Origin of the sequence: Aliiglaciecola sp., from assembly GCF_039982535.1 — a bacterium.
Taxonomy (GTDB): Bacteria; Pseudomonadota; Gammaproteobacteria; order Enterobacterales; family Alteromonadaceae; genus Aliiglaciecola.
This window is the reverse complement of the sequence record NZ_JBDWYG010000075.1, coordinates 1-57,671: the sequence shown is the minus strand read 5'-3', so window position 1 is coordinate 57,671 and position 57,671 is coordinate 1. Positions and strand designations below refer to the sequence as shown.

Annotated in this window: 52 protein-coding genes (1 of these 52 running past the window's edge); 35 read left to right on the top strand and 17 right to left on the bottom strand. The window is 41.4% G+C overall.

The features are described 5' to 3' along the window. A protein-coding gene (locus ABJV04_RS20000; protein WP_348493361.1) for a LysR family transcriptional regulator crosses the window boundary here: on the bottom strand, positions 1-341 show its start. Its footprint begins 559 nt before the window's first position; the window shows 341 of its 900 coding nt (coding positions 1-341); its start codon is at positions 339-341; the stop codon falls past the left edge of the window. 102 nt (positions 342-443) lie between these two features. Between ABJV04_RS20000 and ABJV04_RS19995 the strand changes: the two genes are divergently transcribed. From ABJV04_RS19995 to ABJV04_RS19975, 5 genes are all read left to right on the top strand, one after another. After that, the gene (locus ABJV04_RS19995) at positions 444-1,559 is read left to right on the top strand and encodes a muconate/chloromuconate family cycloisomerase (protein ID WP_348493360.1); all 1,116 of its coding nucleotides are present in this window, start codon (positions 444-446) and stop codon (positions 1,557-1,559) included. Between the two features lie 15 nt (positions 1,560-1,574). Next, on the top strand, positions 1,575-1,853 hold the full coding sequence (gene catC, locus ABJV04_RS19990) for a muconolactone Delta-isomerase (RefSeq protein ID WP_348493359.1): 279 nt from the start codon (positions 1,575-1,577) through the stop codon (positions 1,851-1,853). 31 nt (positions 1,854-1,884) lie between these two features. Then, the gene (gene catA / locus ABJV04_RS19985; protein WP_348493358.1) at positions 1,885-2,820 is read left to right on the top strand and encodes a catechol 1,2-dioxygenase; all 936 of its coding nucleotides are present in this window, start codon (positions 1,885-1,887) and stop codon (positions 2,818-2,820) included. A gap of 579 nt (positions 2,821-3,399) precedes the next feature. Next, positions 3,400-5,889 (top strand): TonB-dependent receptor, encoded by a 2,490-nt coding sequence (locus ABJV04_RS19980; RefSeq protein WP_348493357.1) that lies wholly within the window; start codon positions 3,400-3,402, stop codon positions 5,887-5,889. A gap of 33 nt (positions 5,890-5,922) precedes the next feature. After that, on the top strand, positions 5,923-6,153 hold the full coding sequence (locus ABJV04_RS19975) for a hypothetical protein (protein ID WP_348493356.1): 231 nt from the start codon (positions 5,923-5,925) through the stop codon (positions 6,151-6,153). 84 nt (positions 6,154-6,237) lie between these two features. Here ABJV04_RS19975 and ABJV04_RS19970 read toward each other — a convergent pair whose 3' ends face one another. Further along, positions 6,238-7,431 carry a LysR family transcriptional regulator gene (locus tag ABJV04_RS19970; RefSeq protein WP_348493355.1) on the bottom strand — a complete coding sequence of 398 codons (1,194 nt, stop codon included), beginning with the start codon at positions 7,429-7,431 and terminating at the stop codon, positions 6,238-6,240. Positions 7,432-7,561: 130 nt separating this feature from the next. On the opposite strand from ABJV04_RS19970, the gene ABJV04_RS19965 reads away from it, so the two are divergent. The 8 genes from ABJV04_RS19965 to ABJV04_RS19930 are packed head-to-tail and all read left to right on the top strand — an operon-like array spanning position 7,562 to position 14,483. Then, on the top strand, positions 7,562-8,248 hold the full coding sequence (locus ABJV04_RS19965; protein WP_348493354.1) for a 4-carboxy-4-hydroxy-2-oxoadipate aldolase/oxaloacetate decarboxylase: 687 nt from the start codon (positions 7,562-7,564) through the stop codon (positions 8,246-8,248). Positions 8,249-8,251: 3 nt separating this feature from the next. Then, positions 8,252-9,337 (top strand): 4-oxalomesaconate tautomerase, encoded by a 1,086-nt coding sequence (locus ABJV04_RS19960; protein WP_348493353.1) that lies wholly within the window; start codon positions 8,252-8,254, stop codon positions 9,335-9,337. A 35-nt stretch (positions 9,338-9,372) separates the two neighbouring features. Then, the gene (locus tag ABJV04_RS19955; RefSeq protein WP_348493352.1) at positions 9,373-10,392 is read left to right on the top strand and encodes an amidohydrolase family protein; all 1,020 of its coding nucleotides are present in this window, start codon (positions 9,373-9,375) and stop codon (positions 10,390-10,392) included. Beyond that, the gene (locus ABJV04_RS19950) at positions 10,389-11,282 is read left to right on the top strand and encodes an amidohydrolase family protein (protein ID WP_348493351.1); all 894 of its coding nucleotides are present in this window, start codon (positions 10,389-10,391) and stop codon (positions 11,280-11,282) included. Before ABJV04_RS19955 ends, ABJV04_RS19950 begins: the two co-directional genes overlap by 4 nt. Positions 11,283-11,292: 10 nt before the next feature. Beyond that, on the top strand, positions 11,293-11,679 hold the full coding sequence (gene ligA, locus ABJV04_RS19945) for a protocatechuate 4,5-dioxygenase subunit alpha (protein ID WP_348493350.1): 387 nt from the start codon (positions 11,293-11,295) through the stop codon (positions 11,677-11,679). Continuing rightward, on the top strand, positions 11,679-12,518 hold the full coding sequence (locus tag ABJV04_RS19940; RefSeq protein WP_348493349.1) for a class III extradiol dioxygenase subunit beta: 840 nt from the start codon (positions 11,679-11,681) through the stop codon (positions 12,516-12,518). Before ligA ends, ABJV04_RS19940 begins: the two co-directional genes overlap by 1 nt. A 15-nt stretch (positions 12,519-12,533) precedes the next feature. Then, the gene (locus ABJV04_RS19935; protein ID WP_348493348.1) at positions 12,534-13,475 is read left to right on the top strand and encodes a Gfo/Idh/MocA family oxidoreductase; all 942 of its coding nucleotides are present in this window, start codon (positions 12,534-12,536) and stop codon (positions 13,473-13,475) included. 21 nt (positions 13,476-13,496) lie between these two features. Continuing rightward, entirely contained in the window at positions 13,497-14,483 is a 987-nt protein-coding gene (locus ABJV04_RS19930) for an aldo/keto reductase (protein WP_348493347.1), read from the top strand. 39 nt (positions 14,484-14,522) lie between these two features. On the opposite strand, the gene ABJV04_RS19925 is transcribed toward ABJV04_RS19930, so the two are convergent. Further along, entirely contained in the window at positions 14,523-15,428 is a 906-nt protein-coding gene (locus ABJV04_RS19925) for a LysR family transcriptional regulator (RefSeq protein ID WP_348493346.1), read from the bottom strand. A gap of 315 nt (positions 15,429-15,743) precedes the next feature. On the opposite strand from ABJV04_RS19925, the gene ABJV04_RS19920 reads away from it, so the two are divergent. From ABJV04_RS19920 to ABJV04_RS19905, 4 genes are all read left to right on the top strand, one after another. Next, positions 15,744-16,793, top strand: a complete 1,050-nt coding sequence (locus tag ABJV04_RS19920) for an amidohydrolase family protein (protein WP_348493345.1) — start codon at positions 15,744-15,746, stop codon at positions 16,791-16,793. Between the two features lie 196 nt (positions 16,794-16,989). Next, a complete protein-coding gene (locus tag ABJV04_RS19915; RefSeq protein WP_348493344.1) occupies positions 16,990-17,928 on the top strand; it encodes a VOC family protein in 939 nt (312 codons plus the stop codon). Between the two features lie 36 nt (positions 17,929-17,964). Then, positions 17,965-19,044: a fumarylacetoacetate hydrolase family protein gene (locus ABJV04_RS19910; RefSeq protein WP_348493343.1), complete on the top strand. Its 1,080-nt coding sequence runs from the start codon at positions 17,965-17,967 to the stop codon at positions 19,042-19,044. Between the two features lie 6 nt (positions 19,045-19,050). After that, entirely contained in the window at positions 19,051-19,461 is a 411-nt protein-coding gene (locus ABJV04_RS19905; RefSeq protein ID WP_348493342.1) for a DoxX family protein, read from the top strand. 96 nt (positions 19,462-19,557) lie between these two features. Here the strand turns inward: ABJV04_RS19905 and ABJV04_RS19900 are convergent, their stop codons facing one another. Beyond that, a complete protein-coding gene (locus ABJV04_RS19900) occupies positions 19,558-20,457 on the bottom strand; it encodes a LysR family transcriptional regulator (RefSeq protein ID WP_348493341.1) in 900 nt (299 codons plus the stop codon). Positions 20,458-20,829: 372 nt separating this feature from the next. On the opposite strand from ABJV04_RS19900, the gene ABJV04_RS19895 reads away from it, so the two are divergent. Together ABJV04_RS19895 and ABJV04_RS19890 are read left to right on the top strand one after the other, a co-directional pair. Beyond that, positions 20,830-21,900, top strand: a complete 1,071-nt coding sequence (locus tag ABJV04_RS19895; protein ID WP_348493340.1) for an aromatic ring-hydroxylating dioxygenase subunit alpha — start codon at positions 20,830-20,832, stop codon at positions 21,898-21,900. A gap of 216 nt (positions 21,901-22,116) precedes the next feature. Continuing rightward, complete coding sequence (locus tag ABJV04_RS19890) at positions 22,117-23,190, top strand: aromatic ring-hydroxylating dioxygenase subunit alpha (protein WP_348493339.1); 1,074 nt, start codon at positions 22,117-22,119, stop codon at positions 23,188-23,190. Positions 23,191-23,261: 71 nt separating this feature from the next. Here ABJV04_RS19890 and ABJV04_RS19885 read toward each other — a convergent pair whose 3' ends face one another. Then, on the bottom strand, positions 23,262-24,170 hold the full coding sequence (locus ABJV04_RS19885) for a LysR family transcriptional regulator (protein WP_348493338.1): 909 nt from the start codon (positions 24,168-24,170) through the stop codon (positions 23,262-23,264). A gap of 189 nt (positions 24,171-24,359) precedes the next feature. On the opposite strand from ABJV04_RS19885, the gene ABJV04_RS19880 reads away from it, so the two are divergent. The 8 genes from ABJV04_RS19880 (at position 24,360) to ABJV04_RS19845 (ending at position 35,006) form a co-directional block, all read left to right on the top strand. After that, positions 24,360-25,355, top strand: a complete 996-nt coding sequence (locus tag ABJV04_RS19880) for a fumarylacetoacetate hydrolase family protein (protein WP_348493337.1) — start codon at positions 24,360-24,362, stop codon at positions 25,353-25,355. After that, complete coding sequence (locus tag ABJV04_RS19875; RefSeq protein WP_348493336.1) at positions 25,352-26,143, top strand: cyclase family protein; 792 nt, start codon at positions 25,352-25,354, stop codon at positions 26,141-26,143. The genes ABJV04_RS19880 and ABJV04_RS19875 overlap by 4 nt, the downstream gene beginning before the upstream one ends. Before the next feature lie 56 nt (positions 26,144-26,199). Then, positions 26,200-27,357, top strand: a complete 1,158-nt coding sequence (locus ABJV04_RS19870) for a prolyl oligopeptidase family serine peptidase (RefSeq protein WP_348493335.1) — start codon at positions 26,200-26,202, stop codon at positions 27,355-27,357. 15 nt (positions 27,358-27,372) lie between these two features. Next, positions 27,373-28,302 (top strand): VOC family protein, encoded by a 930-nt coding sequence (locus tag ABJV04_RS19865; RefSeq protein WP_348493334.1) that lies wholly within the window; start codon positions 27,373-27,375, stop codon positions 28,300-28,302. A gap of 5 nt (positions 28,303-28,307) precedes the next feature. After that, positions 28,308-28,670, top strand: a complete 363-nt coding sequence (locus ABJV04_RS19860) for a Rieske 2Fe-2S domain-containing protein (protein WP_348493333.1) — start codon at positions 28,308-28,310, stop codon at positions 28,668-28,670. Then, positions 28,667-29,797, top strand: a complete 1,131-nt coding sequence (locus tag ABJV04_RS19855) for an FAD-dependent oxidoreductase (protein ID WP_348493332.1) — start codon at positions 28,667-28,669, stop codon at positions 29,795-29,797. Before ABJV04_RS19860 ends, ABJV04_RS19855 begins: the two co-directional genes overlap by 4 nt. 638 nt (positions 29,798-30,435) lie before the next feature. Further along, positions 30,436-33,000 carry a TonB-dependent receptor gene (locus ABJV04_RS19850; protein WP_348493331.1) on the top strand — a complete coding sequence of 855 codons (2,565 nt, stop codon included), beginning with the start codon at positions 30,436-30,438 and terminating at the stop codon, positions 32,998-33,000. A 293-nt stretch (positions 33,001-33,293) separates the two neighbouring features. Then, on the top strand, positions 33,294-35,006 hold the full coding sequence (locus tag ABJV04_RS19845) for an arylsulfatase (protein ID WP_348493330.1): 1,713 nt from the start codon (positions 33,294-33,296) through the stop codon (positions 35,004-35,006). A 102-nt stretch (positions 35,007-35,108) separates the two neighbouring features. Here ABJV04_RS19845 and ABJV04_RS19840 read toward each other — a convergent pair whose 3' ends face one another. Further along, positions 35,109-35,927 carry an arylamine N-acetyltransferase gene (locus ABJV04_RS19840; RefSeq protein WP_348493329.1) on the bottom strand — a complete coding sequence of 273 codons (819 nt, stop codon included), beginning with the start codon at positions 35,925-35,927 and terminating at the stop codon, positions 35,109-35,111. Between the two features lie 30 nt (positions 35,928-35,957). Further along, the gene (locus ABJV04_RS19835; RefSeq protein WP_348493591.1) at positions 35,958-36,704 is read right to left on the bottom strand and encodes a siderophore-interacting protein; all 747 of its coding nucleotides are present in this window, start codon (positions 36,702-36,704) and stop codon (positions 35,958-35,960) included. Positions 36,705-36,930: 226 nt separating this feature from the next. Between ABJV04_RS19835 and ABJV04_RS19830 the strand changes: the two genes are divergently transcribed. Continuing rightward, positions 36,931-37,698, top strand: a complete 768-nt coding sequence (locus ABJV04_RS19830) for a glutathione S-transferase family protein (protein ID WP_348493328.1) — start codon at positions 36,931-36,933, stop codon at positions 37,696-37,698. A gap of 110 nt (positions 37,699-37,808) precedes the next feature. Here the strand turns inward: ABJV04_RS19830 and ABJV04_RS19825 are convergent, their stop codons facing one another. The 3 genes from ABJV04_RS19825 to ABJV04_RS19815 all read right to left on the bottom strand — a co-directional run bounded on the left by ABJV04_RS19825 (position 37,809) and on the right by ABJV04_RS19815 (position 41,412). Beyond that, positions 37,809-39,008 (bottom strand): MFS transporter, encoded by a 1,200-nt coding sequence (locus tag ABJV04_RS19825; protein ID WP_348493327.1) that lies wholly within the window; start codon positions 39,006-39,008, stop codon positions 37,809-37,811. 385 nt (positions 39,009-39,393) lie between these two features. Continuing rightward, complete coding sequence (locus ABJV04_RS19820) at positions 39,394-40,335, bottom strand: PDR/VanB family oxidoreductase (RefSeq protein ID WP_348493326.1); 942 nt, start codon at positions 40,333-40,335, stop codon at positions 39,394-39,396. An 18-nt stretch (positions 40,336-40,353) separates the two neighbouring features. Continuing rightward, the gene (locus tag ABJV04_RS19815; RefSeq protein WP_348493325.1) at positions 40,354-41,412 is read right to left on the bottom strand and encodes an aromatic ring-hydroxylating dioxygenase subunit alpha; all 1,059 of its coding nucleotides are present in this window, start codon (positions 41,410-41,412) and stop codon (positions 40,354-40,356) included. A 228-nt stretch (positions 41,413-41,640) separates the two neighbouring features. Here ABJV04_RS19815 and ABJV04_RS19810 point away from each other — a divergent pair, with 228 nt between their 5' ends. Then, positions 41,641-42,342 (top strand): GntR family transcriptional regulator, encoded by a 702-nt coding sequence (locus tag ABJV04_RS19810; protein ID WP_348493324.1) that lies wholly within the window; start codon positions 41,641-41,643, stop codon positions 42,340-42,342. A gap of 43 nt (positions 42,343-42,385) precedes the next feature. Here ABJV04_RS19810 and pobA read toward each other — a convergent pair whose 3' ends face one another. Further along, on the bottom strand, positions 42,386-43,600 hold the full coding sequence (pobA, locus tag ABJV04_RS19805) for a 4-hydroxybenzoate 3-monooxygenase (protein ID WP_348493323.1): 1,215 nt from the start codon (positions 43,598-43,600) through the stop codon (positions 42,386-42,388). 125 nt (positions 43,601-43,725) lie between these two features. Between pobA and ABJV04_RS19800 the strand changes: the two genes are divergently transcribed. Then, the gene (locus ABJV04_RS19800; protein WP_348493322.1) at positions 43,726-44,637 is read left to right on the top strand and encodes a helix-turn-helix domain-containing protein; all 912 of its coding nucleotides are present in this window, start codon (positions 43,726-43,728) and stop codon (positions 44,635-44,637) included. A gap of 1,528 nt (positions 44,638-46,165) precedes the next feature. Here the strand turns inward: ABJV04_RS19800 and ABJV04_RS19795 are convergent. From ABJV04_RS19795 to ABJV04_RS19775, 5 genes are all read right to left on the bottom strand, one after another. Beyond that, complete coding sequence (locus ABJV04_RS19795; RefSeq protein WP_348493321.1) at positions 46,166-46,339, bottom strand: hypothetical protein; 174 nt, start codon at positions 46,337-46,339, stop codon at positions 46,166-46,168. Positions 46,340-46,357: 18 nt separating this feature from the next. After that, positions 46,358-47,320 carry a hypothetical protein gene (locus tag ABJV04_RS19790; protein ID WP_348493320.1) on the bottom strand — a complete coding sequence of 321 codons (963 nt, stop codon included), beginning with the start codon at positions 47,318-47,320 and terminating at the stop codon, positions 46,358-46,360. Between the two features lie 239 nt (positions 47,321-47,559). Then, positions 47,560-47,721, bottom strand: coding sequence for a hypothetical protein (locus tag ABJV04_RS19785; protein WP_348493319.1), 162 nt, complete (start codon positions 47,719-47,721; stop codon positions 47,560-47,562). Positions 47,722-47,867: 146 nt separating this feature from the next. After that, the gene (locus ABJV04_RS19780) at positions 47,868-48,884 is read right to left on the bottom strand and encodes a hypothetical protein (RefSeq protein ID WP_348493318.1); all 1,017 of its coding nucleotides are present in this window, start codon (positions 48,882-48,884) and stop codon (positions 47,868-47,870) included. Positions 48,885-48,946: 62 nt separating this feature from the next. Then, the gene (locus tag ABJV04_RS19775) at positions 48,947-51,280 is read right to left on the bottom strand and encodes a P-loop NTPase fold protein (protein ID WP_348493317.1); all 2,334 of its coding nucleotides are present in this window, start codon (positions 51,278-51,280) and stop codon (positions 48,947-48,949) included. Between the two features lie 827 nt (positions 51,281-52,107). Between ABJV04_RS19775 and ABJV04_RS19770 the strand changes: the two genes are divergently transcribed. After that, positions 52,108-52,350, top strand: coding sequence for a helix-turn-helix domain-containing protein (locus ABJV04_RS19770; RefSeq protein ID WP_348493316.1), 243 nt, complete (start codon positions 52,108-52,110; stop codon positions 52,348-52,350). A gap of 578 nt (positions 52,351-52,928) precedes the next feature. Next, positions 52,929-53,489 (top strand): hypothetical protein, encoded by a 561-nt coding sequence (locus tag ABJV04_RS19765; protein WP_348493315.1) that lies wholly within the window; start codon positions 52,929-52,931, stop codon positions 53,487-53,489. A 164-nt stretch (positions 53,490-53,653) separates the two neighbouring features. On the opposite strand, the gene ABJV04_RS19760 is transcribed toward ABJV04_RS19765, so the two are convergent. Next, a complete protein-coding gene (locus ABJV04_RS19760) occupies positions 53,654-54,079 on the bottom strand; it encodes a MarR family winged helix-turn-helix transcriptional regulator (RefSeq protein WP_348493314.1) in 426 nt (141 codons plus the stop codon). Positions 54,080-54,259: 180 nt separating this feature from the next. On the opposite strand from ABJV04_RS19760, the gene ABJV04_RS19755 reads away from it, so the two are divergent. The 3 genes from ABJV04_RS19755 to ABJV04_RS19745 form a co-directional block, all read left to right on the top strand. Further along, on the top strand, positions 54,260-54,814 hold the full coding sequence (locus ABJV04_RS19755) for a hypothetical protein (RefSeq protein ID WP_348493313.1): 555 nt from the start codon (positions 54,260-54,262) through the stop codon (positions 54,812-54,814). Then, a complete protein-coding gene (locus ABJV04_RS19750) occupies positions 54,811-56,223 on the top strand; it encodes a hypothetical protein (protein ID WP_348493312.1) in 1,413 nt (470 codons plus the stop codon). The genes ABJV04_RS19755 and ABJV04_RS19750 overlap by 4 nt, the downstream gene beginning before the upstream one ends. A 17-nt stretch (positions 56,224-56,240) precedes the next feature. Next, on the top strand, positions 56,241-57,671 hold a 1,431-nt coding region (locus ABJV04_RS19745; protein ID WP_348493311.1), incomplete at its 3' end, for a hypothetical protein.

Genomic DNA, 57,671 nt, shown 5'->3' with positions numbered 1-57,671 from the left:
CGCAACCTTCTAACCATAGTGGGAAACTGTCCATAAAAAACCGAAGGCACAAAGCCAATTCCAAAGACGGTTTTGCCACTTTGAGCAACACGGCGAGTATCTTCAATGGTGACCGATACCTTAGATAGAATCTGTTTAGCATGTTGCCAAAAGTACTGACCAGCCGGTGTTAAGGTTAATCCTCGGGGATGGCGGTCGAACAGAATAACCCCTATTTCTTCCTCTAACTGTTTGATTTGTCTGGTTAAAGGTGGTTGCGCAATAAACAGTTTTTTGGCCGCATTGGTTAAGTTCAACTCTTCTGCAACAGCACAAAAATAACGTAAATGCCTTAACTCCATCATACCTCCAAGGTATTGCTTACGACTAATTCAATATTGGTAACGACACAAAATAGCATTTAAATTAAACAAACTTTAACTGCAAGGTAACATATTTCTAACATGAGCAAGATTACAAGTATCAACACTTTTATTGTGGACATTCCGACAATAAGACCACATAAACTGTCGATGACGTCGATGTCGGTACAATCTATGGTAATTGTGCGCATTAATGATGATAACGGTCTTGAGGGGATAGGTGAAGGCACTACTATTGGCGGATTAGCCTATGGTCCTGAAAGCCCAGAAAGCATAAAAACTAATATCGACAAGTACATTGCCCCTCTTGTTCTGAACAAACCTATCACTAGCATAAATGCCTTTATGCAAGAGCTTAATCAATCTGTTCGCGGAAATTATATTGCAAAATCGGCAGTGGAAACAGCCTTACTCGATTTACGAGGAAAGCAATTGGGCGTGCCTGTTTCCGAATTACTCGGCGGAGCTTGCCATCAAAAACTAGATTGCCTTTGGGTGCTGGCTTCCGGTGATACTGAAAAAGATATCGCCGAAGCGCAAAAAATGATTGAACTAAAAAGGCATTGTCATTTTAAGATGAAAATTGGCGCTAGGGCTGTGGCAGAAGATGTTGCCCACGTCAAAGCGGTAAAACAAGCCCTTGGCAGTGATATCAGTATTCGTGTAGATGTTAATCAAGCATGGAATGAAATTAACGCCGTGAAGGGGATGCAAGCGCTACAAGATGCTGGCATTGATTTGGTAGAACAGCCAACACCAGCAAAAGACTATGCGGCTTTGGTTAGACTTTCTGAGAAATTCAATATCCCAATTCTGGCCGATGAATCAATTGCCGATAAACATGACGCTTATATCTTAGCAAAGCAAGGTTTCGCTGGTTCTGTGGCACTGAAAATAGCCAAAGCAGGTGGGCTAAAAGGCGCACTTGATGTTGCCGTAGTTTGCGCCGCTGCCGGTATTGATGTGTATGGTGGCACCTTATTGGAAGGTTCGATAGGCACTGCCGCAGCATTACACGCATGGTCAACGGTACCTAATATGCAGTTCGGGACGGAGATGTTCGGCCCACTACTACTCAAAGATGATTTTATCAAAACTCCCCTTAAGTACCGCGATTTTGGTGTCGAAATCCCAACTTTGCCAGGTTTAGGGTTAGAGATAGACGAAGACAAATTCACTCAATATGTGCGCAAGTAGCGCGAGGATACAAATATGCTATTTCAAGTAAATATGACCGTAATTCCACCAAAAGATATGCCTAAAGAGCAATTTGATGAAATAAAAGCAACAGAAAAGAAATATGCCGAGCAGCTACAGCAGCAAGGTATTTGGAAGCACCTTTGGCGCGTTGTAGGGCAATATGCCAATGTTAGTATTTTTGACGTGAAAGATAACGCACACCTCCACGAGATTTTGATGGGGCTTCCTTTATATCCCTACATGGAAATGACAGTGACCCCTCTGTGTAGTCACCCATCTTCCATAAATTAATCATAATCAATTAGCGTACTTGGAGATTTTTATGAGCGTTAAAACAATGCAAACAGAAGCAGTACAAGCTCTATTAAAAAAGGCGGCGGGCCTAGATAAAGAAGGCGGCAACCCCCGTTTTAAAGCCATAATGCATAGATTTTTATCAGACATTTATCAAATGATAGAAGACTTGGACATTACCCCAGAAGAGTTTTGGCAAGGCGCTAATTACCTAAATGAATTAGGGACCAATAAAGAAGCGGTTTTACTAGCACCAGGCCTTGGCTTTGACCACTATTTAGATATTCGTGAAGATGCTAAAGATGAGTTAGCTGGCATTGCTGGTGGCACACCACGGACAATCGAAGGCCCACTTTACGTAGAAGGCGCGCCTATTGTGCAACAAGGCGACAAAATGGACGACGGCAATACGCCGGGCCAAGAAATGTTATTACATGGTTGTGTTAAAGACGAGCAAGGCAACCCGATTGCCAATGCCATGGTCGATATCTGGCATGCGGATACCAAAGGCGCATATTCGTACTTTGATCCAAGCCAAAGTGAGTTTAATTTACGTCGTAGAATTCGTACCGATGAAAATGGTAAATATCTAGTGCGCTCAATCGTACCTAGCGGATATGGCTGCCCTCCAGGTGGTTCTACCATGAAAGTCCTGGAAAACTTAGGTCGTCATGGCAACAGACCTGCGCACATCCATTACTTTGTATCTAAACCTAAATTTAAACACCTTACCTCGCAAATCAATCTGGCTGGTGACGAATACACATTCGACGACTTCGCTTTCGCTACCCGCGACGAACTGGTTGTGGATGCAAATCCAGTAAACGATGCCAGCTTAATTAGCGAGTATGGTTTTAAAGGGGAATATTTGGACGTTGAATTTGACGTAACTTTAGTTAAAACCGACAAAGAAACTATCCAACAAGCGCATCCTCGTGCCCGAGTATCTTTAGAGCAGGCGTAATTTGCCGCTCAAAGAGTATTAAGATGTTTATAAAAAGAAGGTTATAAAAGCCTCAGACGTAAACCGCAAAGAGCCCATTAGGGCTCTTTTTTTGTGGGTGATATTTCACCAGACATGACTTTTTAGCTTTTTCATTGGCGTAACTTTACTTCTCCTTTTGTTTTATCGGCTTAACGTTTTTAGTTGTCAGTATTTTTTACTCATCAAATATTAAGGTAATGAGTTTTCGAGAGACGACTTGGGTTATTGCCTCTTTTTACTTCTTCAGTTTGTAAACACCATTGATGCCGAATTTTTCTCCAATACCCTGTAAGTCAGAGTAGAGCTTACGATAGCTATATATATTGCCTGATTGAGCAAAATGCCACTTTGACTAAGGGGCAGTGGTATCGACTACATGGATAGTTAATATCAAAATATTCGATTTTATCAATTCCTACATTTACTCTATGTTAAATAAATGAAATCAAATCGTTAATAAAGTATTGTGCCTGATACTAAATTTTAACATTGGGCTGCTTTGTAGCATCGAGCATTACATAGCGAATTTGGTACAGCAATAACTATTGGGGACTTCACATGAAACTAAAAAAGCTATCTTTATATTTTCCGCTTCTGGCGCTTTCAGCATTATCACTGCAAGCTGCAGCGCAAGAAACTGCAAACCAAGAAACGGAGGCTGACGAAAGCGCTGCCATTGAAACAATTATGGTAACGGCTCAACGCAAGTCTCAGTCATTACAAGACGCTGCTGTACCAATGTTAGCGGTCAATCAGGATTCACTGACTCGTCAGGGTCTTGATTCTGGTCAAGACCTCGGAAGGCTCTCTCCTTCACTAGGAATAAGTCCTGGCGGTGGCCCACTGACAAGTATCTTTGTTCGTGGAGTAGGGGCGTTGACAGTCAATCCGTTAACTGATGCTGCCGTTGCGCAAAACGTTGATGGTGTTTATCTAGGACGCTCAAGTGGTGCTGCGGGACAAGCTCTTTTCGACTTAGAACGGGTTGAGATTCTAAAAGGGCCTCAAGGAACGCTATACGGTCGTAACGCAACGGGTGGTGTCGTAAATTACATCCCCGAGAAGCCTCAGTTAATGGAAACCTCAGGCTACGCTCAAGTTGAGGTAGGAAATTATTCAAGAGTAGGCTTTCAAGGAGCTTACAATGCACCGATTGGCGATGATGCTGCGTTGAGATTATCAGTTAACTCGTTGCAACGGGATGGTTACTCTGACGATGGTACTAATGATGCAGATACGTTTGCTCTTCGAGCTCAAGTTTATTATGAACCTTCTGAAGACTTTAATATTCGTTTTGCGGCAGATTATTCTGAAAATTCAGGGGTTGGCCAAGGCGGTGACCTAATAGGCACGTTTAGCAATGACTCAGGCAGTCTAACTGATTTTACTCCTTCAGAGATTGCTCTTTTTTCGGGCCCTACCTCAGATGCAGCGAACGACATTCGAACTGGTGTGCTGCACACGCCATCTTTTGCACCGTATAAACCGTTAAGTATTGACGATTTAGGTCAGGATCTTTCATTTACAGGCTTGATGGTTGAATTAAATTACACAACTGAATCAGGTACGTTTAGTGTGATCCCCGCGTACAGAAAATCAGATCAAGAGTACACTTTTGTTGGTCCTGGATTTGCCCCCGCTAAAACGAGCGAGGAAAATGAGCAAACGAGCATAGAGGCGCGCTTTACGACTGATTTCGAAGGTCCCTTTAATGGTATTTTAGGCGCATTCTATTTTGACGAAGAAATTCAAACCAGTGGTGTGTTCGCGCAAAACTATGCCTCGCCAATCCAAAACTATGAAAATGGTGGTGACTCATGGGCTGTATTTGGTCAGGGAACATATGACATTTCGGAAAGTTTCCGCATAAATCTAGGTTTGCGTTACACCGAAGATAAGAAATACGTTGAGGGTATTAGTGATACGTTTGTTACCTTTTGTGGTGGTACACCCGCTAGCGGCGATTTTCTAACACCGCCTGCAAGTTTTGGTAACGGTTGTGCCTCTGGCGCTATGCCAGCTCACCCTATCACTTCAGATCGGGATGAATTCATCGCGTACTTTGTCAATGAAGGATTAATTGCTCCAGACTCAGTTGCAACTATTCCCGGCATGGGGCCTCCTCCAGCTTATCCCTTTACAATTCCAGGAAATATCTCTCCTCAAATAGCGACAATGGCAAATGTGGGTGAGGGATTCATACAGGCAGACTTAGATTACAGTGAAACTACATATCGAATTGGCCTAGAGTATGACGTGGCCGACTCAAACCTATTGTACGCAACTTTCGAAACTGGTTATCGCGCAGGTGGTGTAGATTTATCTGCCGTATCGCCTACATATGACCCAGAATATATCGATGCATTTACCATAGGTTCGAAAAATCGTTTTTTAGACAACACCCTTCAACTTAACTTAGAAGCATTTCATTGGAAGTATGATGGGCAGCAAGTTACTTATTTTACTACTTTAGATAGCGCATCGTCGTTTCCGATTGCTAATGGTGACTCTACCATTCAAGGCTTAGATATAGATATGATTTGGAACGTAGGCATTAACACCACGATAAGCGGTAATGTTCAATTCCTAGATTCGACCTATGATTCATTGACGCTGGTATCGGACCCTGGACGAGGTCGGTTTGGGTGTGAATCAACAGGCGTAACAGGTGCAGTCGAAAATTACGATTGTTCTGGAGAAAGCTTATTGTATTCTCCTGATTTCGGTGCTGGCATGGCAATAAACCACAATATCGAGTTCGACAAATATAATTTGACCTTGACTGCACAGGCGTCTCATCGTTCTGAGCAAGAAACTAATTTCTTATTTGTCGATGCGACAGAAGCAAAGTCTTATACAACGCTAGACTTAGATGCCACGCTTATGTCTACATCTGGCGATATTAACTGGACTGTATCTATGTTTGTTCGCAATGCGACCGATGAGACATTTGTGGCTAACTCTAATGTTAACAACCGTGGGCTTACATACGCTATTCACAATCCACCTCGTACCTTTGGGCTGCGACTTAGAGTTGACTTCTATTAGGAAGGGCACGATAGAGCTGAAGTAGATGGCTATGTGCTTATTGTCAATATGCTCGCCCGTTATCGTGGCGAGCCAGACTTCGGTTTTATCCAAGTTCTGGATGGGTTAGCGCAAGCTTATCGAACACGCATAAAAAATGCTGTGAATGTAAAAGAGTTAGGGTTAAATGGAATGCGTGTTCGATGTTTACAAACTAATGCAAAGCTACCGCAATGGACTGCAAATACTATCCTTCATCAACTGCTAGTTAGTGAGGCAAAGTAAAGACTAATTTATAGGCGCCAAAGTGCTAGTGAGCTCCGAAAAAATAGCACGATATCTTAATGACTTTAAAATAAGAATTACCTGTTACTCGTCGACCGTACGTTCTCCGATAATATCTATAAGACGCTGTTGAATGAGTGTTGGTTTCCAGTTTTTGCGAGTAGATAGGCCAATTTGTCTGTTTGTGCCGACTAACGGCATAGGACACACGGCTAGCAAACCACTTTTAACTTCAACATCTACTTGACGAGCAGGCAATAATGCTGCGCGTTCGCTACCCAGTAAAATTCCACGAATAGTAACCAAACCACTGCATTCGATTAATTGTGAGGGGGGTTCTATACCGCGACTTTTAAACAAATCGGTAAAGACTTGGCGAGCGGGTGCTCCATGACTGGGTGCAACCCATTTTAGTGCCTGCAATTCAGCATTACTAATCTGTTTGCGGTTTGCTAGTGGGTGCTGGGCTTTCACCACAATACTTAATTGATCGTCAAACAGACTGTGCTGCACTATTTCTTCATGGGGAGTGGGAAAACGCAAGGCACCGACTATCATGTCTAGTTGTCCATGAAGTAAGGCATGTAACTGCTCTTCATAAGGACCGTCAATAACACTCACTTGTGCATCAGGAAATTCCTTAACCAGTTGCAGCACACACTGCGGCACAATCTCTGTTCTTGCTAACGGCAAGCTACCAATACTTATTGATCCATCCATCCGGCCTGCTTGCTCGCCAATTTCAACTATGCCTTGATGTAATTCGGCAAAAAATAAACTGGCGTATCGTCTTAATTGACGAGCGCGCCAGTTAGGTTCGACGCCACTGGGGGTGCGAGTGAATAGTGTTTGTTCACAAAGATTTTCAAGATCTTTAATAGCGCGGTGCAGTGTTGGCTGCGTTAAGTGCATGCGGGCCGCAGCCGCCGTGTAACTTTCGAGCTCAGCAATATTTATCAGTGAGTTAAGTTGACGAATCGTAACTGAACGAATAAATGAGTGTCGTTTTCCTTTGTCATTAGCAAACAAGGCGTTTGCAAAATTTTGAAGATGTTGAAAAGCGCGCTCTACTCGCAGTAAAAAGCGCTCTCCGGAAGCGGTAGGAAACATGCCGGAGTGGGCTCGGATAAATAGCAATTCACCCAAAGATGATTCAAGTTTGTTTATACCTTGTGTTAATGCAGATTGTGATAAATGAATAGACTTTGCTGCAACACTAAGTTTGCCGGATTGTTTTATTTCTAATGCACAAAGTAGGTGTCTAAGGTTGTAATTCATAGTGTTGAGTTTTAAGTGAATAATTCATTATAGAAAAAACTAATGCTAATTGACAGCTTTCTAAACAGCTATTTTGAATTCATGTGTGCATAATCTACTCTCTAGATTATTTGAGTAGAAGGTTTTTACTATGGCAATTTGTGTAACTGATATTCCTCGTCCTGACAAATCCACTGTTGCTAAATATAAAGGTGCCGAAGTAGCCACGGTTCACGAAGCGCAAGGGCGTAAAGGGCTATTGGCTGAGTATATGAAACCTATATATAAACCAGCCAAAATTGCTGGTCCTGCGGTTACTTGTGAGGTTGCTCCATGTGATAACTGGATGATTCATGTGGCTGTAGAGCAGTGTCAACCTGGCGACGTGTTAGTTGTAAAACCTACGAGTCCAAGTGTAGATGGTTTTTTTGGTGACTTACTTGCAACGTCTTTGAAAGCTCGCGGTGTTGTAGGGTTGATTATTGAAGGTGGAGTGAGAGATACAGCTACACTTACGGAAATGAATTTCCCAGTCTGGTCCAAAGCCATATTTTCACAGGGTTGTGTTAAAGAAACGATTGCTAATGTAAATGTTCCAATAACCTGTGCGGGCGCATACATACGTCCTGGAGATATGGTTGTTGCTGACGAAGATGGTGTTGTAGTCGTTAAGCGCGAAGAAACCGATGATGTTTGGAGTAAAGTGGAACAGCGAGTAGCCAACGAAGAATCGAAACGAGTGCGTTTCGAAAATGGTGAATTAGGCTTAGATATTTACAATATGCGTGAAAGACTGGCCGAAAAAGGTCTTAAATACGTTAAGTATGACGAGCAATAAGCCATGTTGAAGGGAATTCCTTGTTACATAATGCGTGGTGGCACATCCAAAGGACTTTATTTTCTAGAGGATGATTTACCCACGGATGTAGAATTGAGAAATACCTTATTGCTGTCGATTATGGGATCGCCTGATGAACGTCAAATAAATGGATTGGGTGGCGCACATCCACTGACTAGTAAAGTGGCGATTGTCAGTAAGTCCAGTCGTAAAGATACAGATGTTGATTATTTGTTTTTGCAAGTTGCGGTAGATAAAGCGCAAGTAAGTGACGCACAAAACTGTGGAAATATACTGGCGGGAGTCGGAGCGTTTGCCTTAGAAAAAGGTTTGATCCCAAGCCAAAACGAGCAAACAGATGTGCGTATTCATATGCTTAATACTGGCTCAAATGCAGTGGCGAGAATTCAAACTCCGAATAAGCAGGTTAATTATGAAGGTACCGCGACTATTGACGGTGTACCTGGCACTGCTGCGCCTATATTAATCGACTTTTTAGATGTTGCGGGCTCTAGTTGTGGTCGGCTTTTTCCCACCGGAAATGCGCAAGATACTATTTTAGATGTCCCGGTTACCTGTATCGACAATGGCATGCCAGTGGTGCTATTGAATGCCTCTTCCTTTGCTTTAAAAGGGGATGAATCGCCCGCTGAATTGGAAGCCAATTCGGATTTAAAACAAAAGATTGAAGCTATTCGGTTAGAAGCTGGAAAACGGATGAATTTAGGTGATGTGACTAACAAAACTGTCCCTAAAATGAGTTTAATATCGCCTGCCTTAAAAGGCGGTCTGGTTAACACCCGCACCTTTATCCCCCATCGCGTACATGAAGCCATCGGTGTGCTCGGTTCTGTCAGTGTCGCTACCGCGTGTGTTTTACAAGGCACGGTGGCAAATCAAATTATAAAACAATCCTTTAGTGACGGCTGCATGAACATTGAAGTCGAACACCCTACTGGCCAGTTTATTGTCGAGATGGATGTGACCGGAACGGATAATTTTGAAAACTTTATGGTAAATCGTGCGGCATTATTACGTACTGCACGATTATTGATGCGTGGCGAAGCCATGGTATCGGCTAGCGAATAAAACGAAACCTTCGATTAGGTTAATGAGGAGATAAAATGATTATCGATTGCCATGGGCACTACACTACAGCGCCAGAGCCTTTACAACTGTTTCGAGAAGCACAAATTAAAGCTTACAAGGAAGGTAAAGCCTTACCTGAAGTACCACATATTAGTGATGACCAAATACGTGAAAGTATCGAAAAAAATCAAATTAAATTGCTAGACGAACGAGGGTTGGATATGACCATTTTCTCCCCTCGAGCTTCTGCTATGGCCCACCATGTAGGTGATGAAGCTGTGTCTAAACAGTGGACCTCAGCGTGCAATGATTTAATCGCCCGCGTTGTTGCTCTTTATCCCCAGCGCTTCATTGGTGTATGCCAGTTGCCACAATCAGTTGGTGTGCCTATTAAAAACTCCATTGAAGAGTTAGAGCGTTGCGTTAACGAGTTGGGTTTTGTGGGCTGTAACTTGAATCCTGATCCATCTGGTGGTCACTGGAACTCAGCCCCTTTAACCGATCCTAGTTGGTATCCATTTTACGAGAAAATGGTGGAACTTAATGTTCCCGCAATGATCCACGTATCTGGTTCATGTAATTCTAATTTCCACGCTACAGGCGCTCACTATATGAATGCAGACACCACCGCATTTATGCAGTTTTTAGAGGGGGATCTATTTACTGATTTTCCTGAATTACGCTTTATTATTCCTCATGGTGGCGGCGCTGTTCCTTATCATTGGGGGCGTTACCGTGGATTAGCCGATATGCTTAAACAACCACCTTTGCGCGAACATGTAATGAAAAATGTGTATTTTGATACTTGTGTGTATCATCAGCCGGGCATTGATTTATTATTTAACGTTATTGATATTGAAAACATTCTATTTGGATCTGAAATGATTGGTGCGGTGCGAGGGATAGATCCTGAAACCGGCAATTATTTTGACGACACTAAACGTTATGTGGATAGTTTGAATTTATCTGATGAAGAACGCACTAAGGTGTATTCGGGGAATGCACGACGGGTGTATCCCGGTCTTGACCGGAAATTGACAGGAATGGGGCTATGAGTAAATTCACCAAAGATGCCGATTGGTTAGATTGGCATCCTTCTCCTTCAAAACCTGTGTTTAAATTACCTGCTGGTGCAGTAGATGCCCATTGCCACGTATTTGGTCCAGGCCATCAGTTTCCGTTCGCTCCAGAGCGAAAATACACGCCTTGTGATGCCTCTAAGGATCAGCTTTGGGCATTACGTGACTTTTTAGGTTTTAGTCGAAATGTCATTGTACAAGCTACCTGTCATGGCGCGGACAATCGCGCCTTAGTGGATGCTCTAAATGCTTCGAATGGATTAGCTCGCGGCGTTGCTACTGTTAAAGAAAATATCACTGACGCGGAACTTGAAGCTTTGCATCAAGCAGGAGTACGCGGCGTGCGTTTCAACTTTGTTAAGCGATTAGTAGATGCTTTGCCCTTTGATTCGCTCACCCGTATTGCCAGTCGAATTAAAGAATTAGGTTGGCACATCGTAATCTATTTTGAAGGTCAAGATCTGCCAGAATTATACGATTTTTTCACTAGTTTACCGACAACTGTGGTTGTCGATCACATGGGCCGTCCTGATGTGAGCCAACCCCTTGATGCTCCAAATTTTCAGTTGTTTATGCGCCTGATGGGTGAGAACCAAAACTTTTGGTCAAAAGTTAGTTGCCCAGAACGTCTGTCCATAGATGGGCCAAGTAAACATTATTTAGATGTGGTGCCTTTTGCTCGTAATGTTGTTGAGAGTTTTTCCGACCGTGTATTGTGGGGCACAGATTGGCCTCATCCCAATATGAAAACTCATATGCCTGATGACGGACAACTAGTTGAAATGATTCCTTTGTTCGCGCCTAGCACTGAGCTGCAACGAAAATTGCTTATCGATAATCCTATGCGTTTGTATTGGTCAAATTAAGGAGAAGCTAATGTCTAACAATAAGCTTTATAAAAATATACCGGGTACAACCGTGTTCGATGCTGACATGGCCAGTATAGGTTTTCATTTAAATCAATTCTGTATGTCATTAATGAAAGCGCCAAATCGCGAACGCTTTAAGCAAGATCAAAAAGCTTATCTTGATGAATGGCCAATGAGCGAAGAACAGAAACAAGCGGTAATTGACCGTGATTACAATCAAATGATGAGTTTAGGCGGAAACATCTATTTTCTAGCCAAAATATTTTCCAGCGATGGAATTAGCTTTCAAGATGCCGCATCAACCATGACTGGTATGACGCTACCTGAATATGCGCAAATGATGCTCGACGGTGGTCGCTCGCCTCAAGGCAACATGTACAAAGGAGACAAATGATGGCGAAAATCACTGCTGGTGTAGCAACTTCCCATGTACCAGCCATTGGCGCTGCTATTGATAATGGCAAAACCCAAGAGCCCTATTGGCAGCCTCTTTTTGCTGGCTACGACTTCGCAAAAAATTGGATTGAAGATCAAAAGCCAGACGTCGTTATTTTAGTTTACAACGATCACGCTTCTGCTTTTGACCTTAACTTTGTACCCACTTTTGCCATTGGCTGTGGTGCAGAATTTAAACCTGCCGACGAAGGTTGGGGGCCGCGTCATGTACCTGACGTGATGGGCCATCCACAACTTGCCTCTCATATTGCACAAAATGTGATTCAAGATGATTTCGACTTAACCGTTGTAAACACCATCGATGTTGACCACGGGCTTACAGTTCCGTTGTCGTTAATGTTTGGCCAGCCCAAGGCTTGGCCTTGCAAGGTGATCCCGGTAGCCGTAAACGTTGTGCTCTATCCTGCTCCCTCTGGTCGTCGTTGTTACAATCTTGGTAAAGCCATTCGTAAAGCGGTTGAGAGTTTTGATGAAGACCTCAATGTACAGATTTGGGGAACAGGGGGCATGAGCCATCAGTTACAAGGCCCTCGTGCGGGATTGATTAACCAAGAATTTGACAATGCCTTTTTAGACCGCATCGTTGATGATGCCGAAGGATTGTCCCAGATGCCTCACTTTGATTACTTAAACCAAGCCGGTTCCGAGGGTATTGAACTTGTTATGTGGTTAATTATGCGAGGCGCTTTGAACGATAAGGTTGATGTTAAACAGCGTTTTTATCACGTACCAGCATCGAACACGGCGGTTGGCCATTTGGTGCTTGAAAACAAATAGATTTGGAGAAAGAACATGAAAGTCATAGTAGTTGGACCTGGCGCTTTTGGTATTAAACATTTAAATGGTATTAAGAATATTGATGGAGTTGATGTTATCGGCTTAGTCGGTCGTTCTCTGGAAAAAACTCAAAAAGTGGCAAATGAATATGGTATCCCACAGGTGTTTACTGATTTGGAAGATGCGTTAAAAACTGAAGCTGATGCGGTAATATTATGCACTCCGACTCAGCAACATGCAGCACAAGCCATTCAATGTATGCAAGCTGGCAAACATGTCCAAGTTGAAATACCTTTAGCAGATAGTTGGGAAGACTCTCAAGAAGTAGTTAAAACGCAACAAGCAACAGGACTCACCTGTATGGTCGGTCACACTCGTCGCTTCAACCCCTCTCATCAGTGGATTAACCAACAAATTTCGGCAGGCGATCTAAATATTCAGCAAATGGATGTACAGACGTATTTCTTCCGTCGCAAAAATATCAACGCCAAAGGTGAAGCCCGCTCTTGGACAGACCATCTACTCTGGCACCATGCTGCCCATACGGTTGATTTATTTGCTTATCAAGCTGGAAGCAAAATAGTCAAAGCTAATGCTGTGCAAGGGCCAATTCATCCTGAATTAGGCATTGCTTTAGATATGTCGATCCAATTACAAGCTGAAAACGGTGCAATTTGTACCTTATCTTTGTCCTTCAATAATGATGGGCCTCTAGGCACTTTTTTCCGTTACATTTGCGATAACGGTACTTATATTGCTCGTTATGACGATTTAGTTGATGGTAAAGACAATGTGATTGATGTCTCCAATGTAGCTGTTTGTATGGACGGTATTGAACTACAAGACAGAGAGTTTTTTAGTGCAATTGAGCAAGGGCGCGAGCCTAATTCAAGTGTCGGTCAAGTGTTAGCGTGTTACAAAGTTTTGCACGACTTAGAACAACAACTTAGTCAGTAAATAATAGCAAGGAGTACGACTATGGCGCTGCGCAGTATTGCCAATCACCCCCTAAAACCTATAGGTTTAGGTTGCATGAACTTAAGTCATGCCTATGGACAACCACCGTCTGAGTCACAAGCATCACGGTTATTGTTGTCAGCTATTGATATGGGGGTTGATCATTTTGACACTGCGGCGCTATATGGCTTTGGCAACAATGAAAAACTTGTCGGTCAGGTGTTAAAGCCCCATCGCCAAAACATATTTCTAGCCAGCAAATGTGGTATGACTGGAGTTGATGGTAAACGTGTTATTGATGGGCGTCCTGCTACCTTAAGAGCCACACTTGAGCAATCCCTACAGAATTTACAAACGGACGTCATCGATCTGTATTATTTACATCGTTGGGATAAAAGCATACCGATTGAGGATAGTGTGGGTGAACTGGCGCGTATGGTAGAGGAAGGAAAAATCAAGGCCATAGGTTTGTCGGAAGTGTCTGGTAAAACATTACGAAAAGCCCATCAAATTCATCCCATAGCTGCAGTGCAAACCGAATATTCCCTCTGGACACGGAATCCAGAAATATCAGTGCTCGACACTTGTCGAGAGTTAGGCACGGCTTTTGTTGCTTTTTCTCCTTTAGCTCGAGGGTTTTTAAGTGGTCAGGTGGCTGACAAAAACCAGCTAATTGATGGAGATATTCGCAAGGGTATGCCGCGTTTCCAAGATGAACATATGCAAAAGAATCTCGCTTTATTAACCGAACTGGAACTTTTGAGCAAGCAATTACAGTGCAGCAAAGCTCAACTTAGTCTAGCTTGGTTACTTCATCAAGGGGAGCATATCATTCCTATTCCGGGGACCACCCAATTATCTCATTTAACTGAGAATATCTCGGCTAGTCAGATCCGTTTGAATACCGAGCAGCTAGCTCTATTAGCTAACGTCTTCGCTCCGAGTAAAATTAGTGGTTCACGATATCCCACTGCCACTCAAGTGGAAATTGATACTGAAGAGTTTTAAAAAAGCTGTCCAAACAACGAGTCTACTGGCAGATTAATCCTACTGAGGAGTCTCTTTAGCTGCATCCTCAAGTAAACCTCTTAACCAAAGCAAGCCTGGATCCATATCCCGCACTTTGTGCCATTGCATCCCTTCAATTATTTCCGGGAAGGGCTCCCACGACTTATGCAGTTTAATGGGATAAAGTTTAGCGAAATGTAACGCGTAGCGACGATGCATAGTCGCTAAACGTTTGGTCCCAACTATACTTTGGCACAGTGCTCCAAAATCAGGTAATTGGATCTCAACACGTCGTTTCCAACCATTTTGACCAATGTGAATATCTGCCAGTGATGCTCTTCGCTCAAGACCGAAGGTTGCAACGGCATGGCCACAAGCAAAAAATGTGTCTTGATCTATTTGTTCAAAACCAGCTTGCTGGCTACTGATTATCACTTCTTCATCTCGCCAAAGTTCAGTAAATGTATGCCCAGCTAAAGCGAATTTATCAACGGTTAACAGCAAGTCTATTTCTGCTCGTTCAAAGCGTTCATTTACCTGCTCATTGGGCGGGACAATTTCAAAGGTCACAAAAGGGGCAAGCATGGATGCTTTAGCTAATACCTTCGCCAGTAAAATGGTGTAAGCGTAATCAGAGGCTGAAATAACAAAATGTCGAGCTGTTGTGGCTGGGTCAAAACTGCCCGCTCGGGTAATTTCGCCTCTGATATGAAACAGTGCTCGACGTACAGGCTCTGCTAATGCTTCAGCTTTTGGAGTAAGAAACATGCGCCGTCCACTTTGCACTAATAACTCATCATTAAAATACTCTCGTAAGCGTTTAAGTGCACCGGTAACGGCGGGTTGACTTAGATGTATACGCCGAGCAGCAGCCGATACATGGCGCTCTTCAATTAACGCCTCAAGAGCAACCAATAGGTTTAAATCTAACCCGTCAAATCTCATAGTCTGTCCAGCCCGTGTTTTTTGAGAAATTAATCTATCAGCGTTACTTATAGCTTACAAGGTTAATTGTGATTGGACGCTTATAGATTTTAGAGAGACAGTAGACTTTTAAATCAATAGTGTATTTAGCTGAGTCTTTCTTTAGTGATGTAACAAAGTACCGTGCCCTAAGTAAATATGATAGCAAACTCAATATCAGTTCCTTAGTTAAACATCACACAGCTATTTTTCACTATTAAAGTGAATAAGAGGGATGTGCATAGCTTATCAAGCCTATCTCTCTGCTGTCATAAAATTAATTTTTAGGTTTTGTTTATGAGTACTGATTGTTGTTCGAATAAAAATTTAATTTCGGTAAATAAAAAAGGTAAACATTTGGTTGTAGACATTCACTGTCACCTGAATGTTAAAGCTGCAGATCAAATAGTGCAGGCTAAATATCCTGGCCCGCCGCCGGGTATCCATGAGTTCTCAAGTGAAAAATCCAATGAGGTTAATAAAGCACAGTTTTGCAGTATAGGCGCGACCTTAAATAATATCGATTTACGTATTAAGGATATGGACAGGCTGGGGATTGATGTCCAAGTGATATCTCCTAATCCGGGACAATATTTTTATTATACCGATGCTGAAACTGGTTTAGCAGCGGCTCAAGCGGTGAATAATGGGATTGCTGAGGCAGTTGCGTCTAATCCACAAAGGTTTGTGGGTATGGGCACTGTTCCCATGCAAAATATCGAATTGGCGATTATCGAAATGCGTCGTTGTGCAAAAGAGCTTGATTTACGCGGTATTGAGATAAGCACTAATGTAAATGGTAAAGATCTACATAACGCCGATTTGCAGCCTTTTTTTGCAGCAGCGGAAGAGCTTGGAATACTGCTATTTATTCACCCGCTGGGCTTTACCGATGCAAACCGCATGAAAGAATATTACTTCAATAATTTGATTGGTAACCCTCTGGAATCAACTTTAGCTGTCGGTCATTTGATTTTTGGTGGCGTATTGGATCGTTACCCTGGTCTGAAAATATGTGTGGCCCATGGTGGTGGATATATTCCCGGTTACTGGGGACGTATGGATCACGGTTGGCGAGCTCGCCCCGATTGCAGTGAGCATTGTCAGAATTTGCCTTCTAGTTACTTACGGAAATTATGGTTCGATACGTTAGTTTTCGATAAAGAGCAACTTGATTCTTTGGTTCGTACCCATGGTTCCGATCGATTATGTCTAGGCAGTGACTATCCATTTGATATGGCCGAACCCAACCCTGTGGAATTTCATGATCAGCTTGCTGATGCAGACAAAGAAAAGATATTGGGACTAAATGCCGCGGATTTATTGGGCTTAAAGCTAGGATCATAGTTTCCCATCGATAAAAAATAACAACAAGGGTATTCAACCTATAAGTGGGACGAATACCTAAACGAATTATTATCCATTGGACGCTAATAGGTTGACGGCCTATATTCTTGCCATGCTTGAGTTGTTGTTATTTGTTTTGTGGCAAGGCACTAGTTAACTCAATGCAATTATTAAACTTAATAAGGAGTAACGCATTATGCGTCTTAAAAGTATTCATCATGTAAAGTTTAAGGTGCCAGATTTAGCGCAAACAGAGGTATTTGCCCAAGACTTTGGTTTACTGACTGTTGAGCGCACAGAACAGCTTCTCGTTATGCGAACAGGTGGCGGTGATGCCTTTGCCTATGTTGCAGAAAAAGCCGAAGAAGCGAGTTTTGTTGGTTTAGCCTTCGAAGTAGAAAGTGAAGATGATCTAGAAAGTGCGATTAACGAACACGGTGCAAGTCCTATTCGTTCGTTAACCACACCCGGTGGTGGAATAGCAGTTACGCTAACTGACCCCAATGGTTTTAAAATTGATTTGGTTCACGGTATCCAAAGAGTGGAACCAGAATCTATGTATGAGCATTTAGTCATAAATGCTCCAGGTAAATATATTCGTGAAGAACGTTTTGAACCAAAACGTCCAATGGCCCCAGCAAAATTATTTCGCTTAGGTCATGTGGGGTTATTCATTCCTAGCTTTGCAGAAAGTTTGCCTTGGTACAAAGATGTTTTAGGTCTGATTCCTAGTGATGTTTACCATATTCCTGGTCAGCCCCAAGCCCAAATTGTTGGTTTCTGTCGTTTAGACCGCGGTGAAGAGTTAGTAGATCATCATGTTGTCGCTTTGATGCAAAGCCAAACAGGCGAAGCCGCTTGTCATCATATTAGTTTTGAAGCGCAAGACTTTGAAGCGCAATTTATGACTCATCGTTATTTAGAGTCTAAAGAATATGAGTTGGTATGGGGAGTGGGACGTCATCCTCATGGTAGTCATATTTTCGATGTTTGGCGCGACCCAGATCGTAACCGCTTCGAGACATTTTCAGACACCGATTTATTAAAAGCCAGCGATGGTTCTCGAGTACACAATATCGCTGAAGTAGAAATGGATGTGTGGAGTTCAGAACCACCCGATCGCTATTTTGCTTGATCGTTATCTGTCCATCTTAAAATTAAGGAATAAATTATGAGTTCAAATAAATTTATGGCCAATATGGTTGAGCCTGCTGTCGAGCCCGAAAACATCAATCCTGCAACGGGTTTAGTTGAAGGTACCTTTGGAATAGGAACCTACCAAGTTGAAGGTGAAGCGGCCTTTCCTGGCTTAGTATTACCGAACGGCGATGTATTGGATTTATCTGATAAATATGTGGATACCCATGCCATTTTCGACGATTGGGACAATGCTTTAGTATGCCTAAAAGAAGTCGCAGCAAAAAAAGTTGGTCCAGTTTTATCTCTAAATGAGTTAATTATTTTACCGGTTTTATCTCATCCAAATATGATTTGTGCAGCATCTAACTACCGTCAACACGTTGCTGAAATGATGACTTTTAACAAGTTTAATCAAGATAAACGCTTACCCGGTGAAGATGATGAGGCCTTTTTCAAGCGCAATTATGCTGAAGTTGACCGCCGTGGACGAGAAGGCACTCCGTTCTTCTTTGTTGGTATGCACTCTGCTTTGTGTGGTGCCAATGATGATGTGCCATTACCTCTAATTGGACAGCAACCTGATTGGGAGTTGGAGCTTGGAGTTATTGTTGGCAAGGGTGAGCGTTATGTACGCCCAGAAAATGCTGAGGATATGATTGCCGCCTATGTCATGGTTAATGATATTGGTACTGTTGATGAGTTCAAGCGTGCGGATATCAAATTTAACTTTGATTGGATTAGTAAATTTCAACCCAACTTCAAACCTTTCGGTCCTTTTGCAGTCCCGAAAGAATTTGTCGACCGCACAAAAATGCAAATTAGATTGAATGTGAATGGTGAAAAGCGACAAGATTGGCCAGCTGAAGATATGATCTTTTCTCCAGGTAAAGTGTTGTCCCATGCATCTGAGCGAGTCAAATTAATGCCAGGAGATTTAATGATTATGGGATCTCCTCCAGGTAATGCAGCTATGTTAGGTGGTTTATGGCTTAAAGAAGGTGATGTAATGGAAGCTGAAATTACCTATTTAGGACGTCAACGGAACAATATTGTAAAAGAAGAAACACACGGACGAACGCCTACTTATGGTGCATTCAAAACAGAGTGGTAGATCATTATGTTTTACAAGTATGAGACTTACTGTAGAGCGGTTTTACGGATCGTAACCGCGCTACTATATATGCAACATGGAGCACAAAAGCTGTTTCAGTATCCCCCTGGAGGGCATAATCAAGGTTCCTTAGAGCTACTCAGTTTAGTCGGTGTCGCTGGGATTTTAGAGTTCTTCGGTGGTATGTGCATCTTGCTGGGGTTTTTTACCCGCACTGTGGCGTTTGTACTCTCTGGTCAAATGGCTGTCGCATATTTTATGTTTTATGCTTCCAAAAGCATTTTTCCCGTGGTCAATGGCGGTGAGTTAGCAATTATGTTTTGTTTCGTCTATTTTTATTTGTTTTTCGCCGGCCCAGGAGCTTGGTCTGTGGATGCACTTATTAAATCAAAACTGAATCATACTCAAACCAATTGAAAGCGTTTTAATGCACGTTTTACTCAACTAAAAGGCCACAGATCAAGTGGCCTTTTTAGTTTCACCATCGACCTACTTCGCAAGCTAAAAACCGGGTTAAATTGTTTTGGCGACGTTCCCAATCAGTTGCCTTAGCCAAGTCAAACCCGCATCATTTTCACGATTTCGATGATATTGCATGGCTTGGCTCAAAACTGGAATATCCATTGGCGGTTGCAGAATTTTAATTGGCATAGATTGGGCGACCATTTTTGCAAGCCTATCATGTACAGTGGCTAGACGTTGAGTACCAATAATAAGGGAGGGGGGCGCTAGAAGATTAGAGGTGGTTATCTCGATTTTGCGGGAGATACCATAATTGCTCATAAACCAAGAATCAAAAGCAGGTGGGTGGTTCCTACCATAACTTACCGCAACGTGCCCAAGGGCTTGATAATCTTCAAAACTAATTTGTTCTCCTATTAAAGTATTTCCTTGCCAACAAATGCATTTATAACTTTCTTCATAAATTTCGTCGAAGGGATGGTTCTCCAAAGTGAACTGGCGCGGAATAATCATTAAATCAATGTCGCCCTTTTCCAGTAGTTCAGCCTCATTAATAGTCGACAGCTCTATGCGAACGTAGGGGGCTTCTTGGGCGAGTTTCCTAATAACTGACGGCATTAAAACCATTGTAGTGAGTTCAGATGCGCTAATCCGGTAACAACGGTCGTCGTTTTTAGGATCGAATTTGGGTAGGTTAATAATAGTGTTTTCCATATCCACTAGTATGCGTCGAACAGGCGTGGTTAATGTCTCGGTTAGTGCGGTGGGCAATAAATCCCTACCTACTTGGACAAACAGTTCATCATCAAAATACTGGCGTAAACGTGATACCGCTGAGCTCATACCGGACTGACTGAGGTGAATGCGTTCACCTGCTCGCGTAATATTGCGTTCCGTTATAAGCGCGTCTAAGGCGACTAACAAATTTAAATCAAGGCCTTTAAATCGCATAAACTTTCCATCATCACTTTTATCGTTACCTAATTTTCTAATTAAATTATTCTAAACAAGCATAAAGGTCAATGTACAAAGCATTTTCAAATCCAGTTTAGCGACGCTAGCTAAGGGATGTCAGCGATTACTTAGCATTTGTTGGAAATAAATTTAGATTTAAAGGGTAATTTAATTGCCATCTATTTTAGCGATGCCTGCCAACGTAGAGAAGGCTTAGTGAGTATTAAAAAGCACTGGTATATTACAAGTCATTAACATTCGGCAACGCATTATTAACGGGTAAAATTTATCAGTTAATTGACCTATGAGTGAGCCGAGGTGCTGGGGCTGCTAGCTCTCAAAATCGTATAAATCGAGGAAGAATAACTTATGTATCCATTCAAATTTAAAAGCTCAATCGTTAAAAATCGCTGGTATATGGCGGCATTTTCTAATGAGATCACTCGTGAGCCTATGGAGCGCACGTTACTTGGCAAACCTGTTGTAATGTATCGTAAGGAAAATGGCACTCCGGTCGCCATGTATGGCCTTTGTCCCCATCGTTATTTGCCTCTGGCGAAAGGTCATGTTGATGGTGATTCAATTGTTTGCGGTTACCATGGCTTTAAATTTTCTGATACTGGCGAAAGAACCGAAGTGCCCTCACAAGATGTGGTTAAAACTAAATTTTGCCAGCCAGTTTATGCATTAGAAGAGCGAGGTCCTATATGTTGGATATGGATGGGCGACCCAGATAAATGTGATAAAAACTTGATCCCACCTTATGAAGATTTCGGTCTGGATCAACCTGGATGGGATTTTCATTCACCTAACTACTTTCATATTGAAGGCCGCTCACAATTATTGATTGATAATTTAATGGATCTTACTCATCTACCTTACGTGCATCACCACATTGATGGTAAAGATGCTATGGCTAAAATTCCACTAACCACTGAAGATCGTGAAACCAGTTATCGCATATCAAGAAATGGTAAAGCGCCTTGGAACGACTATTTCAAGCTCGTTTTTGGTCCAGAAGCAGAGTACCAAGGGTTGGCCGACTTTACAGTAAGAAGTGATTTTTATGGCCCTGAATTTATGTCTACAAGTCTGCCAATCGTTACTGGGTTACCCGATAGAGATGACGTGCCTAAAGAGTTAGGTTCACTGATGATTTTGCACGGGGTTACACCAGAGACTGAAACTACTACTCATTATTTTGGCTTTTCTACCCGTAATTTTAGACTTGGCGATAAAGCCTTAGACCAATTCCAACTTGCCGCTGATGAAAAAATCCGTGGCCAAGATGTGGATATAATCAATGCGGTAGAAGAGAGATTAGACCTAGCAGTAGATCTGCAACGAGAGCTTTTAGTACAAGCAGATGTCCCAGCAGTGCAAGTACGTAGACGAATTGAAGCTATGCTGGTAGCAGAAAATGCGGAGCTAGAGGATTAGGCCTTGATGTAACTATCGGCAGTCAGTTTAAACCCAAATGGCTGCCGAGGTTTTAAGCAATTTTGCGCATACAGCGCCGTGACAGCAGCGTTGAATCTGTCCTAGTCGGAAATTGGCAAGGTACAGGTTCAAGTTTGCTGTGCTTTACGTTGTGTTGGCGTCGAGTTCATTGAAAAACCTAACGCTAGGTGGCTAAACTAACATCGAGAAACCTTTATGTACCCATTCAAATATAAAAGCTCAATCGTCAAAAACCGCTGGTATATGGCAGCATTTTCTAATGAAATTTCTCGCCAACCCATAGAGCGTACCTTACTAGACACACCTGTTGTTATGTATCGCAAAGAGAGTGGTACACCTGTTGCCATGTACGGCTTATGCCCTCATCGTTACTTCCCTCTCGCAAAAGGGCGTTTAGAGGGCGATGATATTGTCTGTGGTTATCATGGTTTTAAATTTTCTGAGAGCGGTGAGTGCGTCGAAATTCCATCGCAGGAAGTGGTAAAAGCCAGATTTTGCCAACCTGTTTACCCTTTGGAAGAACGTGGCCCTATTTGCTGGATCTGGATGGGCGATCTTGATAAATGCGATACTAACTTAATTCCGCCTTATCATGATTTTGGATTAGACCAAGAAGGTTGGTACTACAGTTCGGAAAACTATTTTCACCTTGAAGGTCGCTCACAATTATTAGTAGACAACTTAATGGATCTAACTCACCTACCTTACATTCATCAACAACTCGGGGAAGGAGGCGATACCCTCAAAAAGATTCCCATAGAGACACAGGAGCGGGATGAGAGTTATCGCATACTTAGAAAAGGTAAAATGCCTTGGAACCCTTTCCTAGCTTTGATTTTCGGTGAAAGTGCCGCATATGAAGGACTTGCAGATTTTGTTCATTTAAGTGATTTTTACGGTCCTGAGTTAATTAAAACCAGTATACCAGCAATCACTAAACTACCTAATGGCGAAGATGTACCTAAAGAGTTAGGACAGATGTTAATACTGCATGGTATTACTCCCGAAACAGAAACAACGACCCATTACTTTGGTTTTTCAACACGGAATTTCCGACTTGGTGATAAAGCTTTAGACGTCTTTCAATATGAGTCGGAGTTACAAGTTCGTCAACAGGATGTGGATGCCATTAAAGCTGTTGAAGAAAGGTTAGATGTTGCTGCTAAGAAACATAAGGAGCTACTCGCTATGGCGGATGTTCCAGCAGTGCAAGCACGGCGAAAAATTGAAGCCATGTTAGCCAAAGAAAACCCCATTTTAGATGAATAAGGGGTTCGGCAAAAACAGCTAATAGGCCATTCGACCTAAGCTTTAAAATTCATAAAGCTTAGGTCAGTTTACTACTTAAAATTAGCTGCACAGTCGATAATTTGTTGCCTTAACCAGCGATGCATTGGATCATTATCCAGAGTTGGGTGCCACATCAAACTTTCTTTTAGATTGGGTGGATCAAAAGGTAATTTTACCACTTTTAACGATTTATGTTGTAAGTGCATCTCTGCAAAATGCCTAGGTACAATAGCAACCCGCTTGGTATTTAGAACCGCATTGAGCATAGTTGAAAAATCACTAGTAATTACCTCTATGCGGCGTTTCGTCTCTAATGTATTGACCAGCCAATGTTCAATACTTTGCAAACTTACACGGGCAAAACCGACGGACACATGACCTATGGTACTAAATTGTTCCAACGTTAAGGTTTCACCTATCTCGCTATTGTTAACATCCGCAACGCAGATTAATTCATCACTGATTAATGCTTGATTGGAGTAATTGCTTAAAATTATATCTTCTGGCGCAACCATTAAGTCGGCACCACCTTTGGAAAGTATTGTCATTTCATGGGCAAAAGGCGTTAAAAATTCAAAGGTTACTTTGGGGGCTAACTTTGCGACTTCCGCTACCATGTGACTGAGCAATACTTGAATCACGTAGTCGGTAGCGATGATTTTAAAATGGCGTTCACTGTGCTCTGGGTTATTGGCTTTTTTACCAATAATTGATCCGCGTACCGTGGCTAAAACGCCGGCTACAGGGCCTTGAAGTTCGAGAGCAAAGGGAGTGGGCTGCATTTTTTTGCCAATTTGCACCAGTAGATCATCCTCAAAAAAAGCCCTTAAACGCGACAAAATACCACTGGTAGCAGATTGTGATAAATGCAAGCGATCTGCGCTACGGGTGATATTTTGCTCTTCCAATAAGATGTCTAAAGCAACTAATAAATTAAGGTCAAGTTGTTCAAATCTCATGCTGTTTTCCTATTAAAAATCTACGTCAACGAGGCATTTTTTAGCGCGTGTTGAAACTTCTCAATGTAGGTATTGATTAATCTGATGGTTTATATCTAAACATTCAATTTTTTGGATTGCAATTATTAAATTAACATTGATTTCTAATTTAATTGATTATTTGTTAACAAAATAAGCTGGAAACCTAGTATGAAATTAGCGTCGCTAAAAACAGATCATCCCGATGGCAAACTGATAATTGTTTCCCGTGATCAAGCTCGCTTTGTGGCAGCCACAGATATTGCACCTACTATGCAGTTTGCCCTTGAAAATTGGTCAACTTGTAGCGAAGGTCTAAACAAAAAATATCAAAGTCTTAATGACGGAACAGAGCAAGCTAGTGAGCCCTTTGATAGTCAACTTCTTTGTGCACCACTACCTCGCTCTTGGCAGTGGTTAGATGGTTCATTATTTTTAAACCACGGCCATTTAATGCAGCAAGCTTTCCACCTTGACCCTATCGCGGACGCTGACAAATATCCCTTAGTTTACCAAGGTGCAGGCGATAGCTTTCTGGCTGCCAAAGATGACATTGTTGTGGCTGATCTAAAGCATGGAATTGATTTTGAGGGTGAATTTGGGGTGATAGTAGATGCCATTCCCATGGGCAGTTCAGCAGCTTTTGCATTGAGCAAAATTCGCTTAGTTGTTTTGCTTAACGACATTAGTTACCGCGCTTTAGGTCCCCGTGAAATGAAAACGGGCTTTGGGTTTGTGCAAGCTAAAGGGGCAACCGCATTTGCTCCTGTGGCATTAACACCTGATGAGTTGGGTGAACATTGGCAAAACGGGCGAGTATGTTTACCCCTGCAAGTTGAAAGAAATGGTCAGTTATTCGGGCAGCCTCACGGACAGGAAATGCACTTTGGTTTTCATGAATTGATAGCCCATGTCGCGCAAACAAGACCTATCAAAGCGGGTACAGTGTTTGGTTCTGGAACTGTGTCAAATGCTGACCCAGCGAAAGGTCAAGCTTGTATCTCAGAATTACGTGCTAAAGAAATGATTCAATATGGCACTCCTAAAACACCCTTCATGCAGCAAGATGATGTGGTCAACATGAATGTTACTGATGCTGACGGACATACTCTTTTTGGTGCTATTCAGCAACGCGTTACTGTGGCTAATACTAGAGAGAAACTATGATGTTTAACCCTAAAAATTATACGATTATCGACTTGTCCGTTTCATTAGATAATAACCCTTATACGGATCCAGTCCCTCTACTGCCTAAAATCGAATACCAAGATCATCAACAAGGTTGGCCCGAAATGGCAGCTATGTTTCCTGGCCTATCGAAAGATCAGATGCCAGGCGACGAAGCCTGGGCTGCGGAGCGATTGGACATTACTACTCATAGTGGTACGCATATGGATGCCCCTTGGCATTATGCGTCTACTACAGATGGTGGAAAACCGGCTTATGGTATCGACGAGCTGCCCCTTGAGTGGTGTTTTCAGTCTGGCGTTAAATTAGACTTTCGGCATTTCCCCGACGGTTATTTAGTAAAAGCCAGTGACGTTGAAGCTGAACTAAAACGTATTAAGCATACACTTCAACCTTTAGATATTGTAGTAGTTAACACTCGTGCTGGCTCGGTATATGGGCAGCCAGAGTACCTTGATGCTGGTGTTGGCATGGGACGCGATGCAACCATGTATTTATTAGATCGTGGAGTAAAAGTGGTTGGTACTGATGCATGGAGTTGGGATGCGCCATTTAAGTTTACACGTGAACGTTTTGCTGAATCTGGAGATGCTTCTATTATTTGGGAAGGTCACAAAGCCGGTCGCGATATCGGCTATGGACAAATGGAAAAACTCAGCAATTTGGAGGTTTTGCCATCCACGGGATTTATCGTGAATTGCTTCCCTTACAAAATCAAGGGTGCGTCGGCAGGCTTTGTTAGAGCTGTTGCTTTAATTGAAAAATAAAAGAATTAGAAATTTTACCTCTAAAAATGGGGCTAAAATTTCACGAGGAAAATACTATGTTTAAATACTTCCCAACTAATTATGTATGGAATTTATCAGTAGATTTAGCCATTGAAATGGGGGCACGAATTGGTGAAATAGAAGAAATGTGTGCCCCGTTAAAAGAAGCCGCTAAGCAGCCTGATAAAGAGGGCGTTCAAGCCTTCAGAGACACTTGGGCCAAAATGGCTGATAAATTGTGTGAATTGGCAGAAGAAGATGAAAGTAAAGGTCGTATGTTATCTGCAGGCGAGAAATATAACCGTGCTGCTTCTTACTTGATTACCTGCGAGCGTCTACAGGCCAACGATTCTCCAGGCAGATTAGCATTGTACAAACGAGAGCTTAGCTTATTTCAAAAAGCCATCGAGTTGGGACGAGAGAATTGTGAACGTGTTGAGATCCCCTATGAGGGAACACATCTTTCTGCCTTATACGTAAAGGCGGAAGGAGTATCCGAACCAGCTCCCCTTTTAATCCAAGTGAATGGCTTAGATTCTACTAAAGAAATGAAGTATCGAGTAGGTTTGCCAGGCTGGTTGGCAAAACGCGGCGTATCTTCTCTAGTGGTTGACCAACCTGGTACAGGAGAAGCCATACGTTTACAGGGTTTACACGCACGTTTTGATAGTGAACATTGGGCTAGTGCAGTGGTGGATTGGTTAGAAAAACGAGCTGATGTTGATCGGAAACGTATTGGTATGGAAGGCGTCTCTTTGGGGGGGTATTTCTGTCCTCGCGCTGTTGCCAATGAACCACGATTGGCATTGGGGGTTTGCTGGGGTGCTAACCATGATTGGCGTGATGTGCAAAAAAGGCGTCTTGAAAAAGAAGGAGACTTCCCCGTTCCTCACTATTGGTCTCATGTTCAGTGGGTGTGGGGGGCCGATAATATAGAAGACTTTATGGCGATCGCGGAAAACGTGCATCTAGATGGTCAAGTGGAGAAAATCAAAGTGCCATTCCTAGTCACTCATGGCTCTAAAGATTCTCAAATTCCATTGAAGTGGGCCGAGCGTACCTATGAGCAATTGATTAATAGCCCTAAACGCGAACTTAAAGTTTTCACTGAACGCGAAGGTGGAGTACAACACTCCAGTTTCGATAACAGTATTAATGCGGGTCATTACATTGCTGATTGGGTAGCTGAAACTTTTAATGCACGTACAGCATAAAGCGGAGTAACTAGCATGAATATTATTGGACCAGATAAACTAATTTTCGGTGTAGACGATGTCATTGCTTGTAAGCAATTCGCACTTGATTATGGATTAAAACAGCAAGATGATTTTAACTTCGTTGCCCTCGATGGTACTGGCATTGAAATCCGAGATAAAGATGATTCCACATTACCAGCGGCACTAAAAACAGGTTCTATGCTGCGTAAAACCGTTTATGGTGTGGCAGATCAGGACACGCTAGATGCAATAAAAGCAGAATTGGGTAAAGACCGAGAGGTTAAGGTTTTAGCCAATGGTAGTATTGAAGCTCTTGATGACATGGGCTTTGTACTTGGCTTCCAAGTGACTATACGCAAAGCCATTGATTTACCCGCTGAAGCTATTAATGCACCCGGTGCTGCACCTCAACGCGGGGTGAATAATGTTGGTGTTAATAAAGACTTTGTTGCCAAACCTCGCAGTTTGTCTCACGTGGTTTACTTTGTGCCAGATATTGCTAAAGCCGAGGCATTTTTTGCTGAACGTTTAGGTTTTGTCACCACTGACCGATTTAAACACATGGGGCCTTTCATGCGCCCTTCCGGGACTAACGACCACCACACAGTATTTTTTCTCAACACACCACCACATATGCAAGGTGTAGAACATTTTACCTTTCACATGAGTGGCCCAACTGAAGTAGCCCAAGCTGGCAACGCTTTGGTTGAAAAAGGATATCAGAGTTTTTGGGGACCAGGTCGTCACATATTTGGTTCTAACTGGTTCTGGTATTTCAAAAGTCCCTTTGGCTGCAATATTGAATATGATGCTGACATGGATTTGCACGATGAAAATTGGGTGGCCCGTGAAGCAATGCCTGGTGCAGATAACTCACAAGTCTTTCTTCTGCAATACGCAGAAAAATGGGCTCCTGGTGGTCCGCCTTTGAAGACCCCTTAGTCCAAATGACTAAAGTTTGTTTGGGCAATATTGCAGATATTATCGACGGACAAGCTAAGGGATTTGACCCTGCTAGTTGCGGGCAAGATAGTATGTTTGTGGTGCGTAAAGGCTCAAAGGTTTATGCCTATAGAGATATTTGTCCACACTACGCTAGCACTTCTTTACCTTGGAAACGGCATCACTATTTAGACGCATCTGCCAACAATATTGTTTGTGCTGCCCATGGTGCGCTATTTGCCGTACACGATGGCATGTGTTTACGCGGCCCTTGTGTAGGGCAATCATTAAAAACAATAGAAATTGAGGTTGGCTCCAACAACGAAATGTGGGTTGACCTAAAAACCATAAAGGAGTTCAAAGTATGAACCCATGTGTGCATAAAGTATTGATTGTAGGAGGAGGTTTTTCCGGTATGTCAGCTGCAATTGAATTGCGTAAATACGGAATTCAAACTGACGTGGTGGAAATTGACGCCAATTGGCGGACTGACGGTGCGGGTATTAGTATAGGAGGTGCGACTCTTCGTGCTTTTAAAACCCTTGGTATTTTAGACGAGTTTTTGAAAGTTGGTAGTGCTCATAGCGGTTTAGATATCTATGCCCCTCATGGTTTGCACTTGGCGCATATCCCAACGCCAGTAGTTGGTGACCCAGATATTCCAAATTCTGGAGCTATTATGCGTCCTGCCTTAGCGAAAATATTAGCAGAAAAAACTCGTCAATCGGGCACAAATATAAGGCTCGGTTGCACATTTACGCATATGAAACAATTAGAAAATGGGGTTGATGTCACATTCACCGATGGTACATCTGATATCTATGATTTGGTAATAGGTGCAGATGGCATGTTCTCTCAAGTTCGCAAAACCCAATTTCCGGAAGCTGAAGAGCCAAAATATGTAGGACAGGGAATTTGGCGAGCGGTATTGCCTCGCCTGCCAGACGTAAAAAATACCATGATGTGGGTCGGCCCACATTTAAAGGTGGGATTAAATCCCATGTCTAAAGATCAGATGTATCTGTTTTTAACTGAAGATAAGAAGGAACGGCAGCATGTCGATCCTGCAGACTTTTTAGAAAAATTAAAAGCCTTAATGGATACTTTCCCAGCGCCGATTATTCAACAATTAAAAGGCATGTTGAATGAAGAATCACTAATTGATTTTCGGGCTATAGGTAAGTTACTCGTACCAGCCCCTTGGTACAAAAATCGTATCGTGTTAATTGGCGATACGGTACACGCTACCACGCCTCACTTGGCTTCAGGTGCATGTATTGGTATTGAGAGTGCCATTGTTCTAGCCCAAGAGTTATCTTCGAATGTCAGCCTAGATAAAGCACTTGCCGCTTTCCAAACAAGGCGTTGGGAACGCTGTCGTATGGTAGTCGAAAACTCCGCTCGTCTAGCGCAAATAGAGATAGAGGGTGGGGACAAGGAAGAGCATACACAAATCATGCGTCAATCGATGATGGCCTTAGCTCAGCCCATTTAATCTGCATTATACAACAAAGGTAGTACACACCTTTGTTGTCTTCCTCTAGTACCAAATTTAGCGCCATATAAATGCACTCTTAAGTTGGATTTCTAAAGTTGAATCTAGTTAGGGCGTTTTGTGAGTCATATGCACTGATTAGTAACTAATTTGTTATCCCACGTAGCTTTTATCCAATGGCAGATAAATGGGAAACATAATTGCAGTACCTGCATCGTTATACTTTCTAAAAAGACAAACAAGTAGTTTAAGCTACTGATTTAAATGGTTTTTTGTTTAAGAAATAACCATTGATTCTATCTATCACCTTATAAATGATAGCGCCAAATAACTATCGATATTTCCGATGCAAACTAACGGTTAAATTAATTTTTAATATACCAAAATGTATTACATCATATTTACAAGGTGATTACATTGTGGGTTTAAATGAAAATCACAACGGTAACTAAGCTAAAAACTAGCCGGTGGAAGTTTTAACCATTCTACTGCTTAAACACTGGAAATAATTAGCTAGCGATAAGTTACTGAATAAATTGATTTTTAAAACCAGGACATTGGGCTTTTTGCCACTTAAACATTTTCAAATATTGCATAACTGGCATTAGTCCAGATTGCAAAAAACATATGGAGGTCAGATGAAAGTATTTAACATGACTATGCTCGCATTATCGATAAACCTGTCACTGAATGTTTCAGCACAAACAACGGTTAATAACGATGGTGCTGAGAAAGAAGGATCTAATGATCAAATGATCGAGCAGATTACGATTACAGCGCAAAGAAGATCGGAATCTTTGCAAGACGCTGCCATCCCTATTAATGCAGCATCCGGTGCCCAAATGGAACGTATGGGAATAAGTGATGCTATTGGCCTCAACAAAATAGCGCCAGCTCTTACCGTTTCAACTGGTGGTGGTGCGAACACAGCATATTTCATTCGCGGAGTAGGTAACTTTACTAACAATGGTTACACTAACCCAGCTGTCTCATTCAATATTGATGGTGTTTATATCGGGCGCCCTTCATCAACAATCTCATCATTTTTAGATTTAGACCGCGTTGAAGTCTTAAAAGGACCACAGGGAACTTTATATGGTCGTAATTCCACAGGTGGAGCCATAAACGTTGTTTCAAAAGCTCCCGTGCTGAACGAAAATAGCGGCAGTATCAAATTGGGAGTAGGTAACTATTCTGCTTACGATTTGACTGGTATTGGTAATTTCGAGGTTACAGATGATTCAGCTATACGTTTGGCTGGTGTGATATCAAAACGCGACGGTTATTTCAGCGATGGCACCTCAGACGCTGATGACATGGCTATGCGTGCTTCATATTACATAGAAGCTAGCCAAGACTTGAATATGCGTATTTCAGCAGACTACTCCACGCAAAAAGGTGTTGGCGCAGGTGTGCAGTACAAGGGGTATTATGCCTTTGCCGCTTTCCAGTCTGATTTACCCGTGCCCAATTGGAACTATATTCCCGCACCAGATTCTATAAGCGCTGATTTTGCCGGGTTACATCACCCTGATGTGCTTGCCTATATTCAAAACAATGTTGCTGGTGCGCCTGGGCATATGCCTTATGGAGGCTTTGTTTATCCTAAACGTGACGACTCTTACTGGGGGATAAATGCCGAAATCAATTACGATATGGACTGGGCGCAACTAACTGTTATCCCATCTCACCGAGTTTCAAAACTTGATAACCAATTTAACGGTCCTCCTTTCAAAGCTGCGATTAACAAGGATGAAGCTAAGCAAAGTAGTATCGAAGCCAGGCTAACTGGTGATACCGATAATTTTCAGTGGATTTTAGGTGCCCTATATTTTGACGAAAATGTCCAAGGGATTAACTCCTTTAATCAGTTTTCAACTGTAAGTCATAACGATTGGGAAAGTGATGTAGAGTCAACATCTTTATTTGCTCGAGGCACTTATAGTGTGACTGATACACTAAGACTTGTTGGTGGCATTCGTTTAACTGAAGATAGTTATGAGATAAGTGCGACTCAAACAGCTACCGCAGCAATATGTTTAGAACATCCAGAGGGTAGGGCACCGTTTTGTCCGCAAATTCCTAGTATGCCAGTCGCTTTGACTTTAGCTGAAACTATTGGGATGCTGGACCCTGCTCTGTTTCCAACGGGCTCGCCTTTAAATGATGATGGTTCCGTTGCCCCTGGGGCTCGTCCTTATGGACCATTGAATTATTTTGCTCCCGCTCAATTTGGCCCAGGAGCAATCTTCTCAGTTACTCCAGGAGCGACGGTTGAAGACGATAGCGATTCACAAACTACCTACCGAGTTGCTGTCGAATACGACCTGACCAGTAAAAACTTGCTTTACACCAGTTTTGAAACTGGCTTCAGAGCAGGTGGCTTTAACCTTTCTCCAGGTCGAGAAACTTACGATCCTGAATATATTGATGCGTATACCATAGGTTCTAAGAATCGCTTTTTAAATAATCGGTTAGAGCTAAACTTAGAAGCTTTCTATTGGGAATATGAAGATCAACAACTTGCGGCTTTAGGTTTGGATACCAATGGTAATAATGCATTTTATACCCGTAATGTTGGTGCTTCGACGATTAAAGGTTTAGAAGTTGATTTCAGATATGCGCTAGCAGCTGGCACCTTGCTTCGCGGTTCAGCACAATTCCTTGATGCTGTTTACGACAGTTATGAATACATTCAGGTGGATTTATCCGATGCGGGAATCGATCCTCCTAACTTCCTAACGCCAGTCAACACCTGTGAAAATACCTTAGGCATCTTCGATGGTGATGTATTACTTCCATATGATCCTGCTCTAGATGTGGAAGGGGCTAAGCGTGGATTTACGGTAGATTGTTCTGGAAAAGATGCGCTAAATGCACCGGACCTAAGTTTGACCTTAGGTATACAACAAACCATTGAATTAGATGGCTTTGCGCTAATTGGTAATTTAGATGCACGTTATCGGGGAGCACGTGAATTGGGCTTCAACTATGTACCTGGCGGTCGAGCTAGTAGTGATGTTACTGTAGATGCATCTTTAACTTTAGCATCTAACGACGGTCATTGGACGGTCAATGCTTTTGTACGTAACTTGACCGATGAAGCTATTGCTGCAACTTACCAACTTGGTTCAGGTAATATTGCTGGTTCAGCATACGAAGCCCCTCGTACTTATGGAATAAGCGTTAACTATGAGTTTTAAGCAAGAACCCTAGAAAATAATAAACACGATTCTAGTGTAATGATTAGAGCCTGCGGTTCTACAAATCAAAGCCACGATAATCGTGTTTTTTATGTGGCAATCAACTCGCGGTGATCAAACTACGAGTTGTTTGTCATAGGGTGTGAAGATTTTTACAGATTAATTAATGCCGTATGTGGCGATGATATTCAGCTTCATTCATACACAGGTTGTTCATGGATGATGTAGAACCTATAAACAATTAACTTAGCTCTTAGGACACAAGTAGTGTATGGGGTTGTGGGGAGAAACGAATGATTCATAAAAGACTAATGATAAATAAAGTTTGCGTAATGCTGGGTTTATTTATGTTGCTAAGCGGATGTTCTGTTGATAGTAATTCATCAAATAAACATTCAAAGATTGATTCAAAAGCAGAACAACGACCAAATGTTGTGATTATTGTTGCTGATGATTTAGGGTTCACGGACTTAGGTGTTTATGGCGGTGAGATTGCAACGCCCAACATTGATGCCTTGGCTAATGCAGGGGTAATGATGACTGATTTCCATACCGCTGCCACCTGTTCACCTACTCGTGCAATGTTACTTTCAGGTACCGACAATCATATAGCAGGAGTAGGAGCAATGGATGAGGTGATGCAAACTTTTGCGCCTTATCTTCTGGGCAAGCCTGGATATGAGGGATATTTAAATAATAGCGTTGCAACTTTGCCTGAAGTTATGTCTGCTGCCGATTATCAAACCTATATGGTTGGCAAATGGCATTTAGGTAAAAAAGAGGGACTGATGCCTAAAGCGAGAGGCTTTCAACGTTCATTTGCACTGATGGAAGGTGGTGCAGGCCATTTAGATGACAGGCCAATTTTACCCTCCAATAAAAAGTCGACTTACATGGAAGATGATAAAGCGGCATCCTTACCTGAAAATTTCTATTCGTCACCATTTTTTACTAACAAAATGAAGCAATATATAAGCGAGCGAGACAAGAGTAAGCCTTTTTTATCTTATATGGCGTACACCGCACCACACTTTCCGTTGCAGGCTCCCGACTCTTCCATTGCTAAGTTCAAAGGAAAATATGACGAAGGTTACGAGGCTTTAGCACAAACTCGTCTGCAACGACAAAAAGAGTTGGGACTAATAGCAAAAACAACGGAATTGCCCCCCTTACCGCGCAATATAAAACCATGGGCAAGTTTAACTGCAGAAGAGAAGAAAATTTCTGCTAAAAAAATGGAAATCTATGCGGCAATGGTATCCGACTTAGACAGCGCTATTGGCGACTTGGTCACCTATCTAAAAGACGAAGAAGTTTACGACAATACGGTAATTTTCTTTATGTCTGATAATGGTGCTGAAGCAAATACACCCAATTCACCGGCCTATAGAAGCTTCCTAAATGCCTTTGTTGCCAGTTGTTGTGATAATAGTTACGAAAATATGGGCAAAGCTAACTCTTATGTAATGTACGGACCACCTTGGGCACGGGCGGTAAGCGGCGTTAATCGTTTATATAAAGGTTCCACGGCTCAAGGCGGTATTAATACACCAGCATTTGTCCATTTTCCAAAAATGATTAAACCTAGACAATATGATGGCATTGTCAGCGTGATGGATATTATGCCCACCATACTTGACTTTGCAAATGCGCAACACCCAAATTCAGCGGCAAATGAGCAAAATAAGTTTGCGCCTATGTTGGGTGAATCAATGCTTAGCATGCTCACAGGACAAAGTGCCAACGTACATGATAAAGACTATGTTCTGGGCGCAGAATTACATGGTAATAAAGCCATTCGTAAAGGTGATTGGAAACTTTTGAGTATTGGACGTCCAGCGGGCAATGGCCAGTGGGGGCTCTACAATTTAGCCGATGATCCTGCTGAGTTGAATGATGTATCAGCCAATTACCCTGAAAAAGTAGCTGAACTGAAGTTAGCTTGGGAGCAATACGCTAAAGAAATGGGGGTTCAAAAAATGCGCCCATTCAAGAGACGTCATTGAGCGAGACCTATAGAATTTAATAAAAACCTCGTTAATTTAAAAAGTTAACGAGGTTTTTTTCGTTTAGTCTAAATTATTAAAACGGATGTCTAGGGTCTATTTTTAGGGTCTTTGATTAGAGTCGATGTTCACGTCTTTTAACTGCTCATAAGACGCAGTAAGCTCAATTCCAAAATAGTATTTAAGTGCGTCAATGTAGGCTTTCCCAGCAGGTAATGTTTCGATTATTTCGTTGTTGTCGATTGTCTTTTTTAATGTGTAATTAAATAGAGTAAATGCGCCATTTTTGATTGGCAGATATGCCACTCTCGAAGAAACAAAAATAGAGTTGGGGTTGGTTGATGTGAAGTGGTTTCCGTAGCTAATATCCCCAGCACAAACATGGCTAAGCTCAAAGCTGTAAAGGTCGTCCCATGCGTCATTATTTTTAACTTGGAACATAATGCCAAAGAGGGGGTGTTCGATAAAGCGTACTATTTTATCTTTTGTTTTAAATTCAATATTAAACTCTAAAGGCAAAGGCTGCATTGGAGTGTTAGCGCCAAAACCTACATCTACAATCCATTGAGTATTATTAAGAGTCACAACACAAATCTGATGTCCTCGGCCTGTTGGAGTACCTGTTAAATGAACTCGACCCAATAATGCTCTAGCATCAAAACCGAAATACTGAAGCGCCATCAACATCAAACCGTTCAATTCAAAACAGTATCCACCGCGTTTATGTCTTACTAATTTGTTAAACAAACTTTGTGAATCTAGTTTGATTTCTTGACCTAAAAAGATATCAAAATTTTCAAATGGGATAGTTTGTATTTGTGCATTGTGTAGTGCAGTAAGAGATTGCTGCGATACGGTAATATCACTTACATAGTTGATTCTTGCTAGATATTCTTCGGCTATAAAGTGAGGCGAGTGCAACTACAATCTCCTTAGGCTCTTTATGAGTATTTATTGGTTTGCCGCGTCTTCTTTTTTGACCACTTTATGCTCGTCTTCAGATACCCCTAACTTCCAGTAACTAGACGTATAAAAATGACTCTTAGGAAGCTCGAAGGTGCTTTTTAAATACTTACGGATAGCTTTCATGGTACTGAATTCACAGGCCACCCAAACCGCTAAACTGCCATTTAGTGGGGCAAGGGTTTTGAGTTTTTCCAGCAGCGGAAAAGTTTCAGCTTTATCCCTTGGTTTATTTACTACCCAAATTAATTGAACGTTTTGAGGATGTTCTAATGATTGGATATCTTCCTCGTCTGCAACTTCAATCACGGCATAGCCTGTGGCAGTTTTTGGCAATAGAGCTAGATTAACGCTGATAGCCGGCAAGGCTGTCATGTCACCACTCAAGATAAACCAATCACAATCATCATTGAGTAACTTTTTAGGCCCAGGTCCACCTACTAGAATTTGTGAACCTTTAACCGCATTAACCGCCCAAGATGAAGCTGGGCCTTTGGCATCATGTAATGCAAAATCGATATCAATAGAGTCTGCTCTTTGATGCCGTATTGTGTAGGTTCTTAACAGTGGGCGCTTGTTGTTTGCTTGTGGAAAAATTAATTTTACATAAGCGCTTTCTTGATCTGCTGGAAAATTAGCTAATTCCTTTCCACCAAGGGTAACGCGCAACATGTTTGGTGAAACATACTGTTTGTCAATAACCGTTAAATTTCTTGGGGTTGGTTTAGAAGTAATAACCCTCTCCTTTAAAAACTAATTACTTAGATTTATTTAATGATTCAGTTTTTGAACATTATCTTATGAGGCCCCAGCATAACGAAAACCGGTCTATAGCACTACTCAACTATTCCCATGGTAACTATCTGCATTTCCAATACTTCCTATCAAATTAAGCAAATTTCAAGGTCAGTTCTAATAGAGTAACCTTTAATAATATTCACAACTAGAAATCGAGAAAAACATGCTAGAGCTTTACCATAACGATATGTCGGTTTGTGCACAAAAGGTTCGATTAATCTTAGCTCACAAGCAAATAGAGTGGCATAGCCAGCACTTAAATTTACGTGCGGGTGAACAGTTTAAACCTGATTTTTTAAAGTTAAACCCAAAGGCTGTCATTCCAGTATTAGTGCATGATGGCAATATCATTACTGAATCAAATGTGATCTGTTACTATCTTGAAGAGGCATTTGATTCACATCCTTTAATGCCGTTAGAGCTAACCAAAAGAGCAGAGTTGCGTGAGTGGTTGACGCGCTTAGATGCAGGTTTACATGAACATATTGCGGTTATCAGTTTTTGTTTGGCATTTCGTCAACAAATACTAAAACGTTATACTTCTGAATCAGCCCTAGAGGATTTTCTAAATACAATACCTGATCCGGCCCGCGCTATATTGATGCGGGATATGGTCATCAATGGCATGTCTTCCCCGCGTTTGAATATCGCTATTTTAGCCTATCAAAAATTAATAAAAGATTTAGCTACTGCAGTTGAAAACAATGAGTGGATATTAAGCACAGGAATTAGCCTCGCAGACTTTGCTTTTTTACCTTATGTTGAACGTTTGGAGCAATTGCAAATGGCAAAAATGTGGTCTGAGTACCCACAAATTGATGCTTGGTTAACAAGAATAAGGGCAACAGAGGCCTATAAAGTGGCTATGCTAGATTGGCACAATCAAAACTACATTGAATTAATGGCGCAATCTGAGGTACCTGAGCTGTAAATTTAAAATATGCCGAGTAATAAGTATATCTTCAAGTTGGCTTATTACTGATAAAGGTGTTGCACTACAATTAGCGCAACACCTTTTTTTATATTGATCTCAGCGCAGTCTTAGTGGCTAACCAAACCTGGGGCACCTTTCATCCTAGTAAAGGCGATAACAACACCTAAAACAGACAAGCCAGCATAAGTCATTAGTACGGTTTCGAGACCACCGATTTGGCTTTGCAATGCAGTGACTATAATAGGTGCCGTAAATTGACCTAGGAAAAATGCACCAGTCCAAAGTCCAGTTCCACGACCGATAACATTTTTCGGGAGCACGCTGAGTATCCAGTTGAGCATAGTGGGTAACAACATACCAAAACCAAAACAAGCAATAAAAATAGCAATGCTGGTGGCCATAAGAGTTTCGGATAAAGCTGCTCCTAAATAACCAATTGCAGATAAGGTTAAACCGATACTAATTAATCTAGGGCCAGAAGCGCCTTTAAATTTACCAAATGCCATAGAACCCAAAGCCATGCCAATATTAGCAGCGGCACCTATGCCGCCAATTACGGCGGGTGATACCGCGCTAGCTAAAGCCAAAATTTCACCAAGTTTTACCATCATGGTATAAAAAACAATACCAACAAAAAGGGTCACTAGTAACAAAGGAAAAACCCGTAACCAAGGTAGTTTAGGTGCATCCAAACTCACTTTTTTGTGAGATTTTATAGGTTCAAACAAAATAAAGGCTGCACATAAAGCAATAGGGATTGCGACAAGATAAAGTAAGAATGGTCCACGAGAGCCAAAGAACTCGCCTAGCAATCCACCTATTGCAATTAAAGCAATTGCACTCAAACTAACGCAAGCAATTTGGATTGAAACCCAACGTTGTCTTTCTTTCCCTTGGAAGTAGTCTGCGATGAGGGCAGTTGCTACCGTCATTATTGCTGCTTCTGCAATGCCTAATACAATGCGAGCTGCAATAATCTGAGTTAAGTTAGTTAAAAAATAGGGAAACAAACCAATTAAGGCATAAATTAAAAGAGCTGATATTAATACTGGTTTTCGACCCATTTTATCTGAGACCCAACCGGCCAAAGGCGAAAAAAGTGCAACACACAAAGCCGGAACCGTTAAAGCCACAGGGACTAAAAATGCGAAACCTTGAACATCAGAAAACTCTTTCATTAGTAAAGGTAAAATAGGAATTAACGTAATAATTGCCATAGGGGGCATGATCGCCGCGAGTATCAAAATAACCCCGTGTTTGGTCGTAGCGCGATTATTTGCTTCGATATCAGCTAGTTTATTGGTCATTTTTTGTTATCCAGATATTTGTGCCTGAGTGCGAATATCAATCTATGATGATTCGGTAAACCACATTTGGCAGTACTAGTTTAAAAACATTGTTAAAATATTGTAATAAGTATGTGCGAATTGAAAGTGGAATTATCTGATTTTAATTATCGGGAAAACTGATAGTTGGATGGTAATGTTATTATTATATCAATTACCTCTATGGATTATTGGACGAGAAATTCATTCAATATTACCAATGGGCTTGATAGATTTAAGATGTAAAACAGAGACTTGTGAATATTCTTTGTTAAATTAAATTCAATAAAGCTTATTAAAAATAAAGGAAAAGCAACCATGCTTTTCCTTCCATCTTTATCTAACAAAAATACTGCCCTTGGTTGGGCTACAAATCTAACTTCAAGCGAGCGGACTTGGCTCTTGAGCAACAGGGAGTAATTTGATCCATTTTAGCGTGCTCTTGATCCGTTAAAAATACATCTTTATGGTCGGCTTCCCCGGCAAGCAAGCCAGTAAGGCAGGTGCCACATACCCCTTCCTCACAGGCCACAGGAATGTCATACCCTTTCTCTTCTAATACATTTAGTATGGATTCATCAGCACTGACTCTAAAAATATCGCTTGTGCTATTAATTTCGATTTCAAAACTTTCATCATCACTGTGGTCAATGGCTGCAGCCGTGAAGTATTCACGATGAATATTCTCTGCTTGCCAATTCTTTTCTGACGCACAGGCTATGACTGCATCGTTAAATTCAGCGGGACCACAAACATACAAGTGCAAGTCATCATAGGGTGTTTGGATCACGTCTGATAGGTTAACTCTGCCATTTTCACTGAAATAAAAATGAGTATGAGGAGCCAAACCCGAGTTTTTAATACGCTCAATATACGCGGCTTGTTCAGGTGACTTAACGCAATAATGTAGGCTAAAGTTAGCTCCCTGTTGTAACAAATACTCTGCCATACTCAATATGGGAGTAATGCCGATACCAGCGGCTACAAGCAATGTGTTTTTAGCATCCGACGACAAAGGAAATAGATTTTTAGGTTCGCTAATCGTTATAGTGTCGCCAACCTTTAAGTTTTCATGCACATACTTTGAACCACCGCGACCTTGTGGCTCATTTAATACTGCAATTTCATAATCGCTGCTGTCAGCTTCACTACACAATGAATATTGACGAATGATGTCATTAGGCAAATGTACATCGATATGGGAACCTGGTGTGGCTTTAGGTAACTGACTACCGTCAGTTGCACTTAGGTTCAACCGACATATATTCTGTGTAAGAGGTGACTTTTTACTTATAGTGACTTGTATCATTATTTGGTTTTACCTTTTTTAAAGTGCTTTATTAGAGCTGGCTTGTTCTTGTTTTATTGCGCGTTCAATTAGACGACGGGCCATTACACCGCCTGCATCAATATCTAATTTCAGAACTTTCCGATCTGGATTCCGCAATAGGTTTTTGTGTTGCTGTTCTAAGACCTCAAGATCTTCTAGAAATATTTTTCCTTGACCCTCTCGAATAGAATCGGTTAATTCTTGGTCGTGAGGTTTGAAATTACGAGCCATGCCCCAGAAATACCAGATTGAGTCATCACTCTCGGGGGTGATGAAGTCAACTACTATGCTACTAGCTTTTAGATTTAGAGGCGCGTTGTAGCCGCCGTTATCAGCATGAGCGACACCAACTTCAATCATAATGTGACTGGGTAAATCAAAACGGCACTCTTGCCAACGGTCAACTTTAACATCGTCTGCCAAATCATTCGCACGAAGGGCATTGCGCCAAAAAGGAGGCGCATAAACATCGGTAATAAATCGGCTTGTTACCACTTGTTTACCTTCCATTTTGGTTGCGACTGGGGCTTCATCAATTTCCTTTTGACCAATACTGCTGGCATGCACATAGGTTTCATGAGTCAGATCCATAAGGTTATCCACCATCAATCTAAAATCACAATTAATGTTGAACAGACCGCCGCCATAGGCCCAGTCTTCACTGGTTGCCCATGTGAGTTCTGGAATAAGAGATTCATCGACTAAGCTTTGGTCACCTGGCCATATCCACACGAAACCATAACGTTCCACCGTGGCATAAGCTTTGATACAAGGAAAATTCTCTACTCGTTGATTAGGCATGGATTCAACCTTGCCTTTATCACCCATGCGCAAACCATGATAGCCGCAGACTAACTGTCCATTTTCTACAAAGCCCAGAGATAAGGCTGCGCCTCGGTGAGGACAATAGTCCTCAAGTCCTTTAATTTGCTTATCTTGATTACGAAAAAACACCAAAGGAATATTGCAAATCATCCGCGCCAAAGGCTTTTGTTGTACTTCATCTGGTGTACAAGCAACGTACCAAGTATTGAGTAGAAAATTTTGTTTATCCATGCTTGTTACAATTCATTAACTTTGGATCCAATAATACCCGTGTTGAACTCAATTTCAAGGATATAATTCGTTAATTGGATCCATTTATTGCTATTTTTCCGTTAAATGGTAGATTTATAATGCATTTTAAGGGTGCGATTATTTCTATTGGATCCAATACACTGGCTCCATAGTGTTTTAGAATGCGTCTAATTATTTAAATTTAGTTAACTGCTTTGAGGTTATTTCATGATGCGTGACGGCCAATCCGTTATAAGAATCCTACGTGATAAAATTATTTCAGGTGAATTTGTAGCTGGAGAACGTTTGGCTGAAATACCCACTGCCGAGCGGTTAGGTATTTCCCGCACGCCAATACGGATTGCTTTTCGGGCATTGGCTCAAGAAGGTTTGCTTGAAAAGTTACCCCGGCGCGGGTACCAAGTAAGAAACGTCACAAAAGCGCAAATAGTTGATTCAGTTGAAGTTCGAGGGGTGCTAGAAGGTTTAGCGGCGAGGCAGGCCGCGGAAGCCGGACTAAGTGAAAGTACTCGGGAACAATTACACAGCTGTTTAGTCGAGGGCGATAAGTTATTTGAAAATGGGGTATTGAGCGAAGAAGATGTTGAAAACTACCAAAATATGAACATGCATTTTCACGCAACGCTTATTGCAGCTAGTGAAAATAGTGCAATTGATGCAGCATTGGCATTGAGTGATCATTTGCCTTTTGCCTCAGCCAACGCACTGACATTTAATCCACTTCAGTTACAAGTAGAATATCGACGGTTACATTATGCTCATATGCAGCACCACGCCATTTATCACGCGTTAGTGAATGGCCAAGGTGCAAGGGTAGAAGCTTTGATGAAAGAACATGCACATGCTACTTTGGCTTATTCTGATCTGTTTGATAAAAAAAACGGCAAAACGATTTTGAAGCAACCCTAGTGGGTTGCTTTCATCCAAGGAGTTTGCGCGTTGTTAGCATGGGCTATATTTGCGGATAGGGCAAACCCACATATTGCGTCGCAATAACCTTTTGACCCTCTTCATGGCTGAGATAGAAATCCAATTCAGACTTCATAAAACGCTCAAAAGTCTTCTGATCCATATTGTTCGCTTCGCCAGCATCATCTTTAAAATCATGCAACATATTGCTCATCCACCAGGAGAAACGCTCAGCTTGCCATACTCGCGTTAGGGCTAATTCAGAATAACGTTGAGTAGCATTTTGCTCTTCACCATTATATTCCTTGCGCAACAACCCATACAAAATGGCTACATCGGAAGCTGCAAGGTTCAACCCTTTTGCGCCCGTCGGGGGTACAATATGGGCTGAATCACCCACTAAAAACAACCTACCTAGTTGCATAGGCTCACAGACAAAGCTGCGAAGTGGCGCAATGCTTTTTTCAATGCTAGGGCCAGTTACCAATGTATCAGCTGACTCGGATGGCAATCGATTTTTCAATTCATTCCAAAATCGCTGATCACTCCAGTCTTCAACCTTGTCCGTTAACGGAACTTGTAAATAGTAACGGGAGCGTGTTGACGAGCGCATGCTGGCTAAGGCAAACCCTTGTTCAGTTTTGCAATAAATTAATTCATCAGCTACTGGCGGGGTATCGCTTAATATTCCTAACCAACCAAATGGATAAACGCGCTCAAATTCCTGACGCTTTTCTTCTGGAATACTTTTACGAGACACCCCATGAAAACCATCACAGCCGGCAATAAAGTCACACTCTAAACAGTAACTAACTCCGTCGTGCTCAAATTTTACAGAAGGGTGAGCGGTTTCGATATCCTGTAAAACAACGTTTTTAGAGCTGTAATAAGTTGAAAGTCCTTTGTCAGCGCGCGCGTCCATTAAGTCGCGAGTTACCTCGGTTTGACCATAACACATGACACTTTTGCCATCAGTGAGCTGATTTAGGTCTATACGATACGATTTGCCGTAGTAACTGATCGCAAAACCGTCATGAATATGGCCTTCTTCATCCATGCGCTTACTCACACCGGCTTCACGTAACAAATCAACTAGCCCTTGTTCAAGAATACCTGCCCGTATACGACCTAAGACATAATCACCGGATACACGCTCTATAATGACATTATCAATGCCGTGATTCGCTAGCAATTGACCCAGCAATAAACCTGAAGGTCCCGCGCCGATAATAGCTACTTTAGTTTTAATAGATTGCATTTTTAGTCCAACAAATTAACTGTTAAACCTATCATGGCTAGATATGGGTGTATTTTTAATTCACATTCTCACTAACTTATTGTACTTTTGCGTCATGTTAATAATAAGTTAATGTTCCGACTGCAATGAGCAAATCTGTAATAGATAACACTATTCCCTTTTACGACCTCTATGGCGAAGCCTTTATACGTCAAGAGCCTAATGTTGCTCATGTGGAAGATATTGCTTACCGAAGTCGTGGTCTAGGTTGGGAAATCTCGCCCCATAGACACAACCGATTATCGCAAATAGTTGCGGTACTTGATGGTCACTGGAGTGTCGACTTAGATGATCAACAACACATTTTGCATGGTAACTGGCTTGTCTTAATTCCTGCTGGTGTGGTGCATGGATTTCACTTTGCGTCGGACACACAAGGTTTTGTTTTGTCTCTAAATGACTCATTGTTAGCAAGACAAGAGGGAGCAACTGCCAATGACTTATCCGCTTTGGTATGGAAACCACAAGCTTTAGAGTTCAAAGATGCCAGACAAATAGAGCGTTTTTGCGGTTATATAAAGCTACTTAAGCATGAACTGAGCAATGATGAGGTTGCACAAAATCTAGCCGTTAATAATCTAGTTCAGCTAATTTTAATCACGGTTTTACGTCAGCAACGATTGCAAGCAATGACCCTAAGTCATGCTAGCCGTGAGTCGTCCATACTGCTAAAGTTTCGCGCTTTGATTGAACAACACTATCAGCAACATTTGCCGGTTAAGGACTATGCACAAGAATTACACATATCTATTTCTAAACTTAATCGCCTTTGCCAAGCCTTATTAAACGACTCACCTAAAGCGATTATTCATCAGCGTTTAGTGATTGAAGCTAAGCGACGTTTGACATACACCAAACAAAGTGTCGAAGAAATTGCTGAAGTATTAGGTTTTAGCGATCCAGCGTACTTTAGTCGTTTTTTCAAACAAATGGTGGGCGTCACCGCGGGCACTTTTCGTAAACAGGGTAATAGCGTTGATAGAGTGGAAGATGGCTGAATTTAACTGCTTTTTAGACATTTAACAGAACACTTTTCTCAGCAGTTAACAAAGCAAGACGTTAAAAAGTCACAATTTTATCCACGAAAATAAGGCCAAACCTTCTAAAGAGTACCTTATAAATAATATTGCAAATATCATTACTAAAGCCGTAGGTAAAATGACCAACAATTTTCCAACTTCTATCGAAGAGTTTGCCTTTTATAGATTGAGAAAACATGGAACCAAAAAGTCGAACAAAGAGTTCAAATCTGCAGAGTGCTAATAGTGGTTTGGGAGGAATCAAGTAGAAATATGGTGACTATTAATTCGTCAGACAGTTAAGCTCACCTTGCGCTAATGTCATCTCAGGAATATGTGCTCACTGCGTTCGGTAATTCGCTTCGATAAATTAGCAAGTGAATGGCGCACCCGGCGAGATTGCTCAGCACATCCCTGTGCTTCGTCGCTTCGCGACCAGCTAAAGCTGTCCTAATTTGTTCCAGACAAATTAGTCGAACAATGAGTTCAAATCTGCAGAGTGCTATAGTGGTTTGGAAAGAACTAAATAGTAATATGGTGACTTTTAAGTCGTCAGGTAGCCAAGCTCACCTTGCGCTAATGTCATCTCAGGAATATGTGCTCTCTGCGTTCGGTAATTCGCTTCGATAAATTAGCACATAAATGGCGCACCCGGCGAGATTCGAACTCACGACCTCTGCCTCCGGAGAGCACCCCGACGAAAAGGGCTTAATCGGTCTACCCCGGCGAAAAGCGTCTACACCGCGTGTATAAAGGGATTGAGAGTTTCACGTTCACAAGCCGATTTACAACGATTAACACCTTTGGTCACGGTCACGTCACGGAATGGCCAAAAAATATTGGTTAAAATTAACCAATATAGACCCCTGCGAAAACAGATATTGTACTTTAATTGGCAATAATCTGAACTCAATTTTACATTTTTTGTATACAGAGTTTAATCAAACTCACGCTCACTTCCGACTATCGGCTAAGTACCATTTGCTATCGTTTAAGTTTTGGATTTGAACGGCAACAGTTTATGTTTAGCAGCCCTTGGCTAAGTGTATTTTCTAACTCAAAGTACCTTAGACTAGCAGCAAAATCATCTGCATACTGTGATGTCAATCCTTGGCATGGACGCTATTGTATGCAACTCAAACTCATACCTATTAACTACGTTGTCCAAAACAGACGTGTCTGTATCAAATTGTTCGAGGGACACAACCCGAAATGTACGGTTAAGCATTCACATAGAGAAAAATAGCTGCCAAAGCTCGTAGAAAAAGAGTTTGAAGAATTTCTAAGATGTGGCCGATTTGAATATGGTTTGCTGCTATTTACCTGTGATGATTGCAAACATGAAAAGCTCGTTGTTTTCAGAAGTAAAAACGAAAATTCAGCCCTTTTTCCCCGTGTAAGGCGAATTGCAGAGGCCGTCAAATAGTTATTATTAGGAATACGCTTAACGGACATCCGGTGCGGAAGTGGTATTAAGTCTGCTTGCAACTTTGCGACTAACTATTAATTACTGTTCGCCGATCACATTCCATGTCGTTGTTAAGGTCCAACCGTTAGCTTCACTTCCTGTGTACACACTTTTAATAGCCCCCGCTTTCACGCGCAACCTTACTTCTTCATCCATTTGCACCTGGGTTGTTCCTGTCGGAAACTGCTCAACTGAATCAAATGTTGCTGGCATCACCTTCCTCCTGATTGTTTATGATTGGGCTTTAATTGCCGCTTGCCACTTACTTAGGTTTTCTTCTGACCTGTCATCGATTAACACTACAATCATTTTTAAAATACTCTTTGCATTGGCATCATTTGCAGCGCCACTGAGAATGGCAGATGCACTGCTTAAATCTGTACCACCTAATCGGGCCTTTACCGCAGTCAATACGAAATTATCTAACGCAGATGGCGGTGCTTTTAATACTTCCCACGCATTTCCTGCGGGCATTGCATCTATGATATCAAGGGCATCGTCAACGCGCTTTTGTGCAGTTGGGTCAACAAATTGACTCGTACGAACAGCTTCTATTTTATCTTTTGCTTCTGTTTTTTCTGCTCCTGCCACCGCAGTCAATGAAGCTATTGCACCGGGTATAGAACCCACTTCAAGATAGGTTTCAAGCTCAGACAGGGCTTGTCCCAGTGGATAAACATCGGTGTCCTGGCTGAGCCCTTCAAAAATACCTGCTCTGACTTTAAGGCGTTCGGCATCCATTAAAGCTATTAAAGCGGGCAAAGTCTTTTCAAAATAAAGGTTCTTGTTGATTGCAGTAGAGGTTCCGGCAATACCACCCGACAAAGCTGAAAGAATTTTTGATGCATCGGCATTTGTCACCACCGAACCGGCGCCACCAACCAAAACCCCTGCGACGTCCAAGCTTAGGGTTGTTTTCACTCCTTCTCCGTACATCTCCTGCTTAAATATCTGAAACTGCATATCGATTGCCAGCATACGACCATACACAACCTTGTTTCGGTATACTCGCTGATTAGTGGTTTCCACAGGGTCGTGATAGACAGCAAGAACGTCTACGCCAGGCAAAAAATATTTCTCTTGCAGCTTTTGCAGTTTCAAATCCTGTCTATCGGGTCTATCTGGATAACCACGCGTCGAACTGCACGCACTGAGGAAGCACAAAAGTGATAAAGTGATGACAAAGCGAAACATACGAATATCCTTTTCCTATATGAATTGCCGAACATAGAACTATGCAATCGTAATACGATAATGATAGTTATAAATTATAAGAAAAACAAATAGGGTATACTAACCTCTTAGACCTCCTGACTTTTCGGTTGGTTATCGCCAAGGTATTCGCGTTTCTGTGAAATGATAAGAACGTTCGTTTACGTTACTTTTGGTTTACTTCCTATAATTTCAGTGATGGTTACAACAGCAGGCCTAGGCTAAAACAGAGTGATTGTCGGCATTGATATTGAATTATCTTTATTAGTGCCAAAATCGAAGTTATGTTGGTCGATATCGTCGCTCAATTCTTCGAAGCCTGGTAGCGTCGAAAGCCAATTGCTGCTAGCTTCTTGCATGCATTTCTTGCGCAAATGTGACATGATTTTGTTGTGAGTTCCTTCGGTTATGCAAACAGTGATTTGTTGCGTTGAATTTCTCTCACGCTTCGCGTTGATTAATGTCGTTATTGGACATTCGCATTAGCCTCTATGCCCATGTCATTGCACGTAAATGGTACCGTTTAATCTTAACCTACTAACTTGTTGGCCAGCTTTGCATTGAATAGTGTCTTACGTAAACAAAGCCGTGATTCAATCTTTGAATTACCAAGATCCCGTATTTGTCTTAATATGCAAGTCAATAGAGCTTGTGGGGCTGCGTAGTCATCTACCGTCACTGAACCTGTATGAATATCTTTGGCCATTTTAAACAGCTGCTGCATTAGTGCGTCGTAGAATAATTCGTTACACGCATTACGAGTGGCAAACTCGAAGCCTAAACCGTCAGAATCAAGGGTTTCTTCTTCACCGACACCTGCTTCAAAGGCGAGTCTAGTTAGTTCTGAATCAAACCTTAATTTATTAATGTTAGAGCCAAAGTTAGTCAGTGAAACCGCACTATTTTGAAGCTCTTCTTGATCGTTAACCCGATAACTAATTCGAATACTGCAGGGTATTGTTTGCACATCATTTGAATCAACACTGAATTGCAGTTCGGGGAATTCATGATGCAATCTATGGTCGTACAAATGGAAGAATAACAAGTACTTTATTTGGTCTTGTAGCGACCTTTTTCGAAAACCAGAATCAATCGTATCTGCAAAATAGTAGCTTGCTATGCCAGTAATACTGGCTTCAAAAACATTCTCGCTTCTATTGCCTACTACTCGCTTGCTGACATCTTTAATTCTGAGGATATGTGAGGACTCATCCGCTACGTCCTCTGCCTCATCACTCTCATCAGTCGGAAAAAACACCAAGTTGACATTGTGAATGTAAAGTGTTTCGTTAGTATTGTTAGCAAAGCCGATAACAAGGTTATCCTCTTGGATGCCGAAGTAGTTGGTTTTAATACTTGTAGGTTTAACCAAAGGAAATACTTGGGTAACGAAAACTGTAGAGACCGATATGAGCGCGGTCAATAGTGCTAGGGAAGTAACTGAAAGGTTGAGCTTTGACATCCAATTTTGGTAAGCCCCGCAATGGTAGCAGCGTTTGGCTGAAGGGGTAAATAACTCCCCACCACAACTTCTACAGTTACTCATATGCCTTCCTTGTTGTTTTTCTAAAGTCCAGAAACATCATAAAAATAATCACAAAATGCTACTTATACTGCACAACTTTTTTGAGGCGGTAACTCATAACTCGGCATCGAATAGGTACGCAATGCTCGCAGCAGTAAAGCGACGGAGTTCACATTAACATTACTAAAATCATATTCATTTGAGAGTGCATGTTGCTTGACATGTGCAATAAACGTATCAGGATCTCTAAAGTAATTTCTGGCGTCTGATATGGTGTCTGACTGGGCTGTGAGCTTCTCCCAGTAAAAAGCAATAAATAACATTAATTTCAGTGCTTCCTCATCGTCGGTCAGCAATGGTTCGCTGGACTTTGAGAACGCGATAACGTTATACAAGCGCACCAAACTGCGAGGATTTGTTATGTTAAAGGCTTTTGCACAATTCACAAATTGTTCGAACTCAATTTCGTTAGTTTCCAAAAAGTCATTGCTGCCAATCTTACGGCCTTCGTCAACGATTTGAGGAGAGGAGCCGCTTGTTTTACTTGATGAAGCCTTCTCATTTGTGGGGTTATCGTCAGGCTGAGGAACACCGACAGGTTCGACAGCGCCGTAGCCTTCATCACTAACGTCATCGTCCAACTCAAAAATTCGCTTACGGACAAATAGTGCTAAGGCTTCTTCGTTAGGTTCAGAGAGTGATATGGATATTTGAAACAGCTTGCCAAGATAATGCCTTGCCAACTCGAAGGCTTCTTTGTTGTCTAATGTTTCTAACTGTTTTAGGTATTTGTTGGCGGCTGCACGAATAAGAATCTTAAAGTCCACAGCAAAGATTACCGTTACTCCTTGTACATCAACGATGAGCTGGGCAGCTTCCAGCGTTTGAACGATAACGCGATCAGAACAGCGATCTAAATCATCGATAACAATTACGTATTTGTTGTCTCCTTTAGTGGCAAACTTACCTTTATACAAAGGCAACACAGCACTTAATGTATCTTTCATAGCACACCCAATACCGATGTGTTGGTCAAAATTAGGCTGCTGAGTCGCTTGTCGTAAGGTTGATGTTAGGTAATTGGAATCTGTTAGTTTTTTTCTAAAGATGGCTGCAGAAACTAATATCCCTGCTAAACCGGAAGAAAATAGGATGGTATCTGGTGAGTCTCCAGAGTTGCTATGCGAGACATCAAAAAGGTTGATTCCAGACCATACAGCGGCAAGAAGACTCAATACAAATATGAATAACGTTATTAATGCGTCTATACCGAGTTTTCTTTTGTTTAGTTCAACCCAAGTTCGAATAGTTAACAACGTGCGTTTTAAGAAACCGAGTTTGTTAAACAAGCGGTTAAGGATAAACTGGACAATAGATGCTGACATATGCTGACTATGAGACTCTCGCCATGCATTAAAATTGATGAATTCGACCAGTGAGCCTCTTGTTAGTCGTTTTTCTAGAAAGTTGATTACAGTGCTCTTGCCGCTGCCCCATTCACCAAATAGACCGATAATCAAATGATTAGGACTAATTTTTTCATGCGGGTCGCACTCGCTGGCACGATCTCTGAGTATTGTGGCCTGTATGCTCTCAATAATATGCTGCCGATCTAAATAGTCAACTGCTGATACCTTGTCATCAAGTGGGTTTGCATACTTCTCAGGTGTGTTTACCATGGCTGATTCTGACGTTGGCTCAACCGAGCTAGTAGGCCATTTGTTAACATCTTGCATTGCCATGACTGCAAAGGTTTCAAAGTCTTCAATAGGGGTATTGCTTTCCGCTTCCCCTTTGCGTCTTGCTGCAGCTGTTACGTAGTTTGCGAACACCGCAAACCGGTCTTCAAATTTTAAGATTTCTTTCCAAAGCAATTCAGTATTGAAGCTTCCTGCATAACTTGCTAATGGCACAGTCAAAGACACCAATTCACCAAGTGATTTCTGGATTGGGGCTGCAACACTATGAACTGCACCATTGCCACTTACAGGTTTAAGTGATTTGCTGAAGGCTTCTGTTTCGTCCAAACTTTGATTGGCTTTGTTTACAAGAGATGTCCATTCGATAGGTTTATCTCGAAAATCGTGTGTGATCATCACAGGTATTCGCTGCCGACTGCGTACTCTGTCGTAAATAAATGGCTCTCGAATAAAAGGGATAATGCCTAAATAATGAATTTGTCCGCTACTTTTACTATTTGAAGCTATGTAAATGATGGCAGTGTCGCCAGGTCTTATAGAGCGAGTGTGTGCGTCGGTACCATGCAGCCAAAAGGCGTATCCGCCGACCTTGACCTCATCCAACCATTTTGCGCCAGCGTGTTCCGGCTTTGCATACAATAACCAACAATTTCCAGCATTACTCGTTGGAGGAGTAGTAGTAGTAGTATCCCCCGTTTTCAACGCGGCCTCTTCCATGTGATTTTTCCCTAATTACGTTGTGTGATTATTTACTGACGAAGTGTATATTTAATACTAGTACAGGAAATTCAAGTGTCAGGTTTAATGCGCAAAAAATAATAATCAACTAGCTAAATAGAAATTCAGAAAAAGTTCAGCACAGTTTTACGGCTGTTCTGGCAAATTTATTTATTCTGCATATCCTAAACGTGCAGTCACTGTTCGATCAGTTTAGTTAGCGTGACGTCTTTAATACCTATTAATTACGGAAGACATTTATTATAGATAAGCCCCAAAATAATCTAAACGATTTACCAAAAGAATTAATTGCCTGCTGGTTCAAAACAGGTTTTGCCCGATTTGGACCTTTTCTCGTGGTAGCCGGCACTGGACTATTGGGTTTAACTTGGACTGGCATTTTTTCAAAGTTGTTGGATCAACAAACCCAAACATCTGAGCAAACTTGTAGCCCAATATGTAGGTATAGCGACGATAGTCATTGGGATAGTGAGCTGAAGATTACTGCATTTTTCAGATAATGCTATCTCAGAATGTGAGACGTGTGAGAAATTCATCAACTCAAAGTGTCAGATGTGATTCGAACCACTATATTTACTTGTGTTAACACCAAGCGACTTTGTTGTATCTGAAACTTTCTTCGCGTAAATCCCTTACTCTTTAATGTTTGATTTTCTTCCCACCCATTCATCTCTTTAACAATAGTCAGAATACCCTCAGAGGTATAACATGAGATATATACCCTAAGAAGTATAATTTGACATCTATACCATTAAGGGGATATTTGAACCAGTATACCTTTGAAGGTTTAATAGCGGAGAGACATAATGAAGCTCAACAACTCAAAAGAACTGGCTGAATATATAAAGCTTCACCGAAATAGGCTGGAACGAACGCAAACAGATGTGGCACTGCATGTTGGTTTAAAACAAAAAACCATCTCGGCTATTGAAAATTCCGCGGGTAACTCCCGTATTGATACTCTCTTTAAAATTGCCCATGAACTTGGTCTCTCTATCGAACTTAAGCCAAAGCAAGAAAATGAAAGTAGCTGGGATCAGGAGTGGTAATATGCAGTTGATGGTAAGCCTAACAGCCACAAAAGATCAAAATGGCCATGTCTTTAAAAGGTAAAAACACTCACTAGAAGTGGAACGATATTCAGCCTCGTCATTTTGTATCGACTGCCGAGAATATAAAGTATCCGGTGGACAAAGCTGCATCACACTTCGAATACTTTGTCGACAATGTTGAAAACGCCATTGCCAAATTCGAAGGTAAAATTCCTAATAACTTTCCACCCTTCATTGCGGAAGCAATTTTTTCCGGACTGAGAAAGCAAGCAGCTAAGAAGTTATTATAAATAGCGAGCCACTGAGATTACTTGTATAACAAACGTCCTTCGGCCTTAATCTGCGATACACAGCAGGCTTTAAAAATCATTCTGATAAAAGACACCCTAAATAAATACTGTGATCAAAATGATAACGCCTGAGTGATTACCGGTGGTTGGTGCGTATGTACTACAGAAAATAACTGCCCTTTGGGGTAAAAATTACACCGAAAATCCGTGAAAATATCGTTTTTCCACTTTTTTGGGAAATAGGCTAGGTTAATACCGTTAATCAAAAAATGGAGGAATTAACTTATGTTTAACGGAATGAAACTTACTGTGGATACTGTTTTTGTATCTGAACTAGCAATACACCCCGCTTCGAATGCAGCGTTTGAATGCTTTATGGAAATGCTGTGGGAACTTGTCGAGGATTTTCTTATTGAAAGAAAAATGACTAGTGAAAACCCAATCATAACAGCTAGGCCACTTGTGATTGCTGACTCGGATGGTAACGACTCAATCATTATGCATTTTGGAATGTATGATCGCATGCTTCAAGAATTGGAGTGGGCAGAGGTGGAGCATGACGACTCTGAAGGCGACTTTCAAGAGTCACCTTACACAGTTTTGAGAGTTGAAAACGAGCTTTCTGACTCACAAATAGAGCTAATATCTTGGTTGTACGTTATTGATATCTTCGATGATTTTAACGAATACATAGACCCTGAGATCCCCTATAGCTTTCAAATACATTACTTAGTTGAGCAAAGTCATGAACTACTAGCAGACATTTTGAGACACAGACCAACGTCTAATTTTGCAAAATTTTGGTTAGATGGAATGGTGCCTGAAAGCGCGGACTGTCTTCAGTAATTGCAAAAATGACATAACGGTAACTATAGTACTTTTCTATAGTTACCCTTTTCTCGAAAATACGTCTGACGTGCAGAATTGAAAGAGAAAAATTTCCAATCACCAAATCTCCCCCTTTAAAAATGCCAAATTGTATATTCTCATAGTATTCAACAGACGTGTCTTTATAGCTTGCACAAGATCTTAAACAAATCTGCTTGTTCTTTTTTATCTAAGTTAGAAAAAGCATCTTTGTAGACACTGCGAATTATAGAAGAAAGTATTGAGGCTAAGTTGTTGCCGGTCTCCGTTAGAGAAACTAATACTCTTCTGGCCGAGTCGGGGTCTTCAAGGCGCTTCACATAACCAAGTGATTCTAGAGCGTCTATGTTTCTGCTGACCGAATACCTAGGCAGTTGTTGTTTTATCGCAAGGGCTCTTTGAGTAGTCGTTATATCAACATGGCAAAATAACTCATAGAGAATTAAGCCTTGGGTAACACTCACACCTTGACTCACAAACGCAATTTCAAGTTGCTTTCTGATTGAACTAGAAATCTTGTCTATTTTTTCTGCTAGCAATATGGGTAATAAAACATCTGTATTTTTCACTGGTTTCATCTAGGTAACGTCTAAACACTCTGTTATCAAAACAACAAACTGTTGCATTTGCAACAGTTTGTTTGAATTGACATTATCATTTTAAGAGATATTTGAGACATTTATCGCAAAGCGGATAACTTAAAATATTGTGTCATCATTAGTTGTGAATTTGATCAATAAGGATGTTTTATGCAGTTCAATTCACAACTTAAGCGAGTAGATGTACGAAGATTACGGATAGCAGACGAAGCAAAAGATGCATTTGCACCTAGCTCTAGCTTTAACTATCAGATGAACACGGATTTACTTAACTCTCGCATTAACTCAAATCAGTCGTGGGACTTTGAAATACCTTTCGCTTACAAGAATGAAAATGGATTAATCCACGTATTTGCCGGGTGGCTTGCTCTGCAGAGGCCATTTCAAACATTGTTACCACAAAATAAATTGATTTTTGTGCGCCTTTACGATGCCAAGCCTAGACGGCTAGAAACAATAGCGTGGCAATATATCATGCACACATTGTCTAGATGTCAGCATCGAAATTTTGCTCTTGCTTACGTTGCGAAAACGGTTGAGCTTTGTCCAAACTCAACGCTGCAAAAACTAACAAAATTGTCCAATAGTCGCAGTATTGAATCAGCTGTTATGACGCTGTGCTCTGAATCAAGACAATCTGTACGTACTCAAGTTAAAAAGTTCGAAAACAGTAAACGTTTTGGTGCAACAGGCGGCTCAAAATGATTGCTGTTGCTTCTGAAGTACCTAAAAAGAGCCAGTCTCCATATTCAGCTGCACATATTGTAAACCGCAAAAAGTTGCTGCTAGGGAATGTGGGTTGTTTAACAGATAGCGTTGTTAAATCAGTCGTTATTAAATGTGCCACGAAAATCAATTATGGCTTAGCAGCAAGTTATATTCTTGCGAGCCTTTTTACAGGACGAAGCTTAAAGCAATTGCTTGAAGCAAAGATTGAGATACCAACTCAAGAATTTGAGGGTCAAGTGGATCAAGGATTCTATCTTTTATCAAACTGGCAGCATCCACAACTAACACTTCCTAGCAAGTATCTTAGTTATTTTAAAGCGCCAGATAGTAAAGGCGAAGTTTTCTTGCCCTACGAATTGCTGCAGGCTTTTCAAGAGTCGCGTGATGAGAACTTAACTATTGAGCATATTAAGGCAGAAGTAGATGAATTCAGAGTGCAAAACTTTAGCGGGCTGTTTCAGCATATCAATCTAACTAGATTACAAAATCACTTTAGTCATTGTGCACCTAAATTTGGACTTTCTCGAGCTGATATTGCTTTCATTGCTGACCATAAATTGGAAGATCATCCTCAATGTTCCTATGGCCTTTTTGATACAAGAAGTGTAATTCAAAAACACATCCAATACATTCGCTCACTTACTACAGAGGCCGGTTTGTCTGGTTTCCATGTCCAAACTATCGACAAAAAATCATATTTTGGCAGCCATCGAGTATTAAAGGGCTCTTCGGTTTCAGATTTTTTTAACTATTGTGTTCAGCAAATTAATCTCTCCCCCGCAACGCAATCAGAGCTCATACAGTCGTTTAACTTTTATACATTCTACGTTATTACATTTCTTGAATTATGTACGATGCATCGGCCTGTGCTTAGTGAGTTTGGCAAACTGGAGAATTTTGATTTAATTACTGGAAGCGTTGTCATTATCGACAAAGGCCAACAAAGTGCTCGTGTTATTCCAGTGTGTAATAGTGGTTGCTTAGTCCTCAAAGCGTATGTTCTATACCTGAAAAATTTAGTTCGGGATCTGCGATTCACTTATCCTGAAGTAGCCAACAACATCACCAAGCAACTGGCGAGTGAAAGTAATTTGTTTCAATTATGGGATAGCAGAGGTATCAAATCATATCATCCGAATAACGTATACACATTGATCGAATCAGTGTTTCCTTTCCCACAAAACTGGGCAAGACATTACGTCGCAACAATGCTTATAGCAAAAGGTGTGTCACGTAATGAACTTGAAGCACTGATGGGACACGCTCCTGCGCCTGACCAAATTTATAACGAGTGTAGTTCATTTGATTTTGACAGCAACCGAGCTCTGAGCGACAGAATTGAAAAGCACATTACACAAGATTTAAATTTACCAGTAATAACTTAATAGAGGGAAAATTTGTCATGGACGACAAACAAACAACCGAAACAGCGATAAATCAGGTTGATGCTGAACTGATAAAACAGAACTTACTATCGATTCAAGAAGGCGGCTTGTCGATGCAATCTAATCAAATAAAGCGCATTATAATCAAAATTTTAGGATTAGATTGTACGCTCTCTGAGCTTGGTAGCATTGTGCTCAGTGATAATGAGAAAAAGCTTTTAAATGATAATTATGAGTACACAAAAAATGTTGTAAGCCAGCACTTCAAGTCGCACTCGAATGCGAAAACGATAATTATTGAAGAGCTCGAAAAGACATACAAATCGCTTTTTCGAAAAAAAGTTATTGCGAGGCACAGTAACAAGCTTGATGTTGAAACAGAGCTCCTTGCTAATAGACTTTCACAGTTTCTAGTTCATCGATACAAATTAATTGCGCAGACAACTCACCCAACCTACGAGTTTTTACTTGAAAATGTAGTAATTTTTGCGGCATTGGATGGGCTAGCATTTGACGAGATTCTGAAGAGTCTCGTTGATAAATTACAAGATAAAGATAAACCTATCACTGTCGTTGATGATCAGATATTTATCGATTTACCTTATAAAAAGTCAGGACATCCAACGAACACTTATCAAAACGAAACCCCAATAACAATGAGCCGTTGGTATCCAGTGTCTGCAAGCAAGGCTGCGATATCAGCATTCTTGAAAAAGAATTCGTCTGTAGAAGAAGTAGCTAAATTGTCTTTGGCAAATGTCTTGAAAAGCGCCATTTCTCGCTTTAACAAGTCGGCCGATATTACGCTCACAAAAACGAAAAATTTCTTGCCAGCGCTTTTTATCGCAGGGTTAAGACTCAGACAAACTTCAATGCCTCATTTCTTGCAAAATTACGCAACTGGCAAACTTTATAGTGCATCTATGCCAGTTGAATCGCTATTGAACCTTAACAACCATGTCGTTAAAAAACGCTCAAGTGGTATTCAAGAAAAGCGAGAAAACTTAAACACTCGTCAAATACAAAACAAAGAAACAGGGTACCTCAACGACCACACAATATTTGACGAAATTAAGGCTATTTTGAAAGACGAAATCGATCAAGAGCAGCAACGACAAGTCACAATAATCAAGTTGCAACAATTACGGACTATATATGATTTCAATGTTCAAACTGAAGTCTTTCACGAATGGATCCTCGAAAATCTAATCAGCAACAAGTGGAAGCATGGGTTGGGAACCGGAAATCGTTATTTAAATGCAATTGGCGATGTGTGGATCGATACATGGCGAGATGTTGATATCCAAGAATGTGGAACTGACGACATGGATGTCTTGTTTGAGTACATGGTTGAACAACGCATTGATCACGACTCAACGGCTCGCGATACCCTATTCTTATTATTTAAATTTATCGCTAGTCGATACACCATAGCCATTCCCGAGTCT

What these genes read in the sequence shown, in the direction of transcription:
- ABJV04_RS19995 (WP_348493360.1), top strand. Translation starts at nt 444, where the DNA reads ATGAGCAAGATTACAAGTATCAACACTTTTATTGTGGACATTCCGACA.
- catC (WP_348493359.1), top strand. Translation starts at nt 1,575, where the DNA reads ATGCTATTTCAAGTAAATATGACCGTAATTCCACCAAAAGATATGCCT.
- catA (WP_348493358.1), top strand. Translation starts at nt 1,885, where the DNA reads ATGAGCGTTAAAACAATGCAAACAGAAGCAGTACAAGCTCTATTAAAA.
- ABJV04_RS19980 (WP_348493357.1), top strand. Translation starts at nt 3,400, where the DNA reads ATGAAACTAAAAAAGCTATCTTTATATTTTCCGCTTCTGGCGCTTTCA.
- ABJV04_RS19970 (WP_348493355.1), bottom strand. Translation starts at nt 7,431, where the DNA reads ATGAATTACAACCTTAGACACCTACTTTGTGCATTAGAAATAAAACAA.
- ABJV04_RS19965 (WP_348493354.1), top strand. Translation starts at nt 7,562, where the DNA reads ATGGCAATTTGTGTAACTGATATTCCTCGTCCTGACAAATCCACTGTT.
- ABJV04_RS19960 (WP_348493353.1), top strand. Translation starts at nt 8,252, where the DNA reads ATGTTGAAGGGAATTCCTTGTTACATAATGCGTGGTGGCACATCCAAA.
- ABJV04_RS19955 (WP_348493352.1), top strand. Translation starts at nt 9,373, where the DNA reads ATGATTATCGATTGCCATGGGCACTACACTACAGCGCCAGAGCCTTTA.
- ABJV04_RS19950 (WP_348493351.1), top strand. Translation starts at nt 10,389, where the DNA reads ATGAGTAAATTCACCAAAGATGCCGATTGGTTAGATTGGCATCCTTCT.
- ligA (WP_348493350.1), top strand. Translation starts at nt 11,293, where the DNA reads ATGTCTAACAATAAGCTTTATAAAAATATACCGGGTACAACCGTGTTC.
- ABJV04_RS19940 (WP_348493349.1), top strand. Translation starts at nt 11,679, where the DNA reads ATGGCGAAAATCACTGCTGGTGTAGCAACTTCCCATGTACCAGCCATT.
- ABJV04_RS19935 (WP_348493348.1), top strand. Translation starts at nt 12,534, where the DNA reads ATGAAAGTCATAGTAGTTGGACCTGGCGCTTTTGGTATTAAACATTTA.
- ABJV04_RS19930 (WP_348493347.1), top strand. Translation starts at nt 13,497, where the DNA reads ATGGCGCTGCGCAGTATTGCCAATCACCCCCTAAAACCTATAGGTTTA.
- ABJV04_RS19925 (WP_348493346.1), bottom strand. Translation starts at nt 15,428, where the DNA reads ATGAGATTTGACGGGTTAGATTTAAACCTATTGGTTGCTCTTGAGGCG.
- ABJV04_RS19920 (WP_348493345.1), top strand. Translation starts at nt 15,744, where the DNA reads ATGAGTACTGATTGTTGTTCGAATAAAAATTTAATTTCGGTAAATAAA.
- ABJV04_RS19915 (WP_348493344.1), top strand. Translation starts at nt 16,990, where the DNA reads ATGCGTCTTAAAAGTATTCATCATGTAAAGTTTAAGGTGCCAGATTTA.
- ABJV04_RS19910 (WP_348493343.1), top strand. Translation starts at nt 17,965, where the DNA reads ATGAGTTCAAATAAATTTATGGCCAATATGGTTGAGCCTGCTGTCGAG.
- ABJV04_RS19905 (WP_348493342.1), top strand. Translation starts at nt 19,051, where the DNA reads ATGTTTTACAAGTATGAGACTTACTGTAGAGCGGTTTTACGGATCGTA.
- ABJV04_RS19900 (WP_348493341.1), bottom strand. Translation starts at nt 20,457, where the DNA reads ATGCGATTTAAAGGCCTTGATTTAAATTTGTTAGTCGCCTTAGACGCG.
- ABJV04_RS19895 (WP_348493340.1), top strand. Translation starts at nt 20,830, where the DNA reads ATGTATCCATTCAAATTTAAAAGCTCAATCGTTAAAAATCGCTGGTAT.
- ABJV04_RS19890 (WP_348493339.1), top strand. Translation starts at nt 22,117, where the DNA reads ATGTACCCATTCAAATATAAAAGCTCAATCGTCAAAAACCGCTGGTAT.
- ABJV04_RS19885 (WP_348493338.1), bottom strand. Translation starts at nt 24,170, where the DNA reads ATGAGATTTGAACAACTTGACCTTAATTTATTAGTTGCTTTAGACATC.
- ABJV04_RS19880 (WP_348493337.1), top strand. Translation starts at nt 24,360, where the DNA reads ATGAAATTAGCGTCGCTAAAAACAGATCATCCCGATGGCAAACTGATA.
- ABJV04_RS19875 (WP_348493336.1), top strand. Translation starts at nt 25,352, where the DNA reads ATGATGTTTAACCCTAAAAATTATACGATTATCGACTTGTCCGTTTCA.
- ABJV04_RS19870 (WP_348493335.1), top strand. Translation starts at nt 26,200, where the DNA reads ATGTTTAAATACTTCCCAACTAATTATGTATGGAATTTATCAGTAGAT.
- ABJV04_RS19865 (WP_348493334.1), top strand. Translation starts at nt 27,373, where the DNA reads ATGAATATTATTGGACCAGATAAACTAATTTTCGGTGTAGACGATGTC.
- ABJV04_RS19860 (WP_348493333.1), top strand. Translation starts at nt 28,308, where the DNA reads ATGACTAAAGTTTGTTTGGGCAATATTGCAGATATTATCGACGGACAA.
- ABJV04_RS19855 (WP_348493332.1), top strand. Translation starts at nt 28,667, where the DNA reads ATGAACCCATGTGTGCATAAAGTATTGATTGTAGGAGGAGGTTTTTCC.
- ABJV04_RS19850 (WP_348493331.1), top strand. Translation starts at nt 30,436, where the DNA reads ATGAAAGTATTTAACATGACTATGCTCGCATTATCGATAAACCTGTCA.
- ABJV04_RS19845 (WP_348493330.1), top strand. Translation starts at nt 33,294, where the DNA reads ATGATTCATAAAAGACTAATGATAAATAAAGTTTGCGTAATGCTGGGT.
- ABJV04_RS19830 (WP_348493328.1), top strand. Translation starts at nt 36,931, where the DNA reads ATGCTAGAGCTTTACCATAACGATATGTCGGTTTGTGCACAAAAGGTT.
- ABJV04_RS19825 (WP_348493327.1), bottom strand. Translation starts at nt 39,008, where the DNA reads ATGACCAATAAACTAGCTGATATCGAAGCAAATAATCGCGCTACGACC.
- ABJV04_RS19820 (WP_348493326.1), bottom strand. Translation starts at nt 40,335, where the DNA reads ATGATACAAGTCACTATAAGTAAAAAGTCACCTCTTACACAGAATATA.
- ABJV04_RS19815 (WP_348493325.1), bottom strand. Translation starts at nt 41,412, where the DNA reads ATGGATAAACAAAATTTTCTACTCAATACTTGGTACGTTGCTTGTACA.
- ABJV04_RS19810 (WP_348493324.1), top strand. Translation starts at nt 41,641, where the DNA reads ATGATGCGTGACGGCCAATCCGTTATAAGAATCCTACGTGATAAAATT.
- pobA (WP_348493323.1), bottom strand. Translation starts at nt 43,600, where the DNA reads ATGCAATCTATTAAAACTAAAGTAGCTATTATCGGCGCGGGACCTTCA.
- ABJV04_RS19800 (WP_348493322.1), top strand. Translation starts at nt 43,726, where the DNA reads ATGAGCAAATCTGTAATAGATAACACTATTCCCTTTTACGACCTCTAT.
- ABJV04_RS19795 (WP_348493321.1), bottom strand. Translation starts at nt 46,339, where the DNA reads ATGCCAGCAACATTTGATTCAGTTGAGCAGTTTCCGACAGGAACAACC.
- ABJV04_RS19790 (WP_348493320.1), bottom strand. Translation starts at nt 47,320, where the DNA reads ATGTTTCGCTTTGTCATCACTTTATCACTTTTGTGCTTCCTCAGTGCG.
- ABJV04_RS19785 (WP_348493319.1), bottom strand. Translation starts at nt 47,721, where the DNA reads ATGTCACATTTGCGCAAGAAATGCATGCAAGAAGCTAGCAGCAATTGG.
- ABJV04_RS19780 (WP_348493318.1), bottom strand. Translation starts at nt 48,884, where the DNA reads ATGAGTAACTGTAGAAGTTGTGGTGGGGAGTTATTTACCCCTTCAGCC.
- ABJV04_RS19775 (WP_348493317.1), bottom strand. Translation starts at nt 51,280, where the DNA reads ATGGAAGAGGCCGCGTTGAAAACGGGGGATACTACTACTACTACTCCT.
- ABJV04_RS19770 (WP_348493316.1), top strand. Translation starts at nt 52,108, where the DNA reads ATGAAGCTCAACAACTCAAAAGAACTGGCTGAATATATAAAGCTTCAC.
- ABJV04_RS19765 (WP_348493315.1), top strand. Translation starts at nt 52,929, where the DNA reads ATGTTTAACGGAATGAAACTTACTGTGGATACTGTTTTTGTATCTGAA.
- ABJV04_RS19755 (WP_348493313.1), top strand. Translation starts at nt 54,260, where the DNA reads ATGCAGTTCAATTCACAACTTAAGCGAGTAGATGTACGAAGATTACGG.
- ABJV04_RS19750 (WP_348493312.1), top strand. Translation starts at nt 54,811, where the DNA reads ATGATTGCTGTTGCTTCTGAAGTACCTAAAAAGAGCCAGTCTCCATAT.